This is a genomic window from Sulfuricurvum sp., from assembly GCF_028713855.1.
Classification (GTDB): domain Bacteria; phylum Campylobacterota; class Campylobacteria; order Campylobacterales; family Sulfurimonadaceae; genus Sulfuricurvum.
In genome coordinates this window covers 1-57,671 of record NZ_JAQTNN010000011.1, presented here as the reverse complement: position 1 = coordinate 57,671, position 57,671 = coordinate 1, and the positions used below count along the sequence as shown (strand labels likewise).

60 protein-coding genes (1 of these 60 running past the window's edge) are annotated in these 57,671 nt (G+C 39.3%); 25 read left to right on the top strand and 35 right to left on the bottom strand.

What is annotated here, in order from left to right; genetic code table 11:
* From PHI47_RS10685 to PHI47_RS10665, 5 genes are all read right to left on the bottom strand, one after another.
* Positions 1–746, bottom strand: the 5' portion of a protein-coding gene (locus PHI47_RS10685) for a TolC family protein (RefSeq protein ID WP_299936999.1). 556 nt of this gene lie to the left of the window's left edge; 746 of the gene's 1,302 nt are visible here — the first part of the coding sequence; its start codon is at positions 744–746; its stop codon lies off the left edge, out of view.
* A 379-nt stretch (positions 747–1,125) separates the two neighbouring features.
* Complete coding sequence (locus tag PHI47_RS10680) at positions 1,126–3,492, bottom strand: DUF4238 domain-containing protein (protein WP_299936996.1); 2,367 nt, start codon at positions 3,490–3,492, stop codon at positions 1,126–1,128.
* A gap of 21 nt (positions 3,493–3,513) precedes the next feature.
* Positions 3,514–4,863, bottom strand: a complete 1,350-nt coding sequence (locus PHI47_RS10675; protein WP_299936994.1) for a hypothetical protein — start codon at positions 4,861–4,863, stop codon at positions 3,514–3,516.
* An 84-nt stretch (positions 4,864–4,947) separates the two neighbouring features.
* Entirely contained in the window at positions 4,948–7,989 is a 3,042-nt protein-coding gene (locus tag PHI47_RS10670) for a DUF3883 domain-containing protein (protein ID WP_299936992.1), read from the bottom strand.
* Positions 7,962–8,747, bottom strand: a complete 786-nt coding sequence (locus tag PHI47_RS10665) for an NERD domain-containing protein (RefSeq protein ID WP_299936990.1) — start codon at positions 8,745–8,747, stop codon at positions 7,962–7,964. Before PHI47_RS10665 ends, PHI47_RS10670 begins: the two co-directional genes overlap by 28 nt.
* A 103-nt stretch (positions 8,748–8,850) precedes the next feature.
* Between PHI47_RS10665 and PHI47_RS10660 the strand changes: the two genes are divergently transcribed.
* Genes PHI47_RS10660 through PHI47_RS10610 form a run of 11 tightly spaced genes read left to right on the top strand, consistent with a single transcriptional unit; the run spans position 8,851 to position 24,522 of the window.
* Complete coding sequence (locus PHI47_RS10660) at positions 8,851–9,981, top strand: exonuclease SbcCD subunit D (protein ID WP_299936987.1); 1,131 nt, start codon at positions 8,851–8,853, stop codon at positions 9,979–9,981.
* The gene (locus tag PHI47_RS10655) at positions 9,971–12,328 is read left to right on the top strand and encodes an SMC family ATPase (protein WP_299936985.1); all 2,358 of its coding nucleotides are present in this window, start codon (positions 9,971–9,973) and stop codon (positions 12,326–12,328) included. The genes PHI47_RS10660 and PHI47_RS10655 overlap by 11 nt, the downstream gene beginning before the upstream one ends.
* A 15-nt stretch (positions 12,329–12,343) precedes the next feature.
* Entirely contained in the window at positions 12,344–13,588 is a 1,245-nt protein-coding gene (locus PHI47_RS10650) for an SIR2 family protein (protein WP_299936982.1), read from the top strand.
* Positions 13,585–15,375 carry a helicase HerA-like domain-containing protein gene (locus tag PHI47_RS10645; RefSeq protein WP_299936980.1) on the top strand — a complete coding sequence of 597 codons (1,791 nt, stop codon included), beginning with the start codon at positions 13,585–13,587 and terminating at the stop codon, positions 15,373–15,375. Before PHI47_RS10650 ends, PHI47_RS10645 begins: the two co-directional genes overlap by 4 nt.
* A gap of 2 nt (positions 15,376–15,377) precedes the next feature.
* The gene (locus PHI47_RS10640) at positions 15,378–15,590 is read left to right on the top strand and encodes a KTSC domain-containing protein (protein ID WP_299936978.1); all 213 of its coding nucleotides are present in this window, start codon (positions 15,378–15,380) and stop codon (positions 15,588–15,590) included.
* Positions 15,577–16,044, top strand: coding sequence for a hypothetical protein (locus PHI47_RS10635; RefSeq protein WP_299936975.1), 468 nt, complete (start codon positions 15,577–15,579; stop codon positions 16,042–16,044). The genes PHI47_RS10640 and PHI47_RS10635 overlap by 14 nt, the downstream gene beginning before the upstream one ends.
* On the top strand, positions 15,989–17,449 hold the full coding sequence (locus PHI47_RS10630) for an FRG domain-containing protein (RefSeq protein WP_299936972.1): 1,461 nt from the start codon (positions 15,989–15,991) through the stop codon (positions 17,447–17,449). The genes PHI47_RS10635 and PHI47_RS10630 overlap by 56 nt, the downstream gene beginning before the upstream one ends.
* Before the next feature lie 11 nt (positions 17,450–17,460).
* Positions 17,461–18,849, top strand: a complete 1,389-nt coding sequence (locus PHI47_RS10625) for a hypothetical protein (RefSeq protein ID WP_299936969.1) — start codon at positions 17,461–17,463, stop codon at positions 18,847–18,849.
* Positions 18,850–18,855: 6 nt separating this feature from the next.
* Entirely contained in the window at positions 18,856–20,385 is a 1,530-nt protein-coding gene (locus tag PHI47_RS10620; RefSeq protein WP_299936966.1) for an FRG domain-containing protein, read from the top strand.
* Complete coding sequence (locus PHI47_RS10615) at positions 20,385–21,830, top strand: DUF2779 domain-containing protein (RefSeq protein ID WP_299936963.1); 1,446 nt, start codon at positions 20,385–20,387, stop codon at positions 21,828–21,830. The genes PHI47_RS10620 and PHI47_RS10615 overlap by 1 nt, the downstream gene beginning before the upstream one ends.
* A 7-nt stretch (positions 21,831–21,837) precedes the next feature.
* The gene (locus PHI47_RS10610; RefSeq protein WP_299936960.1) at positions 21,838–24,522 is read left to right on the top strand and encodes an AAA domain-containing protein; all 2,685 of its coding nucleotides are present in this window, start codon (positions 21,838–21,840) and stop codon (positions 24,520–24,522) included.
* A gap of 306 nt (positions 24,523–24,828) precedes the next feature.
* Here the strand turns inward: PHI47_RS10610 and PHI47_RS10605 are convergent, their stop codons facing one another.
* The 3 genes from PHI47_RS10605 to PHI47_RS10595 all read right to left on the bottom strand — a co-directional run bounded on the left by PHI47_RS10605 (position 24,829) and on the right by PHI47_RS10595 (position 28,419).
* Positions 24,829–25,530: an NYN domain-containing protein gene (locus PHI47_RS10605; RefSeq protein ID WP_299936957.1), complete on the bottom strand. Its 702-nt coding sequence runs from the start codon at positions 25,528–25,530 to the stop codon at positions 24,829–24,831.
* Positions 25,520–27,268: an SUMF1/EgtB/PvdO family nonheme iron enzyme gene (locus PHI47_RS10600; protein ID WP_299936955.1), complete on the bottom strand. Its 1,749-nt coding sequence runs from the start codon at positions 27,266–27,268 to the stop codon at positions 25,520–25,522. Before PHI47_RS10600 ends, PHI47_RS10605 begins: the two co-directional genes overlap by 11 nt.
* A gap of 221 nt (positions 27,269–27,489) precedes the next feature.
* On the bottom strand, positions 27,490–28,419 hold the full coding sequence (locus PHI47_RS10595) for a WYL domain-containing protein (RefSeq protein ID WP_299936953.1): 930 nt from the start codon (positions 28,417–28,419) through the stop codon (positions 27,490–27,492).
* An 84-nt stretch (positions 28,420–28,503) separates the two neighbouring features.
* On the opposite strand from PHI47_RS10595, the gene PHI47_RS10590 reads away from it, so the two are divergent.
* Positions 28,504–28,626, top strand: a complete 123-nt coding sequence (locus PHI47_RS10590) for a hypothetical protein (protein ID WP_299936951.1) — start codon at positions 28,504–28,506, stop codon at positions 28,624–28,626.
* A 77-nt stretch (positions 28,627–28,703) separates the two neighbouring features.
* Here PHI47_RS10590 and PHI47_RS10585 read toward each other — a convergent pair whose 3' ends face one another.
* The 3 genes from PHI47_RS10585 to PHI47_RS10575 are packed head-to-tail and all read right to left on the bottom strand — an operon-like array spanning position 28,704 to position 30,897.
* Entirely contained in the window at positions 28,704–29,711 is a 1,008-nt protein-coding gene (locus tag PHI47_RS10585) for a HAMP domain-containing sensor histidine kinase (protein ID WP_299936948.1), read from the bottom strand.
* A complete protein-coding gene (locus PHI47_RS10580) occupies positions 29,701–30,384 on the bottom strand; it encodes a response regulator transcription factor (RefSeq protein ID WP_299936945.1) in 684 nt (227 codons plus the stop codon). Before PHI47_RS10580 ends, PHI47_RS10585 begins: the two co-directional genes overlap by 11 nt.
* Before the next feature lie 3 nt (positions 30,385–30,387).
* Entirely contained in the window at positions 30,388–30,897 is a 510-nt protein-coding gene (locus PHI47_RS10575) for a cytochrome P460 family protein (RefSeq protein ID WP_299936942.1), read from the bottom strand.
* A 137-nt stretch (positions 30,898–31,034) separates the two neighbouring features.
* Here PHI47_RS10575 and PHI47_RS10570 point away from each other — a divergent pair, with 137 nt between their 5' ends.
* A complete protein-coding gene (locus PHI47_RS10570) occupies positions 31,035–31,592 on the top strand; it encodes a TetR/AcrR family transcriptional regulator (RefSeq protein ID WP_299936939.1) in 558 nt (185 codons plus the stop codon).
* A gap of 91 nt (positions 31,593–31,683) precedes the next feature.
* Entirely contained in the window at positions 31,684–32,196 is a 513-nt protein-coding gene (locus tag PHI47_RS10565; protein ID WP_299936936.1) for an HPP family protein, read from the top strand.
* Between the two features lie 57 nt (positions 32,197–32,253).
* Here PHI47_RS10565 and PHI47_RS10560 read toward each other — a convergent pair whose 3' ends face one another.
* From PHI47_RS10560 to PHI47_RS10550, 3 genes are all read right to left on the bottom strand, one after another.
* Entirely contained in the window at positions 32,254–32,676 is a 423-nt protein-coding gene (locus PHI47_RS10560; RefSeq protein WP_299936933.1) for a DUF3995 domain-containing protein, read from the bottom strand.
* 188 nt (positions 32,677–32,864) lie between these two features.
* Positions 32,865–33,548, bottom strand: a complete 684-nt coding sequence (locus tag PHI47_RS10555; protein ID WP_299936930.1) for a penicillin-binding transpeptidase domain-containing protein — start codon at positions 33,546–33,548, stop codon at positions 32,865–32,867.
* 68 nt (positions 33,549–33,616) lie between these two features.
* Entirely contained in the window at positions 33,617–34,048 is a 432-nt protein-coding gene (locus PHI47_RS10550) for a YiiD C-terminal domain-containing protein (RefSeq protein ID WP_299936927.1), read from the bottom strand.
* A 486-nt stretch (positions 34,049–34,534) separates the two neighbouring features.
* On the opposite strand from PHI47_RS10550, the gene PHI47_RS10545 reads away from it, so the two are divergent.
* Positions 34,535–35,521, top strand: a complete 987-nt coding sequence (locus PHI47_RS10545) for a hypothetical protein (protein WP_299936926.1) — start codon at positions 34,535–34,537, stop codon at positions 35,519–35,521.
* Between the two features lie 67 nt (positions 35,522–35,588).
* Positions 35,589–36,299, top strand: a complete 711-nt coding sequence (locus PHI47_RS10540) for a hypothetical protein (RefSeq protein ID WP_299936923.1) — start codon at positions 35,589–35,591, stop codon at positions 36,297–36,299.
* A gap of 110 nt (positions 36,300–36,409) precedes the next feature.
* Here the strand turns inward: PHI47_RS10540 and PHI47_RS10535 are convergent, their stop codons facing one another.
* From PHI47_RS10535 to PHI47_RS10525, 3 genes are read right to left on the bottom strand one after another with little or no spacing between them, the layout of a single operon-like run.
* Positions 36,410–36,697, bottom strand: coding sequence for a YciI family protein (locus PHI47_RS10535; protein WP_299936920.1), 288 nt, complete (start codon positions 36,695–36,697; stop codon positions 36,410–36,412).
* 11 nt (positions 36,698–36,708) lie between these two features.
* Positions 36,709–37,887 carry an aspartate aminotransferase family protein gene (locus PHI47_RS10530; protein WP_299936918.1) on the bottom strand — a complete coding sequence of 393 codons (1,179 nt, stop codon included), beginning with the start codon at positions 37,885–37,887 and terminating at the stop codon, positions 36,709–36,711.
* Between the two features lies 1 nt (position 37,888).
* Positions 37,889–38,587: an MOSC domain-containing protein gene (locus PHI47_RS10525; RefSeq protein WP_299936915.1), complete on the bottom strand. Its 699-nt coding sequence runs from the start codon at positions 38,585–38,587 to the stop codon at positions 37,889–37,891.
* Positions 38,588–38,748: 161 nt separating this feature from the next.
* Here PHI47_RS10525 and PHI47_RS10520 point away from each other — a divergent pair, with 161 nt between their 5' ends.
* From PHI47_RS10520 to PHI47_RS10505, 4 genes are all read left to right on the top strand, one after another.
* Entirely contained in the window at positions 38,749–40,011 is a 1,263-nt protein-coding gene (locus tag PHI47_RS10520) for a serine hydroxymethyltransferase (RefSeq protein WP_299936912.1), read from the top strand.
* Positions 40,012–40,021: 10 nt separating this feature from the next.
* On the top strand, positions 40,022–41,302 hold the full coding sequence (locus PHI47_RS10515) for a GNAT family N-acetyltransferase (RefSeq protein WP_299936910.1): 1,281 nt from the start codon (positions 40,022–40,024) through the stop codon (positions 41,300–41,302).
* A 291-nt stretch (positions 41,303–41,593) separates the two neighbouring features.
* The gene (locus PHI47_RS10510) at positions 41,594–41,830 is read left to right on the top strand and encodes a hypothetical protein (protein WP_299936908.1); all 237 of its coding nucleotides are present in this window, start codon (positions 41,594–41,596) and stop codon (positions 41,828–41,830) included.
* A 202-nt stretch (positions 41,831–42,032) separates the two neighbouring features.
* Entirely contained in the window at positions 42,033–42,929 is an 897-nt protein-coding gene (locus PHI47_RS10505; protein WP_299936906.1) for a hypothetical protein, read from the top strand.
* A gap of 171 nt (positions 42,930–43,100) precedes the next feature.
* Here PHI47_RS10505 and PHI47_RS10500 read toward each other — a convergent pair whose 3' ends face one another.
* The 11 genes from PHI47_RS10500 to PHI47_RS10450 form a co-directional block, all read right to left on the bottom strand.
* On the bottom strand, positions 43,101–43,583 hold the full coding sequence (locus tag PHI47_RS10500) for an ATP-binding protein (RefSeq protein WP_299936903.1): 483 nt from the start codon (positions 43,581–43,583) through the stop codon (positions 43,101–43,103).
* An 80-nt stretch (positions 43,584–43,663) separates the two neighbouring features.
* Positions 43,664–43,999 carry a VOC family protein gene (locus PHI47_RS10495; protein WP_299936900.1) on the bottom strand — a complete coding sequence of 112 codons (336 nt, stop codon included), beginning with the start codon at positions 43,997–43,999 and terminating at the stop codon, positions 43,664–43,666.
* 27 nt (positions 44,000–44,026) lie between these two features.
* Complete coding sequence (locus tag PHI47_RS10490; protein WP_299936897.1) at positions 44,027–44,464, bottom strand: protein tyrosine phosphatase family protein; 438 nt, start codon at positions 44,462–44,464, stop codon at positions 44,027–44,029.
* Positions 44,454–44,981 (bottom strand): GNAT family N-acetyltransferase, encoded by a 528-nt coding sequence (locus PHI47_RS10485; RefSeq protein ID WP_299936894.1) that lies wholly within the window; start codon positions 44,979–44,981, stop codon positions 44,454–44,456. Before PHI47_RS10485 ends, PHI47_RS10490 begins: the two co-directional genes overlap by 11 nt.
* Positions 44,978–45,556 (bottom strand): transglutaminase family protein, encoded by a 579-nt coding sequence (locus PHI47_RS10480; RefSeq protein WP_299936890.1) that lies wholly within the window; start codon positions 45,554–45,556, stop codon positions 44,978–44,980. The genes PHI47_RS10485 and PHI47_RS10480 overlap by 4 nt, the downstream gene beginning before the upstream one ends.
* A 1-nt stretch (position 45,557) precedes the next feature.
* A complete protein-coding gene (locus tag PHI47_RS10475; protein ID WP_299936887.1) occupies positions 45,558–46,037 on the bottom strand; it encodes a GNAT family N-acetyltransferase in 480 nt (159 codons plus the stop codon).
* A complete protein-coding gene (locus PHI47_RS10470) occupies positions 46,037–46,651 on the bottom strand; it encodes a pyridoxamine 5'-phosphate oxidase family protein (RefSeq protein ID WP_299936885.1) in 615 nt (204 codons plus the stop codon). Before PHI47_RS10470 ends, PHI47_RS10475 begins: the two co-directional genes overlap by 1 nt.
* A gap of 69 nt (positions 46,652–46,720) precedes the next feature.
* A complete protein-coding gene (locus PHI47_RS10465; protein ID WP_299936883.1) occupies positions 46,721–47,038 on the bottom strand; it encodes a hypothetical protein in 318 nt (105 codons plus the stop codon).
* A gap of 202 nt (positions 47,039–47,240) precedes the next feature.
* Complete coding sequence (locus tag PHI47_RS10460; RefSeq protein WP_299936880.1) at positions 47,241–47,837, bottom strand: hypothetical protein; 597 nt, start codon at positions 47,835–47,837, stop codon at positions 47,241–47,243.
* 2 nt (positions 47,838–47,839) lie between these two features.
* Positions 47,840–48,202 carry a nuclear transport factor 2 family protein gene (locus PHI47_RS10455; RefSeq protein ID WP_299936877.1) on the bottom strand — a complete coding sequence of 121 codons (363 nt, stop codon included), beginning with the start codon at positions 48,200–48,202 and terminating at the stop codon, positions 47,840–47,842.
* Complete coding sequence (locus PHI47_RS10450) at positions 48,203–50,254, bottom strand: 2-isopropylmalate synthase (protein ID WP_299936875.1); 2,052 nt, start codon at positions 50,252–50,254, stop codon at positions 48,203–48,205.
* 32 nt (positions 50,255–50,286) lie between these two features.
* Between PHI47_RS10450 and PHI47_RS10445 the strand changes: the two genes are divergently transcribed.
* The 3 genes from PHI47_RS10445 (at position 50,287) to PHI47_RS10435 (ending at position 51,228) form a co-directional block, all read left to right on the top strand.
* Complete coding sequence (locus PHI47_RS10445) at positions 50,287–50,424, top strand: hypothetical protein (RefSeq protein ID WP_299936873.1); 138 nt, start codon at positions 50,287–50,289, stop codon at positions 50,422–50,424.
* A gap of 165 nt (positions 50,425–50,589) precedes the next feature.
* Positions 50,590–50,772, top strand: a complete 183-nt coding sequence (locus tag PHI47_RS10440; RefSeq protein ID WP_299936868.1) for a hypothetical protein — start codon at positions 50,590–50,592, stop codon at positions 50,770–50,772.
* Positions 50,773–50,820: 48 nt separating this feature from the next.
* Entirely contained in the window at positions 50,821–51,228 is a 408-nt protein-coding gene (locus PHI47_RS10435; RefSeq protein ID WP_299936865.1) for a DUF3293 domain-containing protein, read from the top strand.
* A gap of 16 nt (positions 51,229–51,244) precedes the next feature.
* On the opposite strand, the gene PHI47_RS10430 is transcribed toward PHI47_RS10435, so the two are convergent.
* The 6 genes from PHI47_RS10430 to PHI47_RS10405 form a co-directional block, all read right to left on the bottom strand.
* A complete protein-coding gene (locus PHI47_RS10430) occupies positions 51,245–51,475 on the bottom strand; it encodes a hypothetical protein (RefSeq protein ID WP_299936863.1) in 231 nt (76 codons plus the stop codon).
* 14 nt (positions 51,476–51,489) lie between these two features.
* Entirely contained in the window at positions 51,490–51,711 is a 222-nt protein-coding gene (locus PHI47_RS10425; RefSeq protein ID WP_299936861.1) for a hypothetical protein, read from the bottom strand.
* A 202-nt stretch (positions 51,712–51,913) separates the two neighbouring features.
* Positions 51,914–52,126 (bottom strand): hypothetical protein, encoded by a 213-nt coding sequence (locus tag PHI47_RS10420; protein ID WP_299936859.1) that lies wholly within the window; start codon positions 52,124–52,126, stop codon positions 51,914–51,916.
* A gap of 101 nt (positions 52,127–52,227) precedes the next feature.
* Positions 52,228–52,611, bottom strand: a complete 384-nt coding sequence (locus tag PHI47_RS10415) for a hypothetical protein (RefSeq protein ID WP_299936856.1) — start codon at positions 52,609–52,611, stop codon at positions 52,228–52,230.
* A 109-nt stretch (positions 52,612–52,720) separates the two neighbouring features.
* Positions 52,721–53,539 (bottom strand): ParB/RepB/Spo0J family partition protein, encoded by an 819-nt coding sequence (locus PHI47_RS10410; RefSeq protein WP_299936853.1) that lies wholly within the window; start codon positions 53,537–53,539, stop codon positions 52,721–52,723.
* Positions 53,520–54,179 (bottom strand): ParA family protein, encoded by a 660-nt coding sequence (locus PHI47_RS10405; protein WP_299936851.1) that lies wholly within the window; start codon positions 54,177–54,179, stop codon positions 53,520–53,522. Before PHI47_RS10405 ends, PHI47_RS10410 begins: the two co-directional genes overlap by 20 nt.
* 123 nt (positions 54,180–54,302) lie before the next feature.
* On the opposite strand from PHI47_RS10405, the gene PHI47_RS10400 reads away from it, so the two are divergent.
* On the top strand, positions 54,303–55,514 hold the full coding sequence (locus tag PHI47_RS10400) for an AAA family ATPase (protein WP_299936848.1): 1,212 nt from the start codon (positions 54,303–54,305) through the stop codon (positions 55,512–55,514).
* The gene (locus PHI47_RS10395) at positions 55,515–56,378 is read left to right on the top strand and encodes a RepB family plasmid replication initiator protein (protein ID WP_299936845.1); all 864 of its coding nucleotides are present in this window, start codon (positions 55,515–55,517) and stop codon (positions 56,376–56,378) included.
* 716 nt (positions 56,379–57,094) lie between these two features.
* Here PHI47_RS10395 and PHI47_RS10390 read toward each other — a convergent pair.
* Positions 57,095–57,376 (bottom strand): HU family DNA-binding protein, encoded by a 282-nt coding sequence (locus PHI47_RS10390; protein ID WP_299892109.1) that lies wholly within the window; start codon positions 57,374–57,376, stop codon positions 57,095–57,097.
* Between the last annotated feature and the right edge of the window lie 295 nt (positions 57,377–57,671).

The following is a 57,671-nucleotide window of genomic DNA, read 5'->3' as shown; positions in this document are numbered from 1 at the left end:
GCTTGGGAGTTCTCTTCGAAACTGCCGAGGTGTATCTCTTCGGGTTTAGTGGTTAGGGGGAGCAGTTGGGTTGATTTTAGATCGAGGTCGATATGGGAGAGTTTGGTGAGGGCTATGAGGTTCTCATCATAACTCATTTGAGAATGTTCAATCTCACGTTCGAGGTCGATCAGACGTATCGCTTCATCTCCTACCGATACACGTGATTCTTTACCGGCTGTGTAGAGACGTTGTTTGAGCCTATAGAGTTCTTGACGCAGTGTGTGCATTTGGCTCTTATAACGATATTCACTTTGAGCCTTTTGGGCAGTAGCGTAATGATCTAAGAGTTCTAAGTGTAGTTTGGTCTCTTCGTTACACACTTCGAGCTTTTTAGACTCGATCTCTTTTTGTGACATCTCGATTTGTTTGAGGGTGGTACCGAAGTGATAGAGTTCGTAATTGAGACTTAATGCTACTGAGTCTTTGTTCTGAACACCGGAGTTGATAGTCGTTCCCCCGACCGAAAGGGTTCCCGAAGTTGCTTTGTCGAGGTTTTTGTTATACTCTCCGCTATATCCTAGTAAGAGCTGAGGATAAAGAGCGGAATAGACGCTATCCAACCTTGCCAGCTCAATTGAGGTATCGATAGTGCGGAGTTTAAGACGGTGGGAGTTTTCTGAAGCGGAGGTTTGTAACTCTGAAAAGCTGATTTCACGGCTGTACAACATGGTTGCCGTAGTTGCTAGTAATAAATATTTTTTCATAATTACTTCGTTAATTTAATTGTAGGAGTGGTAATGTTAACGAACGGTAACTTATAAATGTGATGTTTTATACTAACAATTTTAAATGTTTGAAATTTATTACAATAAGTAACACTACTTATTATAATATCTATTATATATTGTTAACTGTTTTATTAATGAATACAAGAAATTACTAGAAAAGTTCATAAGACATATGACGTGCAAGAAGTGGGGCCTTAAATTTTATGATACGTTAAACAAGTGTTTTTCGTACACTCTGCCCTACCCTGCTTTTAAAGCCAAAAAAGCTGCAATAATCTATACGTAAAACACTGTCGGAAATTATAAGCATACGAAAACGCTAAAATAAGGTTTTTCGTTAATAGTTCAAAAATATCTAAACTAGTTCAATATACAACACAGTAGTTACAAAAAATCGATAGTGTTCACAACTTGACTTAACAAGTAATCTTTGCACATTTTTATCCACAAATCCACCTTTTGGTATCATTGTTTGTATCTTAGCAAAATGAACTGCTTTACTATCCGATACATGATTGATCTTTGCAAAACAATTAATTAATTCATGTTTCAAATTAGTGATTTTATTGGAGTTATCCGACATTTCTCGTAAAATGAGATCAACCTCTCTAAGTACTTTTCTTATGGTTACAAATTTAGAATTAGAGTAATTATCGTAAATATCATCTAATTGCGTGTAAAGTTTAACTTCTGAAAATACAGTGCTTAATTGTTCCCATGGATATGTGACTTTACCTTGTTCTCGATTTTGTGCATATTGAAATTCTTTCCATCGAGACTCACTATCAGTAACTATTACTGCGCCAGTAGCTTGCGCTATAAATAATGACATCTCATAGTTTGGTGTCATATTAATTATTGACAATTGACTGCTATTGTCAAAGTCAAAATCTTGCAACAATACTAGTGGATTTATTTCAGCTTCACTTTTAAGCGCAAGCTTGATTTTTATTAAATTGTCATTCGAAATACCTTGGAATAAGTTTTTGATTTGTTGATCTTTTAAATGGTCAGGCAATGTCATTATCGAGCGTAAATGATCTTCTTGATTTAGATTAAATGAAATCTCTTTATCTCTCTTACTGATGATATCCACACCGCTACGCTGCCTTGCTAAATTTAACATTTGACGATGTAAATCAGTATCAAAATTGCATGGATCGGGAATCAGATTTACTTTTCCAGATAGAACAAATGGTTCAATATTTAACAGAAATAATATATCTTTGAGCATTTGTCCTTTAAATTTACCAGAAGACTCAATTGGGCTAAATTCAGGTTTAACATTATTTGGATTTATAAATGGATGCTGAATTAACATTTCATCAAAATATGGCGTCATACTAAGTGCGACATCAGCAATTGTTCTTATATCTATAAATCCAGTATATAAGCTACGTAATTTCTTGTCAGGTTTTGGCAATAATTTATAAATATCAGTTTCAACTGGCCACAGTGAAGCGTAAATACTATAAATCTCTTTTATTTGCTCATTACTTAATTCTCGCCTTACATGATCCCATGTTTTGCCATTATCTAGCCCTAAAATACTATAAAGAGCTCTGTAAAGGACGATATTGCGCTCCCTTATACTTAAAACTTCCCATGTCGTTCTTTCTTCATGCGAAATATTTTTGCAACAATTTTTATATTTTTTTCCACTTCCACAACCACAAAGATCATTTTTTCTTATTTTATTTTCATCAACATCTTTCTTGAGATACTCATTTTCAGGTGTTCTACGTCCAAAAGCATCTTGATAGTGAGTCGAACCATCTTCAAACCCAGCAAAAATCTCTCCACCAAAATGAAATAGTTGTTCTCTAGGCGGCAAGAGTACGCTTCTTAAATCAGCCCAATCATCTTGCACATCCTTTTCAGGATATAAGCATTCATCTTTACCAGCTCCCACAAACTGCTTTGCTCTGCTTTTTATAATGTAATTAATCTTAGTTACTTCTTCTGCAACGAGGTTGCGTGATCTAATAAATGCATCAGTTCGAACAAAACTCTGCCGTATTTTCTGTGCATATGTACGTTGTTCAAGTGGATCAGCATGTAATGGTTCTTGTGCATATTCAAGATTCGTTAATATTAATACATGATCTTTATCTAATGGAAAAATCGTCTGTGTAGCTTTTAATGTGATAGATGGATCATTTGGATACTTAGAATGCTTAGAATTAGGAGGACAAGCATAGTTATATATTGTCACTGGATGGTCTGATATGATGAATTTAACCTCTGAATCTTTTGCCGATACAATTTCTCTTACACCTTCAGACCATAAAGTGTAATGAATAGATTGAATAGCTTGCATTTCAATCATTAGTTCAAGTTGGCTCAATTTAGGATAATGCTGTTGTATCCAATCTAGACCTTTAGGGGTACGAATTTTTTGTGAATCAAGATATGTAAATAAGTTTTCAAAATTATCATGCTGTTTGACGAAATCTCCGTGAATAAAAGCGCGAATAGCTTTAAAACCAATATAGTCTATCTGACCAAATAATATGCGTTCAATATCATCATTAATATGTTCACCAAAAAAGGTGGTATAGAGATCCTTTTGATAGAAACATTGTGAAGGTGCATACCATTTCTTTGTATATACTTCTTTGTGACCATTAGGCAATGAAATAATTTTTGGTTCCAAACTAAGATAGCACAACTGTTCTTTTCTATCAGCAAAAAAAACCTTTTTGGTACCATTGTGGAACATAGTGATTATTTCTAGTTTTATTCATTTATTGGTTTCATTATTAATTTTCCATAAAAAAAACGAAGGGTTTTCCCGAATTTTTTGTTGATAGTCGTTATAAGTCTTATATCCATTAACCGTGGCTACAGCAGTAGCCAATAAAGAAATACCTGATGTTGCAATGCTTCCACTTAACCCTAGAACTCCTAAAGCAAGATTTGCTAGTACGCCTTTTTTTAAATTTTTAACTTTTGCATTAATTGCAGCAACTTGAACTTCAGTCATTTCATGAGTTATATCAGCAATTTTAGAGCGCAATATATCTATGTTTTGTTCTGTACGCAATACTCTGAATTGTTTTTCAAGTTCTCGTCGAAATACAGCAAATTCTTCTCCATCATTTTGTCGTATAGACATTAGTGTCTGAATATCTATATTTTTTAAAAAATGCAAATCAAAGTTCAATACACATTCGGCTGTAAAAGATTTAATCTCTTTGTCCACAGAACGCTTCAAAAGCTTTCCAATGAATGAAGAATGGGTTGTATATTGCGATTTAAAAGCATTCGCTAATTGAATCTCTTTGAATAAATTAGTGTAATGATTAAAGGCACTTTGGTATAAGGACTGTGATACCCAAGCTTCAAAGCTATTTTTTGAAGGTGGATGACTTGGGATGCTCATTGCTACTTGAGCCATACGTGTCGCTTCATCATAGCTAAGAACATTTTGTTCGAAAAGTTGGTAAAAAAATGATTCATTGAAATCAGGATCAAACTTTATTGTAATATCTCTTCTCAGCCGAAGGGTTTTATCAAAAGTAATATGTTGCCCATCTTTGGTGAAAGATTTAATATCCGCATTGTCTACATACAACTGCATGATATTTTTAGGCAAAACCTCAGACGTAGTTGAGGCAATCAATGGAATTTCACTTTGTGGTTCAAAAAAATAGCTGACAGGAAAGAGTTTCACATATCCAACTTCTATCATTGGAGCCAAATTTTTTAACAACTTTGCTGATTTTGATAAGCTTATTCTATTGATAGTATCATTGGTAATACCGTTAAGTTCAGCCAAAGTATTTGAGAATTGAGAATTCTCATAACCATGTTCAAAAATGGGGTCAGGTAGCGTTACTTGATCCATGTACAATGCTGTTTGCATAAGTCTTGGAATGTCAATAAGTGACTTTGCACTAAAAATCTTTATATCATGCTTGTATAAATTAATGTCGCTCAATATACTCTGAATATTCTTAATACAGAACTCTCGGTATTTTTGAAGTTCATTCATCAATTCTCTATCGGATACTTGAGAATAAGTAGTGTCTATATAATCACTACGGAGTAAAAAACTTTCATTTAAAAATTTGTAAATAATATTACTCATTAGTTCTTCCAACAAATATACTAGTTATCTTCTTTATTTTTACATTCATAATATCAATCATTTTTTGCTCTTATTTGATTTATTTTAAAACGCCAACTCAATCTTCAATATGCTCAAATTCCCATCCAACCACATCTTTACCGGATTATTTATAGGGATCAATTTAGCATACGACTTACCGGCATTTTGAACGATGAAGATCGAATACTTATCCCCTTCCCCTTTGTCGAAGAGGAATTTGGCAAATTCCCATTGGGTTTTGGATATTTCGATTTCACTGGTATTGGATGAGCGTCCTTTGACTTCGATATAGCGGAGTTCCTTCTCCTCTTTCATCAAAACAAAGTCATATCCCCTTCCGACGTTCTTTTCCTCGTTCATCCAACGGACATAATACCCTTTGTCTTTGTTCTCTTCACAAAAATCTTGCAAATAGCGATAAACATACCGCTCACACCACTCTCCGATATGTTTTCGGATTGCTTTAGGGACGAATGGTCTATAGTGCTCTTCTTCCTCTTCCTCAAAAAAACTCTGTGGAGTTTGATTGCGTAGGTCTCTTGGTTTTTTGGGTTTGAATTCAGGTTGCTCGATTTGTGTTTCCATATCCGGATCGGCTTCGCTCACCCATGTACCGATATTTGGTGACGCAGGATTCCAAAGAATGGGCTCATCCTCTTCGATCGCTTGCTGCTGCACTTTTTGAAAAGCCTCAAATGCTTCTGCTTCATCGGGGGTTATAATTTTATATCCCCGTTTTTCAAGTTCTTCGATGGCATCAGTTTTAAATGATAGAAGTGCCAATGACTCTTTTACGTCTACACTGAGAGAATCGTATCCATACTCTTCCATCAAGGCATCAGGTTTGAGTTCGGTAGGCTTATATGCATCTCCATCATGATCATACAGCCATGCAGTTTGCTTCAATAGCACACATATTTTTGAGTCAAACTCTTTTTCATGATTATTGGTCGAACTCTGCCATCGGTAATATCCCCGAAGGATGTTTCGTTTTTCGTCCAAATAGGTAATTAAAAAATTCCAGATGATTAGGCTGAGTTCTTTATCAATCGGTGTGGATAATAGATGTTCAAGCCCATCCCAGCTAAAATCATCCCCTCCTCTGTCAGCGATAGATGGCGTATGGCGTAACCGCTCTTTGTGTGCCGAATCAATATGAGGAGACATTGTTTGAATAACCGGACGTATTTGGAAAGGCGATGACATACCCAGTTCGGTTGCATTTAGTAGACTCCACAATTCATCATCCATCATAATAATCGATGTACTTCCCATAAACCATCGCTTTAATGATGCAGTAGGAAGATAAACTTCATGCGGGCGTACACATTTTCGCTCTGCTCTATGTATCGAGAGAATACACGGAGAATTTTTGATGAGTTCAACTATTTGTGATCGATTAGATGGTTCTGAATCGTTGTAAATCTCTAAAAGTGCTCCCATCCCTTGTAGATAGGTTTCTGTTGAATCCGGATCTTTTGAAAGTGTGGTCAATATCGGAAGGATAAACTCTTTGATCTCATCGATAATGTCGGGTGTCTTAACACCAATGGAGTTCAAAAAGCTTTTAGCGCCCGTTGATGCTGTGCTATCAGGATGCAAGCACGGAAAACGTGTAGACACTCCCGGATGGATATAGACCTGAATATCCCCTCTTTCGGATTTAAACGGGATTTGACTTCCATCTTCGAGACGTGCCAACGGTCGATTTAATAAATAAGCGTTGACGTAGTGTTTGGCTTTATCAAATTCACTGTATAACGTTCCCATCCATTCATTGCTCTGAGCAACCAAGAAGTCTTCAGTGATACCATGAAGGATGTCGTTTAGTTTGTATTCCATAACACCCAAGTAGCTGTTCAAAAAACGTTTAACTACGAGATGTATCGGTTGATAGAAGCCTTCATCTATCCATGCTGTTTTATCAAATAGGGTATGTATCTGTGATTCATAGAAAAACGTATGATCGAGTTCGCCGTTCAAGGAAAAAAGTGATGAGGGTAACGCGTATCCACCCTCTCGTGTCGGAATCAACGGATGAGTTTTAAAAAGTAAAACAGATGCTTCAAACAATTTTTGAGAAAGTTCGCCGTTTTGAGAGGAGAGAGGGAAAAGTTCCATAGTCTCAACATCCAATGCCTTCCGTTCAGCCATGTCGATCAAAACGCTCTTATAGAGTTCAACGATGTTGTCGGTGATGGTTTGATTCTGAGGATCCGAGAAGTTAATTGTTTCACGGTTCGGAGTTGTCTTATAGGGTGCATGAACGAGAAACTGCAAGTTCGTGGGTACAACTGTTGGGAAAAATACATAGAGAGGATTGGTTCCGATCGAGACGTACCGATCCTCTGTATTTAACGCAAATGCGATTTTACATTCCAGCAGTTTGTTTTCAATCGTGAAGCTGCGACGATAGAGTTCGAACCGTTCCGACTTGTTGTGTGTCTCTAGGGTGACAAGGGAACGTGTTTCAGATGCTTCATCGGTTCCTTTTTGAACATATCCCGCTTCATCACCGATTTTCCAATCGATACGAGATAAGTTGCTAAGAAAAATAAGCTCGTCTTTGCCGATGGAGCGAAGACGCTTTGCGATAGAGTTGTAGAGCGTTTTAGCATTAATCTCTGCTCTATCAAACGGTAGGATGACACTAGTGTGCTCATCACTTTGGTCTTCCAAAGGATCGATCGTTTCAGGGATGATGTAATCACTGATCTTGAAGTTGTAGGTTCCGCTGTAAATATGAGGTGTGTCGGTAATGGAGAACACCGATTTGAAACCGGCTCCGAATTTTCCTATCTTATTTGGCTCATTCGATTTCGTTGAGCTTCCAATTGTCGTAATCGATTCCACATCCGAAAAACTAAAGGCTCTGCCATTATGGGAGGTTTCCAATCTATCGTCGTGGAGTTCAAATGATACAGAGGTCGCTTCGGCGTCTTGAGCGTTTTGCAGTAGTTCGTAGAAAAAGTGTGTGCTGTCAGAGTAGAGGTTAGCAATGATGCGATGGGAGTTATCGCCGTTAAGTCGGCACGATTCGACATGGCTGAGTCGTTTTTGGGTGAGTTCGGCGATACTCATGCAATCGGTACCGTATGTCTGCATTTAGGGTAGTTACTGCATCCATAAAAGGAATTGCCGTTATTACGATTCTGACGTAGCACCATAGAGCCTCCGCATTTGGGACAGTTATCTGAATCTACAGGCTTATCGAATCGCTCTTTGAGATTACTGATATGACTTCGATCTGTTTGAAAGCTTTGCTCTAAACGTTTATTCTGTAACTTATTGAGAGCTTGCCGTATTTGAAGAGGATCGAGTTTTTCTTGGGTAAATGATCGGATGTAGCTTGTATACGAGATCCCCCGAAAGACATTTGAAGGCATTTCGGTTTTAAATTTACAGTCACCTACAAATGCGATTACCGAAATAAACGCTGATGAAGGAAGCCCAAGGACTTCTTCGAGTGCTTTGGTGTGACGGTAGTTTTGGTGGAGAGGGTTCTGAAATTTGTGTTTTTGTTTGAAATTTTGCTGCGTCCACTCTTTTTGATGCTCTCCTCCGAAAATCCACCCTTTCATGTTTTTGGTCTCGATGACAAAGATACCATGTTTTGAGACGAGGATATGATCGATCTGGGTGGTCGAACCGTCCTTTAGGGTCAAGGTTACGTTTTTAACGGGAGTGTAGATATTCTCATCTAATGTAGCTAAGTTGGTAAAGTTGACAATCCCCTCCCCTATTTTCCCTTTCATAAATGGGCTTTTGAAAAAGAGAATAACAATGATCAAAAGAAAGATTGGCCAAGCATTCGAAAAAACTGTACTATAAATTGCAATAGGATCGAGCATCAATAAATCCATGATAATTTTTAGTTATTGTACACTTTTTATAAACATAAAGGGTTATTTTAAGCGAAGAGATATTAATCTATTAACAATTATTATTTTTCGATAAAGGCACGCGTTGAGGATACTCCATTTCTCTGACACCCATTTGGGGTTTAACGATCTTGAGATCGTCAATGAATTCGGTATCAACCAACGTGAAGCCGATTTTTACGATGCCTTTACGCAGGTGATCGATGCGATACTCGAAACCAAACCCGATTATGTCATCCACACCGGCGACCTCTTTCACCGCCCTCACCCCTCCAACCGTGCCATCAGTTTTTGTCTCACTCAGCTCAAACGGCTCAGCGTCGCTCAGATTCCGACGATCATCATTGCGGGGAACCACTCGACCCCTCGTACTCGCTCCGCTTCCCCGATCCTCGCCGCACTGCGCACCCTCGATCATATCTATCCCGTATTCGAAGAGCGTTACGAGAAAGTGATATTTGATAATATCAACTTCCACTGTATCCCCCATATCAACGATGAAACATCCAATCTCGCGGCGATTGAGGAGTGTGAAGCGTCGTTAGATGAGGATAAGCGCAATATCATGATGCTCCACTGCTCCGTCGGGGCGCAGTTTATGATGGAGGAGTACGGTGAGAGGGTGTATCCGCGTGAGAAAGAGGCTTTGTTTGAGAGAATGGATTACGTTGCCCTCGGTCACTGGCACGGATTCGGAAGTGTCGGCAAACACTCTAACGTCTACTATGCCGGATCGAGTGAGCGAACCAGTAGCGGCGATGCCCGTAACGACAAAGGATACGCCCTTGTTACGTTGGGCGAGAGTCTTGATGTGACGTTTCACCCTATCACCCTCCGTCCCAGCCACCGCCTCCGTGTCGATGCACAAACATCAGCGGATATTTTCGACGAATTACGCTCTCTTAGCTCATCTCTGGACGTTAATGGCGCCCTCCTCTCTATCACCTTAGAGAACCTAAGTGCCACCCAATCCATCGACATTGCCAACCGCGATATCGAAGCGTGTTTCCCTACGGCTCTAAACGTCCAAATCCAGCGCAAGTTTCGACGCAGTGAAGCCTCTGCCGCGACGGAGAGCGTGAACGCCGCCTCGTTGCAGGAGTATTTCGGTGCATTCTTGGAAGAGCAGAGTTCTACACCCGAAGAGTACGCACGTCTAAACTCCAAAGTAGCAACACTCTTTGCACGCTATGACGAGGTCAATAATGACGCTTGAATCACTTCGCCTCCAGAACTTCAAACGCTACGCCTCGTATGAGATCACTTTTGAGAGCGGATTGTGCGGTATCCTCGGACGTAATGGGCGGGGAAAATCGACGATCTTTGATGGGGTATTTTTCGCACTCTACGGCGACTATAAAGGCTCTAAAGAACTGATCCCCACCGCAGGAAGCACAGGAGGGGTCAAAGTCGAGCTGAACTTTGAGATCGAGGGGAAAAGCTACACCTCTATCCGTGAGTTTCGGGGTAAAGCCCTCACCGCCTTTGCAACCCTCAAAGAGGGGGATGAGTCTATCGCCACGGGAGCCAAAGAGGTCACTGCATCGGTCACCAAACTACTCGGTATGGGGAAAGAGGCATTTTTACATACGGTATTCGCTTCCCAAAAGGAGCTCACGGCACTCAGCTCGATGAAAAACGACGAGCGCAAGGCAATGATGCGCCGATTACTGGGGCTGGAGAAGATCGACAAGATCGAAGCAATGATTCGCGAGGAGCTAACAGGACTCAACCGCGACATCAAAAACGCATCAGGGTTTCTCCTCACTGACGACATTCTCAAACAACACCGCGACGATCTAAGCACTAAAACCGCCCTCTCCCAAACCCTCGAAGCAACCCTCAAAACCCTCACCGAGGAATCCCTAAAGCTAAAAACCGCCTACGAAGCCGCCAAAGCTCTCGTAGAGACCCATCAAAAGGGAAAAGAGGAGCGGCAAAAGAAACTGGACGCACTCGAAAAAGCTCAACAAACTCTTGCCCTCCATCAAAAACAGCTGGGTGAACTCGAAACTGAGCTAAAAACCCTCAACGCCCACCAAAGCCATTACACAGCGCAACTTCCTCTCAAAGTGCAACTCGCCACATTGGAGCTATCGTTAAAAGCCCAAGACGAGCTAAAAACAAAATTCCTCCAAAAGGTCGGATTGGAGAAAGAGCAAGAGGAGTTACGCAAAGGGTACGCAGCGCGTAAAGAGGAAGTGGCACAGCTCACCAAAGCAATCATTCCGCTGGAGAATCTCCAAAAACAACTCACCGCAGAGCAAACCGCTCTCTCCGAGCATAAAACCGCCCTCCTCAAACTCGATACCGCCCTCACCGCCCTCACCTCTGAGATCGGTTCCAACCGCTCCAACATCGCCAAAATAACCAAGCAGGTCGAGACAATCACCGATCTGGGACGCGAATCCTCCTGCCCTACCTGTACCCGTCCATTGATGGAGCAGTATGACAGTGTCCTCACCTCTTTGCACACTGAGATCAATGAGGTCTACCAAAAGCAGATCGATGCCCTACAACTCCGCCTTAACGCCCTGAACGAGCAAAAAGCCTCTGCCCAAAAGATCACCGACGAAGCACAGCTCAAATGCAATGCAGTTCAAACACAAATCGCCCTACTCCAGAGTAAATCCAAAGATCTCCTCAAAGCACAGGAACTCTTCCGTGAGGTCGAAACGCGTGGGATGAGTAACAAAGCCGCCCTTGCGGAACTCGGAAGCATCACCTACGATGAAAACAGCCACAATGCCCTCAAAGAGCAGTATCAAGCTCTCAAACCGCAGGTGGAAGCCCTCATCAAACTCGAAGCGCTTATCGCTACGATCCCGTCCAAAACCGAAGCCCTTCAAGCGCTCCAAATGCAGATCAAAACCGATGTTGCCTTTATCGCCGCTACCCAAGCACTAATCGCCGCTGATACGTACAAAGCGGAAACCCATAACGAAGCGATCACCCACGCGAAACTCTCTGAAATCGCCAAAGATGCCAAAGGGGTGGAACTGAATACCGTACTGTTGGAGCAAACCAACATCCGCCGCGACATCGAAGCGATCGACAAAGAGATCAAGCGGGACGAGGCACAGCGCGCTTCTCTGAAAACCCGTGAAAATGACCAAGCCGACTACGAGAAGCTCAAAGCGGTCATGTCTGAGTTCAAAACCCATATCAACGCTCGCGTCGCCCCCCGCATCGGCGAAGTCGCCAGTGATATGTACAGCAGAATCACCCGTGGACGCTATCAGCACATCGAGGTCTCTCCCGAATTCGACTTCTACATCTACGACAACGGTGAACGCTACCCCATCGAACGGTTCAGCGGCGGAGAGATCGATCTCGCCAATCTCGTACTGCGCATTGCCATCTCAAAAACGCTGGGGGAACTCAGTGGCGGCGGCAATATCGGGTTTTTGGCATTTGACGAGGTGTTCGGCTCCCAAGACGAGGAACGGCGCATCCAGATCATGGAAGCGTTTCACACGATCAGCGAATCGTATCGGCAAATCTTTTTGATTTCTCATGAAACGGAGATTAAGGAGATGTTTGAGAGAGTGATAGAACTATGATTTTTAGGAGAAATAATGCATTCAGTTAAATCAAGAGCCAGGGAGTTGAGAGAACAACTCAGTCATACAAAAAAAATTGGCTGTTTCTTTGGTGCAGGTACTTCGATGTCAATGGGATTACCCGGAATAATGGAACTGACTACTAATGTTCTCACTCAAATTAAAGTAGAGGGCAAAGATAAACTAATTGCTTTATTTGAACATATCAAAAGTCATTCACAAAATGGGGATAAGGCAACTATTGAAGAGCTTTTGAACTATATACGGATGATTCGTCAAATTACGTACGAAAAAGAAGGCGTTTCTCATCTTGATATAGATGGAAAATTGGCTATTAGCTTGGATCAAAATATATGTAAAACGATTCATGAAATCCTTTCATCAAAAGAAGATGAGATTACTGGACAGCTTGATGGTTTAAAAGCTATGCAAAAGTTCATCGCTTGGTATAACTGGAGCGGGCAAGGATATAATCGAGAAGTTTTCACATTAAACTATGATTTGATTTTAGAGAAATCGATGGAGTCATTACAGATACCGTTCTTTGATGGATTCATCGGAGCTTATGAACCATTCTTTCATACCGAAAGTGTAGAAAATATTGATCATGAAAATAAGCTCCCGCATAATTGGACACGTTTATGGAAACTTCATGGATCATTGGGCTGGTACTGGAAAAAAGAAAAACAACATTCCCGTGTTGTTCGACTAGGTGCGCAGAAACCGAGTGAATCACTTGATGAACTCGTCATCTATCCTTCAAAAGACAAATATGAATCTTCAAGAAAACAGCCTTTTTTAACATACATGGATCGGTTACGCGCCTATCTCAAAAACGGTGAAGCACTCTTTATCATTAGCGGATACTCTTTTGCCGATGAACATATTAACGAAATCATATTTAACGCGTTGCGTCAAAACAACCGCTTACATGCACTTACTTTCATATACGATGATGAAAATTTCAAAAAGATCAGTGGCTTTGCAGAACGTATACCGAATTTAGCTCTGTATGGTCCAAAAAGTGCCGTTATTGGTGGTGTATTAGGGGATTGGGATGAAAGGGATGAAACATTTTCTTCTACTTATTGGGCAAATCGAGGTGAAGAAAAAGTTTTCACACTTGGAGACTTTAGTCAGCTTGTAAATTTTCTCTTAGAAATAAGTGGTAGAAAAACTCAAATGGAAACTGAGATAGAAAAAGCTGTTGAACAAAGTGTTCCAAATCCTCTTTCAGGAGAAACAGGAACCGAATCATGAAGAGCGATGTTACTTTCTTAGGTCAAGTTATTAATGTCAACAGTAGTTCGGTAGAAGTAAAAATTTCTGATGATATTCCGTCTGCCGCACCTATCGTCGAAGGGAAACTTTATAGAATCGGGCAAATCGGAACGTTTGTAAAATTCCCGCTAGGTGCATTAACTCTCTTTGGTATTGTCTCTTCAGTCAGTAATACCGCATCTAATGATCAAAATAGCGAAAACGGTAAAAAAAGTTCGAGATATTTATCTGTGCAACTAATCGGAGAAAAACAAGGAGATGATGATTTTCAAAAAGGTGTCGGCTTCTACCCAACGATAAATGACGAAGTCCACCTCGTGACAGAGAATGATTTATTAAGCATTTACGGTAATTCATCTGAGATTGGATTAGTTGAAATCGGTACACACTCATCATCCGAACGATTACCCATCTACCTTGATCTTGATAAATTAATTTTACGTCACAGTGCGATTTTAGGATCAACTGGGAGTGGTAAATCTAACACTACAGCTCATATACTCAAATCAATCGTTAATAGTAATCAAGGTTCCAGAGTAATTCTTATAGACATACATGGTGAATATAAAGATGCTTTTCCTACCGAGGCAAAAGTTCTAAGAATCAACGATACTGACAATCCGCTTGTGTTGCCTTTTTGGCTAATGAATTTTGATGAACTTGCAATGTTTTTGGTGGGTCGTCAACCTGGACAGGAATCCCCAAGCGATAAACGATTGCGAGAAGAGATAACAGCTCGAAAATATTTAACAGCAGACAAATTGCCTGCGGGAAAAATTAATGAGGAATTTATAACTGCTGATTCTCCAATCCCCTTTAGTATAAAAGAACTTTGGTATGACTTGGCACGAGAGATAGTGGCAACATATAAAAAATCTCCACTAAATGAGCAAACCAAAGAAAATGAGGCAGATATAATTGATGAAGGTAGTGTAGATGACTTAAAATATCCAAAATTTGTTGATTATTCCATGACGACTTCCGAACCATATAAATCAAAACACGAATTGATGAATATACATGAGAAAAAAATTCTCTCAAAATTAAAAGATTCAAGATTTAATTTCATGTTTTCACCCGGAATATACGAGGATTTTGAAAACTATGACCTCGATCACCTATTACGCTCATGGATTGCTCATGACAAGCCTTTAACCATATTGGATTTAAGTGGTGTTCCGTTTGAGCTGATTGATCTAACGGTAGGGGTGATTTCACGATTTTTGTTTGACGGAATGTATTGGGGACGATATGAAGAGTATACAGGTAGAAATAGACCGCTTCTTATGGTGTATGAAGAAGCCCACTCCTATTTGCCAAACAGCAGTGAGAACCGAGGAGTTTTCGGATATGCCCGAAAAGCAGTAGAAAAAATATATAAAGAAGGTCGGAAATTTGGGATAGGGTCGATGGTAGTAACTCAACGCCCCTCTGAAATATCCCATACGATCCTTGCTCAAGTCGGCACTTATATCGCGCTTCGATTGACGAATAGTGCAGACAAGAGTACAGTAAGTTCTTCTGCACCAAATAATATGACCAGCTTAATTGATCTTCTGCCCTCTCTAAGAATTGGAGAAGCCGTAATTGTTGGTGAAGCTATCAAAGTCCCCTCTCGTGTACGTATCCCACTTGTAGAACCTAGACCAAGTAGCAATGATCCTGAATTAGCTAAGGCATGGTCAAAAGAGTTTATCCATGATGATGAGCAATACAAACAAGTTGTAACCTCAATGAGAACACAAAAGCCAATTCAAAGGAAGTAACCATGGAAATGATATATGTAGAGTCAAGCAATTTGCTTGCAGTCGGATTTGATGAAAGTCAAAATAGATTAATTATAGAGTTTAAAAAGAGCGGTACTTACCAATATTTTGGAGTTGATAAAAGTGTTTTTGAAGGACTCATATATGCGGATTCAAAAGGAAAATATTTTGATCAATATATAAAAAAAGCTGGCTATCAATATGCAAAAGTCTAATATTGATAAAGAAAAATTAATTTTATCAATTTTCACTGAGTTGAGTGTACCTTTTTTAGCTATTGATTTTCAAAGACTTAAGAAAACATTAGAAAGATTTAGTGAAACTAAATCATATATAGCAATTCCAATAAAAGATGATGAAAAATTATTAATTTCTGCCTTAAGAGGAATTTTAAAGCAATATGATGTTCCAGATATAATGTATATCTTGCTCCTAAAATCAGAGTTATTCATTAAAAATAATAATATACATAAAATGTATTCAGAAAAAAATCTTTATACTTTGCAAATGGATGGAAATAATCTTGTTTGGGAAGAGTCAAGTCTATGGCCTTTGGCATATAGTTCTTTTATTCAACAGCTAGTAAGTTTAACTAAGAATTTCAAAGTATTACTTGAAGAAAGAAAGAAAGAAAGAAAGAAAGAAAGAAATTATTCAAAAAACAAATAATGAATCTTTTTCTATTCTGTCTGAATATAATAAAAATTTACCAACTGAAATACATAGTGCTTTTGCCTCTTTAGGTGCCTTTCTTGGTGGAAGTGATAATTTTGAATATTTAGCTAAATATGCTACAAAATATCAAATTTATAATTCTGAAAAGAATATAGAATATGCAAAAAAAATCAATTATAGTGACAATGAAACAAAAGAATTAGATAAAAGTGGAATAATTGCAATTCCGGCAACATTGGCGGTTAGTTTGCTAGCTTTACCTAAATCTCAAAATGTATTGGGCTCAATCCCTATCGATGAAATAAATACGGCAAATAAACCTGCAGATTTATACAACTGTGTTTTTAACAAAGAAAAAGAAGACATAAAACACCCTGGTTTTATCATGGATAAATATTATCGTTCTATTTTTAGTGGATTAGAACTAGATAAAGAATATGCTATTTATGGTGAAAATAATGTAATGAGAGACCACTATGCAGACTTTTATGGCAGTTTAAAAGATAAAGATTATGAACTTCTAAGATGTAAGCATTATTGTATGCCTATTATTGATGTTAATAGTATTGATTTAATGAAAGCATTAATCTCTAAAATACCTAAAAGAAGTGAAAGTGGTATATTCTTTAGAGGACAAACATCATTTTATGAACTACAAAGAGAGGATCGTGTTCAAAAAAATTTATTTGGAAATTCAGAATCAAAAGAACCCTCATTAATAACATCTGCTAGTAGGACAAATTATAATTATGACCATCTTCATTTTATATTAAAATACTTTTTAGAACATGAAATAGTGTTTAAAGACTATGACAATAAAAAAATTAAAAAGAATATTTTTAAGAAATTAGAAGAATTAAAGAAATCTTTTCATCTTAAATTGGACTATGCAGTTATGGCTTTAGCTCAACATTATGGCCTACCTACACATGGTTTAGATGTTACCACAAACTTAGATGTTGCAGTTTGGTTTGCTACTAATAGATTTAAAATGGAAAATGATAAAGCTACTTATACAAAAATGGATACAAATGAATGGAATAAAAATAAAAGTAAGTGGCCTACAGTTTTTGTATTTCAAAATGTATTAAATTCCACTTCAAGTTCTTTACAAGATTGTGTTGAATTAGAAGAAATAGGGTTAAAAGCTCTAAGGCCACAAAGACAAAGTGCAAAGTTTTTTCATGCAGCTCATAGTGACCATCAAAATAGATTAGCAGAGTCGTTAGTTTGTGCATTTAGACTTTGCCCAAATAATTATGAAACTGAAGTTGATTTCGATTACTTGTTCCCATCTCCAGATGAAGATGAAGCATATGAATTTATGATCAATTTTGCTGAAAATGAAATGCTGTCTGTATTAAATATTCCAAGAAAAACAGTTACAAAATTTCATTAAGGACGCAACAGATGAAACTCATATTTGTCCATGGCTGGAGTGTAACCTCCACATCAACCTACGGTGAATTACCTGAAGTTTTGCAAAGAGAAGCGATCTCTAATGGCTTAGAAATCGAGATAGAAAATATCTATCTCGGTGAGTACATCAGTTTTCATGATGAAGTAATTCTCGATGATATTGCACGTGCGTTTGAAAAAGCGAGAGTAGATAAAATTGGCAATGAACGATTTGCTTGTATAACCCACTCTACAGGTGGACCCGTCATACGACTTTGGATTGATCTTTTTTTCAAAACTGACCTTCCAACTTGTCCATTGAGTCATCTTGTTATGCTTGCTCCTGCTAATCATGGTTCGTCATTAGCAATTTTAGGCAAAAGCCGACTTGGTCGGATCAAAGCCTGGTGGGATGATGTAGAACCAGGGACGGGGGTTCTGAACTGGCTACAACTCGGTAGTGCAGACCAATGGAATCTAAATCACTCATGGATAAACTACTCTTATGGAGAAAATACCTTTTATCCTTTCGTCTTGAGCGGTGAAAAAATCGATGATCATTTTTATGATTTTCTTAATCCCTATCTTGTTGAAGAAGGAAGTGATGGGGTAGTACGTCTTACAGGCGCTAATTTAAATTATCAACTCATCAAGTTGGTTCAAAATTGCCAAGCTGAAGAACTCGATGCACGTATTGACGGTACGACGATCAAAGCATTTCCGCTCGAATGGGATAATGCCATCTTAACTTCGCCGAAATGTGCTTTTGAAGTCATCCCTAGTGCAAGCCACTCGGGTGATAGATTTGGGATTATGGGAAGTGTCAAAAAAAGTAGAGCGATTAAGCCTGTAGTTCCATCTATTTTTCAAGCATTAAAAGTTAATAGCCAAGCATCATATGATGAAACTGTTTCAGCCATGAGACAAAGAACAGAAAATGTACAAAAGAGCAGTAGATACATTATGTTTGTTTTCAATATCCAAGATAACTACGGTAATCCTGTTCATGATTTTGATATGCTACTTTTAGCAGGCGATAACTACGAACCGGGGAAACTTCCTAAAGGTTTTTTCATAGATAAGCAAAAAAATAGCTTGAGTGGTAATCTGGTTTTTTACATCAATTACGACAAAATAAAAAACATCAAAGACTCTAAGCTCGGTATCCGAATCGTTGCACGACCGGATGAAGGATTTAGTCATTATGCTCCAGCAGAATTTCGTATGGATGGGCTTACCTTGGAAAGCTTTTTGAATCCAAATCAAACTATTATGGTCGATGTTATTCTTACAAGGCTAATTGCGGAAAATACATTTGTGCTTGACAAAATTACTGAAATTGAGCCTGATTTCAAAAAAAGAAAACCTAGCAATGAAACTATAGATAACTTAAAGGGCTAAACATATATGTCAACTTCTACAAAAGACATCATTACAGAAAATATTGATGTGGATGTGTATATAAATGAATACGTGAAAGATTTAAAATATAAAGATATTGTTGTTGATAATTTAGAAAAGGCTTTAGAACTAGCTGGACATTACAAATCATCAGGTAAATATGATTGGTTCAGGGGGCAGACTGGATTATGGCCCCTAATTCCTAGCGCCGCACGACAGTCTAGCCGTGAAGAATTCAATAAATCAGAAGAGCAGTTAAGAAGATTTGATAATTGGATATATGCAAATAATATTTCAGACGACTTTGACTATATTGAATCTATTGCACAACATTATGGGCTTAAAACGTTTTTTTTAGACTTCTCAACCAATCCGAAGGTTGCCGCTTACTTTGCTTCTGATAATATTGATCATAAAAGCTATGAATACAGTTGTATTTATTGTTTAAATGTTCAACAATTTAAAGATGCTATTGAAATGATGGAAAAGTATTACCCTGAAATACCTTCTTATCCAAAGCTTTTAGAAATTGAGGTAGATAATCTTTGGAGACTAGAATCTCAAGCAGGTAAGTTTATGTATCAACCTCTAATTAATCTTGATTTTTTTCACTCTTTACATAGAATAGTTTTTAAAGTCACAGAAAATGATAGTAAATTATTTGACGAATCATACATATATCCAAAAGCAAAAAGTGCTCTGGAGGAGAGGCTGGATGGTTTCTTTTTAAATGAAAAAACAAAAAAAAATTTAGATAATATGCATTGTATAGTCGAGAAATTAAAAGATACCGGAGTGAATTTTGAGGTCTTTAATTCAGATAATGAACTCTATATCAAGGAATTTGTAAATGAAGAAAAGCTACTTGATTATCAGTGGAGTCAAGAAGATTTAGAACAATGGAAAAACAGAACAATTGAAAAATTCAATGATGTATATACAAAAGAAAAAATTGTTTGCAAAATAGATTCTTTTAAAAATATTCATGAAAATAAAATCATCGTAAATAAAAAAATTATAGAGCTACTAAATGGGAATCAAAGCATAAGAAAAAAAACAATAAATTTTTCTATAGATGATAAAGAAAATAACAATGAGCTTATTCAGAAGTTTGAAAAATTCTCTAATATTATATGGAATGGCATGAGGAAACTACCATATGAAAATAATGAAATCGCAAAAGTAATAAGTGATTTGATGCTAATAATAGATACTCCAATTATTGAGTATAAAAAATACGATGAAAGATTTTTGAAAATAGGAATAAGTGATAGAACTGGAAGTGGAAATAATGCTTTTGTAAATCAAGAGCTTCTACGCATATCAATGAGGGATGATTTAGATGAATGTATGATAAAAAATATCAATGATGTTAAAAGTATAATATTTCATATTAGAAGTCCGCAGCTTTTGTATAAATTTGAACCCTTAAAAAAACTTTTTGTTGAATCTATAGTCATATCACAAGTTGTTTATGGCAGAAATGATTTTGTAATCTTTTCTCCTTGTGAGTTAAATATGCTTGGATTACCTTAATGACCCTCTCCAAATCCCTCTGGCTGAAAAAATACAGCTCTGAGGTGTTAAGTCCTCCCGATGCCACCGCACTCGCACGATTCGAGACGGGAAACATCGTCGGTGATCTGGCATGTGCCCTATTTCCGAACGGACGTGAAATCCCCTATATGGAGAAGAACTTCGCAGGGATGGCGGAGCTGACACGGGAGTGGATGAATGAGGGGTTAGAGTACATCTACGAGGCTACATTTATCCAGGAGGGGATCGTCGTGATAGTCGATGTCCTCCGCGTTACTCCCGATGGTGTAGAGATATACGAGGTCAAAAGCTCCTCGGAGGTCAAGGACATCTATCTGCACGATGTCTCGATACAGCGCTACGTTATTGAGAGCCTCGGGCATATCGTCACCAGCTGCTATGTCGTCCATACCGACACCTCGTATATACGGGGCAATGAACTCGATCTAAACGCCCTCTTTACTATCGCCGATGTGAGCGAAGCGGTCGATGCCCTGATGGGCAGTGTCCCTGCCAAACTCTCCGAGTTTGAAGCCCATCTATCAGACCGAGACAACGAACCCGCCATAGAGATCGGCAAGCACTGCAAGAACCCTTATGAGTGTGACGCGATGCACTACTGCTGGAAAGTACAGCGGAGCATCCCCGATTACTCCGTTTTTAATATCTTTAACCTCGGGAGCAAAAATCAGGTCGAACTGTACAATCAGGGGATCGTTCGGATCGAGGAGATTCTCGACAGCTACAAAATGACCGCCATCCAACGGCAAAAAGTCGATAACTGGAAAAGCCAGCGCACCTACATCGACCGTGACGCGATCAATGAGTTTCTCTCCACCCTCACCTATCCGATCTACCACCTCGATTTCGAGACGTTTCAGCAAGCGGTTCCGCAGTGGTCAGGTATCAGCCCCTATCAGCAAATACCGTTTCAGTATTCGCTCCATATTGAACACGCGAACGGAGAGCTGGAACATCGTGAGTTTCTAGCACCCGCAGGGAACGATCCGCGCTACGCATTGGCGCAACAGCTGATCCATGACATCCCTAATAACGTTACGGTACTGGCATATAACATGAGCTTTGAGAAAGGGGTGATCGAAAAACTCGCCCTTAGCTTCCCCGATCTCAGCGAACGCCTCAAAAGTATCATCCCCAATATCCATGATCTGATGATACCGTTTCAAAAAGGCTACTACGTCACCCCATCCATGAACGGAAGCTACTCGATCAAATACGTCCTCCCTGCCCTCGTCCCCGAGATGGCACACGCCTATAAAGAGCTTGACGGTGTGCAAAACGGAGGCGAAGCGATGAATGCTTATGCCAAGCTAGCAACGATGGAACCACAGGAACAGGAGCGCATCCGTCGTGCTCTCCTTGAATACTGCGAACTCGATACACTGGCAATGGTCAGGGTGTTGAATAAATTAAGGGAAATATAAAAACGTTATGGATGAAAATAACCACTTAATTTTGATCGATGGAAAAGACAAAACATCTGACATAGTAACTATGGATGATTCTCCATCAATAATAAAAGTACAATTTAAATCCAATGACAAAATCTATCCATATAGCAAAACTAGGGTTTCGATGTATAAAGACCCTAAAGATATCGACCCTAATTCTTGCCATATCTATTTACGGGATACATGTTTATTCAATATTCTCAAAATTTTGGACTTTGGGATGTATCTAAAAATATTTTATGAGGGTGGACGAATTTCTCTATACAGCAGACAAGAATTGCGTTTTGAGAACAATGCACTTGTACAAAAAAATGCCAAAAATACCTTTGATTATCTAAAAGCTTTGGCTAAGAGCATAAAAAGCGATGAGAATGATTTTTTAGATAAGCAATACGATAGGATTTCACATCTCAGTGAAGAGAGTGTGCTTTCAAAATATCTACAATTTGATCCCATTCAAAAGCATCAAAACACAAAAATAAGTATTTTTCCATTCGGGTTAAATTTGAGTCAAGAAATTGCCGTCACAAAAGCATTGAGCAATCAAGTGAGTATCATCGAAGGTCCACCAGGTACTGGAAAAACACAAACCATCTTAAATATCATCGCGAATCTATTGATGAATGATAAAACGGTTTCGGTAGTATCAAATAACAATACAGCGATACAAAATGTGTATGATAAACTCGATGCAAACAATCTCTCTTTTTTTGCAGCTATGTTGGGAAATAAGAAAAATCAAGAAGCTTTTTTTGCCAATCAACAAAAAACATACCCGCAAAGTTTTAATAAAGTAACAAACGATTCTATCGATAATCGTGATGCACTAGAGAAGAATATTGCGTACATTAAAGAGATGCTACAAGCGAACAACGATTTGTCAAATGCGTCTCAAGAACTAGAGGAATTAAAAACTGAAAAAAAGCACTTCATGGATATGTTTGTAACTAGAGCGGTAGACATAGGTAGTCATGAGGTGAGTTTTTCCAAACAAAGTTTAAATAAAGTGCTATCACTTTGGGCTGAGTTTGATTCTTTACTGTTACACGATAAAAAAATCACTTTTTTCTTTAAAATAAAAGCACTTTTTAAATACAAAATCTTTTCTTTTAGCTTGTACCAATACCCGTTGGAAGAGATTATTCTTGTCCTACAAAAATGCTTTTACGAGGTTAAAGAAAAAGAACTAAAAAATACTATTTTTAGATTAGAAAATCTATTAAAAAATGCAAATTTTGAAAAGATGTTGAAGCAGTATACAGCCGACTCAATGAGATTATTAGAACTGCATTTATCACAAAAATACCATCTGAACCAACAAAAACCACAATTTGCAAAAGATACTTTTAAAAAAAGTTTCGAAGGCTTCATAAATGAGTATCCCGTTGTTTTAAGCACCACACATTCATTGCGAAACTGTACTAAAGAGAACTTTTTATACGATTATTTGATTATTGATGAAGCATCTCAAGTAGATATTGTAGCCGGTGCTCTTGCATTATCTTGTGCGAAGAATGTTGTGATTGTCGGTGATCTAAAACAACTTCCACATATTGTTACTAAAGATGTTGAAAATATCGTTGATAATGTCTTTTATGATTATGGATTAGCCACATCCTATCATTATAAAAATAGTCTTCTTGCTTCTGCATTAAAGGTTTTTGACGATGTACCCAAGACGTTACTTAAAGAGCACTATAGATGTCATCCTAAGATCATCGATTTTTGCAATAAAAAATTTTACGACAATGAATTGATAATATTATCAAAAGAAGAGAATTCTGAAAGCCCCTTGGTTTTAGTGAATACAGCAGAGGGCAATCATGCAAGAGGTAACTCAAACCAACGCCAAATCGATGTCATAAAAAATGAAATTCTACCGTGTTTAAACGTAAAAAGCCTAGGAGTTATTTCGCCTTTTCGAGATCAAGTAACGAAGTTATCAAGTGAAATCGTACAAGAGTTAGGCATTGAAATCGATACCGTACATAAATATCAAGGTAGAGAAAAAGACATTATCATAATTACAACCGTAGTAGACCAGGAAAATGAGTTCGCAGATGATCCAAATTTACTTAATGTCGCTGTATCAAGGGCAAAAGACCAACTCTATATTGTAGTATCTGATCGTGAAAAAAATAAAAATATGAAAGATTTGGTGAACTATATCCGATATAACAACTTCGAAATTACGGATAGTAAAACTTATTCAATTTTTGACTTGTTATACCAAAACTATGCACCCTACTTAAAAAAATACCTAGGTGAAATTAAAAAAATTTCAAATTATCAATCTGAAAATTTAATGCATGTTATCATTGAAAAAGTGCTCAAGCTTGAACAATATTCAAATCTGGATTGTCATGTAAATTACCGATTAAATCTCGTGATTAAAGATACAGGCAAATTGGATAAAAGTGAAGCTGACTTTGTCGAAAAATCCTCTCATATAGATTTTCTTATCTATAATAAAGTTACTAAACAATCAGTTTTAGCAATTGAGGTAGATGGTTTTGCATTTCACGCAAATAATCCTAAACAATTGCAAAGAGATGCATTAAAAGATCGTATTTTAGACAAATATAGTATCCCTATCATACGATTTGCAACGGATGGTAGTGAAGAAGAGAGCAAATTGCTTATCAAGTTAAAAGAGGTAATATAAATAACTAATTCAAAACCATTTGTAAAAGCTACCGTTCTATTCTCTCCCTCACTATTCGACGTTTGTGTGTAATAACAAAGCGCTTCTCCTTAGCTAAGACATTTAAATATATTTTTACTAACCATTGTATTAAAACGCAAAAAATATCCATTGCGACAATGAACTTTTTGCTCTCTCCATCCATGGAGTTTGTGTTACGTCACTGTTGTGTTTCATCGTGTAATCCTATACGTTTTGATGATGGCAGTGTAAAGGAGTGGTGGGACACCGTTGTGTCCGTTTATTGATTAAATTTATTACCCATACTCAACCATGATTCCGTACTCTTTTGTCCCAAAGAACAGCCTTGTGCAGCCCCTGCTTCACATCAATTTCAAATATATCAATCTCTTTGAGTAAATTGCTCAATTTTTCATATCCAAAAGTTGTCGCGGAAAACCCGTTTCTTTTCAAATTAGCTTCAACAGAAAAAAAACTGGCTTGAGCATTTTCATTTTTTTCTTCATTCACTGCGTTACGAAGCATATTGACAAGCCTTGTGTCCTGCCGTAATTCTTTTCGAGTTTTCTGTTGAATCTGTAAATCAAAACAAATAAAATCCGAGCAGACTTTCTTAAATGACTGTGATGCTTTGTTCTCTCCAAAACACAGTACTGTCTTTCCATGCTCTCGTAACTTTGTCACCAATGGTGTAAAATCACTGTCACTTGTAGCCAATGCGAATATATCAATGTTTTTCGTCAAGAGAGTTTCTGTTATTTCTATTGTCATATCAATATCACTCGCATTTTTCCCCGTTACATACTCATCATGATGAATTCTTCTAACAGCGTGATTTTGAAGTTCTCTTGACCATCCTTTCAATACTTCTTTTTGCCAGTTTCCATAGGCTCTGCGAATAATAATCTCCCCGTAAGAGGAGAGTTGCTCGATAATTTGATCAAGCCGTTTGTAGCTGATATTTTCGCAATCAATATACAGTGCAATTGTTTTAGGATCATTTCTCATAACAGATCCTAAAGCCGATTTTTTGGGATTTGTATTTCCCGGTACTTGTTGCCGGAAAGGATGGTGTGGATAGCTCATCTCCGAACAAGAAGGATAAAGTCAACGGCTTCATCAATGAAGGTGTAACCATTGCTGCATCGTGCCCATTAAACTCCAAAAGCCATTCAGAAAAATGGTGATTGATACATAACTGTAAACCATTACTCTGTGGAATCATTTCAGGCGGATTTTTGAAACGGACATAAATTTCCTGAAAATCATTTCTGGGTTTAGTAATGTCTTCAATGACATCATTTGCCGGAGTAAAACATATTAGATCATCAGACCATCGATTTAACCCATTCAAATCAGACACTTTAAAAGGATTATCGAACATCTCATACCATTCAATGGCCGATAAGAGCCGCACCGGAGCATTATGTTTCAATTCATACCATCGGCAATAGGCAACAGCATCATAATAGGTCACAGCTACCGGATAAGTATCAGGTTCAAAATTGACTGTTTCCCAAATATCATTCTCTGTATGTCGCTTTTCTCGATAGCTTTTTACACCGGAGGATTCTTCATTATAAAATTCTGAAAACTCTCCGACCGTAATCAGGTCTGAAGTAAACAATACTTTACCGTTCGCAATCTCGATTTCTTTAAAACCGGGTAGTTGATCCGATTTTGTTTTTTTGGTGTATGAGTACTCCCCCATTTTTTCGAAATAATTTTTCAACAAATGCTCATACCCGGGATGTATACCGCCACCGGATTCATAGAAATCTATATCTGCATGATGCTGAAGTTTTTCAAGCCAATACGATCTACGTTCGTCTTGCTGTTTCTTCTTTGAATCGTCTTCTTTTCTGCCAAAATAGAGCCATCTGGCAAAGTTGTAAGTTTCATTCATCACCGATGGAATACGGTCATGATTCAAATAAGGCCTAAACGGCGATTTGTCTTCAAAGTCCGAATCCCTTAAATGTTTGAATACAAAATCATATACGCCATCTTGAGTTTTTAGGAAGATGTGATTATCGTTAAATGGAAAAGGAATGACCTCTACCCACCCTTTTGCACACTGCAACATTAGCTTTTTGAGCTCTTTAGCATCTTCTATCATACTCTCATTGGTCTTGTATTTTTCGCCATTTTGAGGGTAGGAAGTTACTATATATCGATCATCTTCATGGGAATGATTTAGAATAAAAACATCGCCAAGCAGATTATTAAAAATACCAAAAAAATTATTTTTATGTCTAAATGGTATCAATAAGTCGACATTTGCCTCTAAAACAATTTCATCATATGATTTCACCGGTTTTCCAAACACTACACCCGGATTATAAAAATGCTCATGATCGATATTACAACCATATCCTGTGAATATCGCTTTAGGGATAGGACGATCCGAAAAGAAAAGCCTGTCGGCAATAGAACGAAGTGTGAAGCGATTATCTAGCAGATCAACTCCGTAATCCAAAGCATAAAACGTTAAACCATGTTGCTCAAGAAAAGGAACAACGCTGTTCTCATAAAATGACTCATATTTACCCCATGGATAAATACCTATTGCATCGGAGACACGATTTAAATAGTCATTCTTCTTCAATGACAAATCTGATCTTTGCAAATCACGATAGCCTTGTTTAATCATATCAGGATTTAATCCAACCACAGGGATGGCAACGAATCGAGGACTGCCGTTACACTCAACAGCATACGGACTTAAAACGAATTTTTTTAGCATGAAATGCCTTGTTATAAGAATGTATAGGTGTGGGATAATAAGCAGAATTTACTATTTGAAGTTTTTCAGTTAGAAGGCATTTTTACCTTGCGCAACCTACATTGCCAAGCGACGGAACCGATTCCTTGACCCAAATTCTAATGAGTATTTTTTTAAGAAATACTTAAAAGCATTTTTTGCAGATTTCTGATTACCACATGACTCAAGCCCATTCTCCAATACTACCCAATCAACTCTTCAATCTGACGATTCAAAAAGCTATCTGCAAGGCTTTTGGCTTTGAGGGCTAAGGGTTTGGGAGAGATGATGATGAGATCGGGCATCCATTTCTTGACCTCTTGCATAATCTCACGCTCAGAGGTGGCAAACACTTCGATCTCCATACTTCCATCTTCATAAGTCTTTAGGATTCTCTGGGTACTGGCAAGCGGTCTGCGATGAAAGTATTTGGCGATTTCAGGGGAGGCTTTGAGAGTCACTTCAAACGGTTCTTTATCGGGCTCAAACCATGCGTTTATAGCACGCTCCAGTATCCGGTACGTTGCATCGTTAGGGATGAAAATTTCTGGTGTGATTTCAAGATGATCGATCCCTTTGAAATAATAGGTTTTTAGTTTACTCTCCATGAACTCTTCTCCATAGAGATACCAGTACCCTTCAAAAGAGACTATTTTATAAGGGTGGACATGACGGATTTTATTGTTGTAATGAAACCGTACCATCTTGTTTTCCATAATGGCTTGTTCGATGATATGAAAGTGTCCCAGTTTATCGGAGATATCTTCGATGATGGTTTTAGAGTAGATAGGGTTTTTAGTGTTGTTTTGGAGTTTGGAGAAGAGTGATTTGGCTTTGACACCAAATTCACTTCCTATCCCCTCAGCGATATTGCCCAGCATCTCTAAGACTAGTGCCTCTTCAGGGGTTCGCTCTTTGGTGAGTGAATGACCCAACTGCATCTTCCACTTGCTCCCCTGCTTCTCTATCGGAAAACGGATCAATCTTTGATTGAAATCCCGCTGTATGGTTTTGGTGGAGACATTGAACTCCTCGGCCAAATCCTGAACCGATAACACCTCTCCCTCATACAAGCGTTGAAGAATAATCGTCAAACGGGTGAGGATTTTATCGTAGTCATGAATTTGTCCCATATCAATCCTTTAAACAGACACTATGTTGTCCAATGAGTAGTGCATCATAGCAAAATCTAAATTAACACCGTAAAGGGGAATACTATGGAATCGTTGATGATCACAGCACTGGCTTTGGTATGGGTAACACTAAAAATCAAAGAGATACATACTCAAATGGGCATTTATGATGCTATCAAAACTCTTACCTTCAAATTCATAGCGTAGATAGGAGAATATTATGATGCAGACCAATCTCTCATGAAAATCAGTGATATGAAGGAATTTTTACTGAACTGGGGATGTTATGATTCGGTCTGACATCTAATAATTGCTCGTGTACCCACCATAATCATCTCATCAAAAACTAGCTCATAGCCGTTATTGAGTACGAGATTTTTAGTGATGCTCAACCCCAAACCCAACCCACTTTTTTGACGGTTTCGACTCGTATCCGCAGTGCTGTAGGGCTCAAATAAGCGGGGGGAAAATAGTGGATCGATTCCACATCCTGTATCTTCGATAATGATTTTCTCATCGTCTATGCGAATCGTTATCACACCATGTGAGGTAAATTTAGCACTGTTATGAAGCAAATTCATTAATACTTTTTTCAAATCCATCCGATTAAACTCGACAATCACTTCACGAGGTAGGTCAATATTCCAACGTGTATCAGCAGAGAGGACAATCAGTGGTAAAATCTCATGAACAACGTCATAGATAACAACCTGTTCACGTTCACGGTTCGGATTCATTGATGATAGATACACCAACACATCACTCGTGAGATCGTCGATATAACCACACTCTGATCCCATTTTATCCACGATTTTCGGTAAATCTTCGGGAGAAATCAAGCCGTCTCGTATCTCTTCGAGATAGCCGTTGATAATCATGAGCGGTGTTTTAATATCATGCGCCAGCGAGAGGGTCATGTTAGAGATTGTCTCGTTTTGTCGTCGTAAGGATTCGATCAGTTCCGATAAGCGTTCAGAGAGGAGTGTTATGGAGCGATGAATTCGCTCAACATCGGCGATACGTTCCTGCGGCTCAATCGAGAGAAAATTACCGTGTGCAATCTGATCCAATCGGTAGCGTATTCCCTCAAATTTTCCGAAAAAATATCTCCCTACACCATAGCTGATAAAAGCAATAACTGGTAATGCTACCACTACGACCAAAGCAATTTTAGAAAACATCTTCATTCCTATCGGCTCACCAATGATGAGATAGGTCATAAAGGCACTGAACAGTGCGATTAAAAGTCCCGCGAGAGAATATACGAGAATCAGGAGAGATTTAAAACTCATGGATGGTGTACCCTAGAGAGCGTTCGGTATGGATAATCGGCTGTGAGGTGATAGAGGCTATTTTTTTGCGGAGGTTGTAGATATGGGTATCGATTCCCCGTGCATCGATTTCACCAAAATCATTATCATAGATTGCCTGCGCTAACTGATCACGGGAGACAATGTTTTTGGGCCTGAGCAAAAGTGTCGCAAAAATAAGATATTCGCTCGGAGTCAGTGCCAGAACTTCCCCTTCAATCTCTATTCTTTTACCTGCCCTATCATGAGTGATGGAACGCAATACGGTGATATGATGGTTGATCATCTCGTAGCGTCGTTTGATCAGTGTATCGATTTTCGCAATCAGTTCACGTGGAGAGAACGGTTTAGGGATAAAATCATCGGCTCCGAGTTCATACCCTCTGAGTTTGTTCTCTTCAGACCCCAACGCACTGACGATAATGATCAGAGTCTCTTTAGACTTTCGGCGTAACTGAGTAGATACTTCATAACCGTCGATAAAGGGGATCATGATATCAATCACCGCAATATCGAATACCTCTCGCGCCACTTGTGCCAACGCCTCTTTGCCATCTTGGGCAATCATCACCTCATAACGTTCAGGATCGATACGGTTACAGATGAGACGGACGATTTCCTCTTCATCCTCGACGATTAAAATCGTGTTTTTCATCGATTAAAAGGTCTCTTGAAACCCACTAAAGAGGTAATCGTTCCCGCTAACTGTACTATGACAGGCAACACACTCCGCAGAGCCGTTCGCGTACGGTACATAAGCGTCTCCTTTTTTCACATATCGGGCATATCCCCAATGATCGCCGTTTTGATTATACCGCGCAGAATCTTTAACCATATACTCAACCCTCTGAATTTTATCGGCTTCGAGAGCATCAGGAAATGCCCCCATCGGTTTGACACTCCACCCGATTTTGACAATTTTACTCCCCTCGGGAAGAGGCATTTTTTTGGATTTTAATGCTTTATAGGCGACTGGATTTGCCAATACATAGCGCAATTCATTTTTATCGGTTCGCCAGTGGGATGCTACGATTTTATACTCTTGATACCCCTCGATCATTGTAAATGAAAGACCGTTATCGGGCATTTTTATGTCGGGAAGCGAAGCCGCTAGTAAAAGAGAGGAAAAGCTCAAAGCTGTTGTGAAAGTGATAAGTCGTGAAAACATGGAAGCTCCTTGGTTCATTTTCGCCATCATAGAACCTCTTTCTCAAGATTGTATGAAGATACCATTTTTAATTTAGCCATTGACATATCTATAGTAAAAAAGGTACACTTTTATCAAACCATCGTTTGGATAAATATATGCCTATTGTAAAAACCGACAAAGATACGATACTCAAAGACTCCATAGCCCTTTTCAAACTTCACGGCTACCACAACACAACGATGGCAAAGATCGGTGAAGCGTGCGGACTGATCAAGGGGAGTATCTACCACTATTTCAAAAGCAAAGAAGAGCTTGGATTAGAGTCACTACGATATATCCACCACTATTTCGAAGAGCATATTTTCTCCATCGCATACCGTAACGACTTGAGCGACTATGAAAAAATAGCCCTCTTCGTCCAAAAAACTGATGAATACTTTCTAAACAGTGCTGGAGGGTGTTTACTCGGCAATCTCGCACTCGAAGCATCTCACGATCTACCACTGTTTAAAGAAGAGATTCTCGCTTATTTCGACAACTGGGAGAGAGCGGTGAGCCACATCATGGAAAATCGCTACGGAGCAGAAAAGGCAAAAGAGATTGCCGTCGAATCGGTCGCATCGGTACAAGGGGCGATTATGATGATGAATCTCTATAACGATTCGACCCTTTATCTAAAAATCGAGAAAAAATTGATCGCTATGCTCGATTGATTTTTTTTACTTATCTTATCAAACAACCGTTTGTTTAGTAAATACACAAGGAGGATTCTTCAATGAAAAACCAACACGTAAGGGAGCTATCATGAGAAGCTATTTTCAAAAGTTCAGAGGAGAACATGCCCCATTGGCTTCCAAAGCCAGTTTCAAAGATATCGCATTCGCGTGGGGCGGTGGGTTTATTGCTATTGCATTGATCGGGTTTTTAACTCAATCACTAGAATATCCGCTCGTACTCGGCTCATTCGGTGCATCGTGTGTGCTGTTGTTCGGATTTCCGAAAAGCCCGTTTTCCCAACCACGCAATGTCATTGCAGGTCATTTTCTCTCGACGTTGATCGGTTTGCTGTTCTTTCATATCATCGGCGATATGTGGTGGAGTATGGCGTTGGCCCTCGCTACCGCACTTGCGGTTATGCTCGCTACCAATACCGTTCATCCTCCTGCAGGGTCTAATCCTATCATCGTATTTTTATTGGGTGCTCCATGGACATTTTTGATAACACCAACACTGATTGGAGCTGTGATATTAGTAATCGTCGCACTCTTTTATCTCAATCTCAAAAAATCGCTGATGTATCCGTCGTATTGGATTTAATATGACAAAAAAAATTCGTCAATGACAATGTTGGTGCTATTTAGAATTTAGTCTACATTATGCCCCATACGCTAAAACAGCGAACACTAACCCCATTGCTAAAGCAAATGGGGTGTAAAAACGGGTGTCATAATAGGCGAATTCAGATGATTTTATTTTTTTAAACAATCCGACCGCATTAAACTCTCCGATACCTCGAAGGGTAAATATCCCCGATAGAACCCATCCGCTAATAATGAAATAATCCCGATAGTACGACGAAGACAAATCACAAAAATAGAGCATGTAGGCGACAAAAGCAAATCCAAATAATGCCAATCCTACCATAACAGCAGCTATTTTTCCCGGATTTATCAATGGCTTGCCATTTTCTGTCGGTATCGCTTGTAGAGCTGCGAATTTTCCACCCATTGCCCAATAAAAATGGAGCAATCCAATCAGACATAATGCTAAAATCGCAAGTGTAATTATAACGGTCATTTTATATTCTTCCATATATAAACTTCATTATTTAATCCCATCAATCTCTTCAAAAATATCAACAAATCGAATGTTGAACCTTTTTTCGAGAGGAGACAAGTGTCGATTTCTTGGTATGTCATGGTTGTACTTCTTTCGTTTTCCAAAATTTTATCGCGATTTTTTTCGCTTCCGCCCCGTTAGCCCCCTCACCTCGGATTTGAAACGCAAAGACTTGTATTATCATCCCACTCGATAAACCCGACAAACCACCCTATTCCAGCACAGCTTCCCGTTTTGCCTGATAATATCATACCATCACGTTGATCGAGTCTCATGATCTCTTTTACAACACTCTGTGAACGTAGTGTAAAAGGGAGCTGATTACGCACCAGTTTGGATATGAAGTCAACTTGCTCATTTGGGGATATTTTTAGACTACCGCCACCTAACCAAAAATTGGTGAGGGTTTTAGAAGTATCCATGTTCCCATACTCTGCTGCGCATACCATTTCCACCATCTTCTTCTCACCAATACGGCGAGCAAGTTCCTGATAAAACCAAACCGTCGATACCGCTATAGCACTACGCATCGTATGATTATGATTCCAAAACGGATATTCTCGTACCACTCCATCCCACACAATCGTTTCATTTTCATTCTGCACTGCACCGCATTCTAGTGCGATCATGGAGTTAACTATTTTAAACGTCGAGCATGGGCTAACACGTTCATCGGCGTGGTTTCCATAAATCGTTTTCGTCGAAGAATTTAGATCGACAATGACTGCCGTACCGTCAAATTTTCCAAAATCGGGTTCGGAAGCGTATAAGCTAATAGATAGTGCAAAAATGAATATAGTTTTTTTAACGATATTAACAGCGTGGGTCATTCCTACTTCTCGCTTTTAAATTTTTTTACTTCACATTAACCTGTTTGTATCTGTCTGAATATTTCATCTTATTTTCCATTCATCATTTGCACAAACCACGTAAATCTCCCGATACACACCACAACTTCACTCTCATCTCTTAACTCGACATCTACACCAATCATCGCACGCCCTTTTTTATCTAGTGCAGTTTTAAATGTCTCTATCTCTTCATCGCTCACGGTAGCTATCGCATAGATGGTATCAGTTGTCGGTTTTTTGAATTTGATTTGTGAATCGCGTAATACTGGGATAACCTTACCAACCAAATCGGGAAAAAGTCTCTGCAACGCCTCACCGCTTGCCGTTTCTGCTAGAGTGAATTGTACGCTTGCGTGTACGGTAGCGATATGATTTAGATTGTCTGAGGGAAAGGTGAGTTTTAAACCTTTTTCGTCTTGTTCTATCCCCACTTTTTCGACAAAGGGGATTTTTAATATATCCATAAAATTCTCTTCCATCAATAGACTTCTTGCATAACCTACTTTTCCGTTCGTGGTGAGCTAGTCGAACCATGAATGAATCACCCTTCGACTGCTTCAGGACGAACGGGATTATATATTTATGTATCTGATATTATGCACTTATTATTTTTTGAAAATTGACAAATCAAATTCTATTTTTGGAAGGGAGGCTTTAGCCTCGCATAGTTACTTTGTTAGAAATTGCAATATATTCAAAGCTTTTAGCGGGGCTTAAGCCCCACTTCCGATGAAATATATAACATAAATAGATACGAGTATCGTACCGCGCTTTCGGTAAATTTTATTCATATGCTGAAAAAGCGGAATGCGGAAATTATTTTAAGAAAAGCAATGTAAAATGTTTAAAAATATGCCAATATGAAAAATCTTGCTTGGATGTTTCCAATATGATGACATTTTGAATGTCTACCAAAATGGTACATTTAGGTATAAATAAATAGTTAAACACAACCGGAGTTCAACATGCAATCACTCCAAGAAATATCTGAAAAAATTAATTTACTAGCTAATGCTTATAAAGTTGGTGGCTTACAAAAGATAAGAAAAGAAATCGGTGGATTAAAAAGGCTTCCGTCGAAGTATTTATTCGATCACAGAACAATATATGAAAAATGGGGTTGGCATTATGGAGGAAGAAAGGAACTACAATTCAACATTGGAATAGAAGGTAATGAACTAAGATATGGTGTTGCTTTCTCATTAGAATGCAGCCAATCACTTCCAAATATTGATGTGCTAATCCCTAAAATAGCTCTGTTTAATGAATATCTCTCTGAGTATGGCGAAGCTTTCTCCGACTTAAGAATGTGGCATTACCAAGGTGAAAGAAGTGAAGATTACATGCCATCACCAATCCCACAAGAAAAAGTCAGAGAAGGAATATTTATTTTTCTAGGGAAGAAACAACCTTTAGATTACATTGAGTATAATGATGTATTAAAGACTCTTGATCGCTTACTTCCACTATATTTATACACAGAAAAAGCCAACAGCTCTTCAGAAAACAATCTTGACACTTCTTATTTTAACTTTATCCCCGGATGTACTGAAAAACTATCAAACACATCAGGAACAATTGCCGAAAAAGAATTAAATATTCGTCTAAAACATAACGACTTACAGTTGAAATTATACAACCAACTTGTTGGTATTTATGGACAAGACAATGTTGGCACTGAGATCAAAACTAATAATGGAAGTATTGATCTGGTCGTACAAAGAAATGAAAAATATTGGTTTTACGAAATTAAAACTGCTTCAACTGCACAGACTTGCATTAGGCAAGCCTTAGGTCAAATAATGGAATATGCTTTCTGGCCTAAAAACCAAGAAGCAGAGAAAATCATCATCGTAGGTGAGCCTAAAGCAAGTCATACAGAAGAAACGTATTTAGAGTCTTTAAGAATAAAATTCAGCTTACCAATCGAATATCAATCTACAAACGATTAATAAGTAAATCCAGGTGAGACGATTACGGTACACCTGATTTAGTCGTTGGAAACATAATGGAGACTAAATGAGTAATGGCGATTATTTAAACTATTTTATTTCAGGTATGCCTCCAAAAGTTGTTTTTGAAATGCATACAAAACCACTAGAAGAATTAGTCAACAATGATGATTATTCAGAAGATAATCTTTTAATGATAATCCCTAGAGTTTCATTTATAGGTTTAACCGCATATTTCGAAAGTTTTTGCAAAGAAACTGCTGCTACTATATTTAATATTTATCCGGACCTTTTGGAAACAGCAAAAAAAGGAAATTATAATACTTTGTTAGATGCTGCTGATTTAAAAAGTTTTAATTACGATGTCAGCAATCGACTCGGTAGTTTAATTACTGAAGGTTATGATTTTGGAGATGCTAAAAAAATAAATGCTTTTTTTCAAACTATATTTAACAAGACAATATTCTCCAAAGATGAAATACATACATATAATAAGTTATTAGCAGATAGAAATCTTATAGTTCATAATGGAGGTACTTTGACGCAAAAATATCTAAAGCAGCATGACCCGAAATTGCATATAGGAACTAACGCCTATTTTTATTCCATAAAATTTGATCATAATACATTTATAGAATACTTAGTATTTTTAAGACTTATTGTAAATAAAATAACAAATAACACAATAATTGGAATTAAAGAAGCTATTGAAAATAAATACTTAGAAGATTCAGAACTTCAAGCTGATGCGCTAAAGGCACTAAGTTGGACTTATTAGCAATTTATAACAAAATATAAGTGTCACAAAATAGGTATCAGATGATACCTATAACTACTCACTTGTTTTAAACCCCTCCTCCCTCTACAGGTTTCACATCGGAATCATTCTTATTCCCTCAAAAATTCCAATTCTTCTACTGTCATGGTCGGACTGAACTCTGTGATCTCATACTCTGCCACATGATGACGATAAAACGGGTCGAGGGTGATAATGGTCTCGATCTCTTCACGTGAGACACTACGTGCTAAAATCACCCCTCCCGTGCGGGGAACTTTGCGCCCCGATGCGACGAAATTGCCTAGCGCGTACTGCTCTTTAAGATAAGCGATGTGCTCTTCTAATAGTACATCAACCTCTTCGAGCGGCTTGATGTAGGTAAGTGAAATGATAAACATTGTGACTCCATTCAATAGTATTTTGCTAACTGTAGCATTGTGAGATTCAGCCGTCGAAATCCCTCATCGATTTCATCTGTACTAATCGTGAGCGGAGGGACGAATCGCAATGTATTTTTACCCGACTTTATGACTAATACACCTTTTTCAACCGCTATATCGATGATGTTAGAGAGAGTATCGCCATCGATAACACGTAGCCCCTGCATCATCCCAATCCCAACTCGCTCAGTAAAAACATCAGGATAATGTGAAGCAAAAGACTCTAATGAGGTTTCAAAATAGTTTTGATGTTCCATCATTTCGCCGCTTTTGTTATAGGCTTCCAAGATATCGAGGACTTCGTTCGCCGCAACGGTGGAGAGATAGTTTCCACCAAATGTCGAACCGTGATCACCGTAGGAGAAGATGTCTTTCAATCGTGTCATGACGACACCGATAGGAACCCCTCCCCCTAACCCTTTTGCCAACGTTATCACATCAGGAGTAATCCCGTAATAATGCGATGCCAAAAAACTACCGCAACGGTATATTCCCGTCTGCACTTCATCTACGATCAGCAGTATATCTTTCGATTTTAGCAATGCTGAGAGATTTTGAACTTTTTGTTTATCTAGCGGTTGCACGCCACCTTCTCCCTGTACGAGTTCGATCATGACGGCTACCGTAATCTCATCGATAAGAGATTCGATCTCTTCAACGTTTGCTGCATACACAAATCCATCGGGATAAGGACCGAAATAATCATGTTTTGCCACTTGCCCTGTCGCTTTTAACGCCGTGATTGTCCGTCCGTGAAAAGAGTTTTCCAAAGTGATGATTTTATACCGTTTTGCTCTGCCTTCAACCTCTCCGTATTTGCGGGCTATTTTAATCGCCCCTTCGTTGACTTCCGTACCGCTATTACCGAAAAAGCATCTCATATCGTATCCACTAAGCTCAACGATTCGTCTTGCACATTCTTCCTGAGGTGCAATGCGATAGAGGTTTGAGACATGGATAATCTTAGATGCTTGATCACTGATAGCACGAGCTAAACGACGATTTCCATGTCCGACACTGCAAACGGCGACTCCGGCAGCGAAATCGATGTACTCTTTCCCCTCACTATCCCATAAAGTCGCATTATTACCTCTCTCAAAGCTCACCTCTTGACGTTTATAGGTAGACAATAGATATTTCTGTTTCATATTATTCCCATGTTTGATAAGATAGATGTTCATTACTATCATACTGATAGCGATTTTCCAATGATGTTCTAAACGCATTTCCTAAACTTTCGGCTTGCAATGCTTTTTCAACCAAAATAGGATTACTCGTTGGGTCGATCATTAGCTTGTTCATCACACTGATCGTAAGATCAGGAAAACGACGTTTTTTCAACACAACCATATCATCTTGGTTGAGAGTCCCTTCTTTCAACACCCGCCCATACCATCCGCTCAATCCACTCTTATAGATGATTTTTGCCATAGCATTCACGCCCGTATTTGTCGAAAGTTTTCGGCACGGCTGTCTGGGTTGAGAAACTTCGATAATCGCATCACCGATTCCTAATACATCTCCGATACATACGTTCTCTTCATTCATATGTGAGACAAGCAAATTTTCTCCATAATAGGCTAAACCGTCAAACTCAAAGTTGTAGTTATAAAGGGCATTGATTCTATTGTAAGAGATGGATGAAAAAAAGAGTACCGCTTTATTCTCACCGCCATGATGTTCAGTATCGCCCTGCTCATCACCGATAAATCCCGTTTTACTCAAATAAGCATCTAAAACCGGATATTTTTTGATAGCGGATAAAAACTCTATTTCCGATGTACCTACGTGTTCGGTCACGACTTTTCCGATTTTGATACATTTAATCTTTCCGAAATATGTATCCATATTTATACCTTTCAAGATCAATTTTTGGTGAATTTTAGTTCAATAGCTCATTAAAAACAATCCAAAAATTGCTCATTTTTCCCTCCATTTCAGCAAGATTTGGATTGCCAATATCTACTCAGAGAGATAAACTTTGACGAACCATTCAAAAAGGGGACGCGATGAGTTTTATACGTGAAGAGAGTTTATCGGTTGCGGATTCGGAAGTTTTCGCCATTATTGAAAATGAGTTCGACCGACAGTCAACACATCTGGAAATGATCGCGAGTGAGAACTTTACCTCACCTGCTGTTATGGAGGCGATGGGAAGCATTTTTACCAACAAATACGCAGAGGGGTATCCGAACAAACGATACTACGGCGGATGTCAATTTGCCGATCAGATAGAGCAACTGGCGAAAGATCGACTTTGCGAAATTTTCGACTGTCGCTATGCGAACGTACAGCCCCATTCGGGCAGTCAGGCAAACGGAGCCGTCTATGCGGCACTATTGAATGCCGGAGATAAAATATTGGGGATGGATTTACGCCACGGAGGACATCTAACCCACGGTGCGAAACCAAACTTTTCAGGAAAAAACTACCACTCCTTTACCTACGGTGTAGCATCAAACGGTCGTATCGATTATGATAATGTCATGGAAATCGCAAAAATCGTTCAACCCAAAATTATCGTCTGCGGAGCTTCAGCCTATGCCCGCGAAATTGATTTTGCCTGGTTTCGAGAAATCGCCGACGCAGTGGGTGCAATACTCTTTGCCGATATCGCCCATATCGCCGGATTGGTTGCGGCGGGAGAGCACATGAGCCCGTTTCCTTACGCTGACGTCGTCACCTCCACGACCCACAAAACACTCAGAGGTCCTCGCGGCGGTATCATTATGACAAACAACGAAGAGATCGCTAAAAAAATCGACAGTGCCATCTTCCCCGGAACACAAGGAGGACCGCTGGTGCATGTTATCGCCGCAAAAGCGGTGGCGTTTAGAGAAGTTTTGCACCCCTCATGGAAAGAGTATGCCAAAGCCATCAAATCCAATGCAAAAGTTTTAGCGGAGGTGTTGATCCAACGAGGTTATGAGCTCATCAGCGGAGGAACCGATAACCATCTCGTACTCATTTCACTGATCAACAAAGATTTTTCCGGCGAAGAAGCAAGTGTGGCATTGGAAAATGCCGGTATCACCGTCAACAAAAATTCTATTCCCTCAGATCCCCGCCCTGCTTCGTCTACGTCAGGAGTACGCCTGGGCTCTGCCGCGTTGAGCACATTGGGGATGAAGGAAAAAGAGTTTATCCTTATCGCGCATAAAATATGCGATGTTTTGGACGACATTAACAACATTCCCCTTCAAGTACAGATCAAAAAGGAACTCGAAACTCTTTTGAAGGGTTTTAGAGTCTATAATAATGCAACCTATTAAAGGTGATCGTATGCAAGATATCGAGATATTAAATCAGAATTATCAGCTTATTGCCAAAGCCATTACCTATATCGACACCCATTTCAAAGATCAGCCCTCGATCGATGAGATAGCTCGAAACATAGGGATGAGCAAATACCATTTTATGCGGGTGTTTAAAGAGTATGTCGGAGTAACGCCCAAACAGTTTCTCCACTCCGTAACGCTGAACTACGCCAAAGAGCATATCAAAGAGTCCAAGTCTCTTTTGGACAGTACTCTGGATATCGGCTTATCCAGTTCCAGCAGACTGCACGAACTGTTTGTCAATCTCATAGGGGTCACCCCAAAAGAGTGGCGCGAAAAAGGGAAAGACGTCACCATCACCTACGGTTTTGGTCTCACCCCTTTCGGTGAAGCGCTGATCGCCTATACCGACAAAGGGGTCTGCTATTTGGGATTTATCGACAACAACAAAGACTCGATCTATAAACGTTTTTGTGAGCTTTGGGAAAATGCCAATCTGGTGCATGATGATCTAAAAGCCCGCACCTATCTGGAAAACATTTTTATCAAAAATAAAAAATACAATCTCTTGGTCAAAGGGACGAACCTACAGATCAATGTCTGGAAAGCACTACTTAACCTTCCCAATGGTGCGGTAACAACCTATCAGGATATTGCCAATACCATCGATAATCCTAAAGCGATACGCGCGGTCGCCAACGCCATCGGGGAGAATCATATCGGCTATCTCATCCCCTGCCATCGTGTCATCGCAAAAAGCGGTGCTATGAGCGGCTATCGATGGGGCATTGAGCGCAAAAAAATCCTGATCGCCTACGAATCAGCTTCCAAAGAAACTCCCATCACCTACCGCACGGCAACTATAGAAGACATCCCGATCCTTTGCACACTTTTGCATCAGCTCTTTTCGAAAGAGGTCGAGTTTACCCCCGATAGCACGCAGCAGACAAGGGGATTAAAAAAAATCATCGAGGATGAGCGGATCGGCGAGATATACGTCGCATGCAAAGAGGGCGAGATTGTAGGGATGGTTAATATCTTGTACACCGTCTCAACGGCATTAGGAGAGAGAGTCGCCCTGCTCGAAGATATGGTTATCGATGAGAAACACCGTGGAGAGGATATCGGCTCATCCTTGCTCGAATACGTCCTCACCTGCACCAAAGAAAAAGGGATTCGACGAGTCACCCTCCTCACCGATGCGGATAATCTCTCGGCACACCGATTTTACGAAAGTATGGGATTTTCAAAATCAGCAATGATCCCCTTTCGGATTCAACTCTAACATTAACACCGCAGGAGTTATCATGACCATCTGGCAACACGTACCTTTTGAAAACGAAACGGCAATCGGCGAGTGGGCGCGATATGGATGAAATTGAACCTGCCGTTAAAATGTTTGCGGAAATTATTTTAAGAAAAACAGCGTAAAATGTTTAAAAATATGTCCATATGTAAAATTTTAGTTGGATGTTTCTGATATTAGGACATTTTAAATGTCCGATTATCGAGTGAATTTTTGCCAAAATGGTATATTTTCAGTATGAATAAATAGTTATATTAAGGAGTATAAATAATGAAAACAATTGAAGAAACAAAAAAAAGTATGATAATGTATGTAGAGTCTGATATTGATACTTTAAGTGAACAAAATGAAGAAAAAGAAGCAAGAGCTTATATTTCAAGAGTTCGTGGAGCATTGGGAGCAATGTCAATGTCTGATATTATTACTGCTGATGAAGCAAAAATACTAGAAGATAAGTTGGCAGAAGCTAGGAAAAACGCTGAACAGAATATATTAAATAACAAATAAATATAACAAATCAGTGGAGCCAATAAATTACCCTGCGGGCAATTTATCCCTCGTTCCTAACGTCCTCGTTGGGAATGCAAACTAACATATACACTCCCAAGCTGGAGCTTGGGAGCAAGAGAAAAGCCGCTCGCGGGTTTTTGATTGCTCATTTTAAACGTTGGGCACTTCAAACCGCGTTCAATTTTCGCAAGAGGTAGCAATGAAAAAACAAATTTTATTTATTGTGATATTCAGCATTACGATGTGGCCCGACGGCTCGCATGCGGGCTTGCTGAAGTGGTTTAAGAAGGAGGCCCTTCCTACGATTACAGGACAGCGACCAGTTGAGATCAAGGCGTATATCTCGGTGAAGTCCGGTTCCACGCAAATTAAGTTTGGGCAAGACTCGGCCATGATCAAAGTTGGTGGTGTCACTTTGCAGACCAGTAAACTGCGCCAGCGTCTAGCTCAAGCAGGTTGCGTCTATGCAACGGGCGGGGACATAATGGCTTGTGCTCCCGATCTCATCGACCGCGAAGCCAGAAAGCTTTTCTCTGATATTGCCTCCGGCACAGACACTACTGTGAGCACAGTGGGTGGGAACGGTGCAAGTGACGCTGGCACGGTTGGGCTGAAGTTTGAGGATGCCAAGATGAAAGAGGTTCAATGGGGACCGCCGAGCGCCTCAGTGGGCTTTGACTTCAGCAATCCTGGCACGGCATCTACGTCACCTCCAGCGCCCTCCGCATTCCTTCATACTATTGCGGTGACTCGTGGCGCGAATAGCGCCGGAAGAGCTGTGGTTGGCATCGTTGGCCGTGCGGACTTCGCGTTCATGACTGGTCGGCGAGGTGGAATCTTGTGCCTCTTCGCGTCCGAGAAAAAGAAGTATTTAAAGAGCATCAATGGCCAGTATTCTGACCCATATGGCCTAGTTGCGGTCGGTGGCAGCACAATAGTGGAGCGTAGTCCTGACCTAATACCAATTCAGCTCTCCATACCGTGGTCGGAGCTATATCTACCAGATGACGACGATCCATATGCCCCTAAGTTTGTGCAGTGCCACATTACCGTTGACAATCAAGTGATGCAAAGCACGGAATGGATTGAGTTCTAAATAAGTCGTGCTACTGGAAGCTCCGCAGGATACACGTCTTGATGTCAAGTATCACTCATTCCCACTCTCCTGAGTGGGAATGCATACATGTGTTAAACTAAATGCTCCAACTCAGGAGAGTAAGCGCGAGATTATAAAATTAATTCCTACTTGAAAAATTGAAGAGAATTATTACGCATATCGAATAATATTAAACCCTTCATTTTCATGAGGTAGCTCAAAATATTTAGTTATCGCATCAAATACTTCCTCTGAAATCAAAGGAGCATCTTTAGATAATCCCTCATTTCGTTTTCGCAACTGCATCTTACATACATCATCGGATTTATCCACATAATGGAGAATATGATCAACGTTTGCAATTTCTAAAATTTCTTTGAACCATTCTCGTTGCTTTTGTGTATTTGCCGGAAAATCGATCACTACATTCATATTATTTCGCAATAGATCGATTAAATGAGGTCGAATCGCCTCTTTTAGACGTTCTGAGTATTTGACATAATCTTGGATCGTTTTGATCTCTTCAGGATAAAGCTTTGCCAAAAGCTCATCTTCACACAAATCTATGGCGTTATGTTCTACAACTAGCTTTTTTGATAAGGTAGATTTTCCGGAAGCCATTTTTCCGCATAGTAAATGCAATTTGTTTTTCATGTATGTCTCTTTATTCGTCTTTAGGTCCAATCCAAAAAAACGGATTGTATGCTATCTCCCAAAAATATCCGTCCGGATCTTTAAAATAACCGCTGTACCCACCCCAAAAAACTTTTTGAGGTTCCGGCTATGGTGGCTCCTGAAGCAATCGCATGGGCAAAAACTTCGTCAACTTCTGCTTCACTCTCTACATTATGGGCTAATGTCATCCCTGAAAATTGACAATCACCGGATTCTACCTGCACATCCTTAGCAAGTGCTTCACGTCCAAAAAGACCAAGCCATGAACCATTCAGTGCGAAAAATGCGACCTCTTTATCATCGTTTTGACGAACAAAACCTAATTTTTCATAAAATGCTATGGAACGAACCATATCTTGGACACCTAATGTAATCATGCTAATTCTCGGTTTCATATTTCCCCCTTTATTGTATGCACATACCTAATTAGAATCAAGACTCATAAACCGTTGCCATATTTCATTCGGTTCCCATGATGAAAGTATCGCTTTTTGTGCCTCAGTAATACTAAAACCTCGTGATTTATGCAAGTAATGATATAAAAAAGCTGATGCTCGATAATTCTTCACACAATGTACCCATATTTTTTTATCCGAAAAAGTCTCCATGGCTTTAATAAATGATCGCACATGAAAAAATTCAGGATTATCAAACGGAACTGGAATATGAATATAGACCATATTTTTAGAAGTAACCAATTCTTCCTCATAGGGTATCGCATTTTCTGAATTTGGCATCGCGAGATTGATAACTACATCATATCCGGCATTGGCAATTATGGCGAATTGAGCTTCATCAAGCTGTCCAGATGAGGCTATATTTTCTGTGATTTGGATGAAATTCAAGATACTATTTAACATTGTTTTTCTTTTTTATCTTTATCTCAAATAAACACGCATCCGCGAGTGCATAATGGTCGGGTAATCCTTCGATAGAATCCAGCTTGAAATACCCTAGATATTCGAACCCGCATTTTTTATAATGCTCGATCAACCCTCTGTTCTCACCGATGGTATCTATTCGAATATAGCTTTTGTCATTTTCTCGTGCGTATTGTTCCGCCCACTCGATGATTCGGGCTACGAAATTGTTCCCTCTAAAATCAGGGTTGGTCGCAATACGGTGAATATAGACAGCGGGATCACGATCTTGTTCTCCCCATATCTGCGGATCACTAAACGTTGTCGCCCAGATACACGCTATACGTCCATCAATCACAATCTTCCATTGACGATTCTCGCGTATCTCTGTCTCGATCAGTTCCCGTTTGAACTCCGGCCAATGGACGAAAAACTTGGACTTTTGGAAATCAGTCGCTATTTTATAGAGTCTAAAGATCTCATCGATGTCGTCGATAGTGCTGTTTTGGATAGTCATATTGAATATCCAATATCCGGAAAATGCCCGACCATTTCATTATAATTTTTACAGGTTGTCAACGCTTCTATCACCACAGGAAGCGGCAGAGAATACCGATCTGGTAAATCGTATTCATTTTTACCCAACTCAAATGCCAGTTTTTCATATGGCGGGTTAAACTGCGCATCTACTCCCTCTTTGTTTCCGCGTGCATCGACTCGATACCATCCAAACTCTTTAAGATAGACAGCATTCAACCCATGCAGACAATAAATACCCTCGACGTATTCCGAACAGCTTAGCCGTTGATAGCAAAGTGCTGTTGGGATACCGTTGGCGCGAAGCAGTGCGGCAAACAGATGACTTTTAGCATAGCACCACCCTTGTCCTTGCTCAAGCACTTCACTAGCGCGTAGGGTTGTAATCCCCTCTCCCGCATCACCCGTATGACGTATTTCATCACGAACGAACTCGAAACAGTGTTTCGCAAGCTCTGTATCATTACTGCACCCTTGTGCCAATTCACGTGCTTTTTCGGCTACTTTTGGATGTGTGAAATCGATGATGTCAGTGGATACTAAATACTCTTCCATTTCACAAAACTCTCTTTAACTTTCGTCCGCCGGAGATTTCAAACCCTTCACGTTCATAAAACGATAAAGTCGCATCGAACTGAGGTAACGGAGGAGTTGTTACTTCAAGCCGTTTCCAGCCTCTCTGATCACCGTAATCTTTTAGTGCTTGAATCAACATCTTTCCGATACCTTGAGAACGGTAGGATGGTTTAACATACAACTCCGCCATTGTTCCGAAAGCTCCTTCAGCATACAAAGCATACCCTTCGTAGCTACTCACAAAGCCGATAATTTGATTCGATAGTTCATCTATCGCGATAAAGACAAAATTCTTTTCAGATTCTATAAAATCCACCAGCCGTTCTTTAGTCTCTTCCAGATCAAAATGAAATACGTCGATACCGATACGATCCATAATCTCTTGTAAAAGTTCGCCGACTAAGATCGCTATAGCATCCGATTGATCTTTTATAGCTCGAAAAATAATGGTTTTTTGCATTATACATCCGCTTGTTTCTGAAATTGTTGCATCAACTGAATCGTTGCATTATCCACAGAGCCATTTCGCTCTTCTATATGTTTGATAAGTGTATCGTACCGCTCTTTCGGTAAATTTTGCCCCGCTTTGACTTTGAGGCTCATCACGTTCGGTACGATTTTATAGACCCCCGTTAGCTCCATCATTTTCGTATCAATCGGGTTTCCCGCATCAATGGGGTCGTATTTCCCCTCCGGTTGCATTGTCTCCATCAGTGCCGTCAATCCGAACGCTTTTTCCCGCTCATCTCTTACCCGTACCGCTTGACCGCTGATATGCACCGACGTAAAAAACTGTGTCGCGGGATATGCCGCACTCGTATCGCTAAAATAGGACGGGATATAGGCATAAGGCTTCACGACCAAAAACGCCACCTTTGCACTCTCACCTATCGCTTCGACTTTGCGTCCCTCAATGCTTCCGTGAAAGTACACCGTACCCTCACGATAGGCGAAATTAACTGCAACTCCATAAGGCTCACCACGGCTCATAAGTGACAATACCCCGTACTCGCATTCGCTTAATACCGATTCGATGGCTTGCGGGTCGGTAACTTCAAATTCTGATCGTCTCATAAAAAAACCTTTAAATCCAATTGATAATTATCTTGAATCTCTATCTTCATTACTGATAAATAGTTTACTTTAGGCAAAATTATTTGTTCGTGGAAATTTGAAGTCGCATCCAAAAATTATTTCATCACTTTTTGTGCCAATAACATCTGATTTCTCAACGCATAGAATTAATAAAGTGACTGTGCATTCACTGTCTTGTTTTTGTATGAGCATTCTTAGATCATGCTCTGTTTTTTTGACATCACATTTATCTTCAATATCTTTCCAATATGTAGTATTAAATCCTGTACATTTCCAACCATTTGTTTCTAATAGCTTGTTTATTTTATCATTAGTAGCTACTTGACATCCGCTAAGTCCATAATCCACAATATATATTTTTGACATTTTCCAATTTCCTTTTTTAGATAATTTAAGCTTCTATAATGTTATCTAATTCCACTTAATTGTGATCTTGCCGAAGAAGCGGGAATCAGACTCTATTTTACAAATGAGTATTCAGGGGGAGGATGGAATTCGGCGGATTTGAGATGGAGGAGATCGAACCTGCGGTTAGAGCATTTGCAGATGTATGTAATAAATAAAAAGGTTAATTTATTTTTTTAGAAATTCTCATAAGAAATTCTTTTGGGGAATGCTCTTTCAGGATTGGTGTATAAAAATACGACTTCGAACCATCCAAATACCCTATGTCAAAACTAATTTGATGAAGCAAATCTTGAGCTAGTTGAAGAGCTTCATCCAATTTGTCATTTGGAATAGTAGCTTCAATCATTTTCTTTCCCATGAGTACATCATAATCAAAATGAGCCAAGCGTTTATTCCGAAAATCTTTAATCTTCATTTGCTCAATTATTTTTTCAATATTCTCCCAAATTTTTCTTGTACTATCACTCAAGTTATTCTCAGAACGATTTAGTAATGCCTTGAATGATAGATTTTCATCTCCACAAGACTTGCGTCCATCGACAAAAAGTGCGGCAACACCAAGAATCAATCTTGTACTAATACTTACTCTGATAGTTGCTTCAATCTCACGGAAATTGTTTTTCAAAATTTGTTCATTTTCCTTTGAATCGAATAGCCCTCGATATATTTCAAGATCTCTTCGCAAATCAGCAACAATATAAAGCATCTTATAAATACTATCTGCAATTTCTGTAAAATCTATTGTCTCTTCATTCATTTTTAACCCTCCCTATAATGCGCCGCAGCTTTAAAAACCTTACCGTTCTCATCGAAAAAGAAAACCTCTACCGCCTTTTTATCCAACACCGACGTATACGTGAGGGCGATAGAATCCGTTCCGACAAATACACTATCCAGTACGAAATGCAGATCGCTAAATTTCTCCAATGCCGCCGCCCAATACTGAGCGACCGCCTCTTTGCCTCTCAACGTCCCGCCCGATTCAGGGCTAAACGAGCTAATAAACGGCGAACTCATCTCGAAATCATCACTGTAATGGGATAAAATTGATTCTAAATCGTGGCTATTCCACGCCTCGACCCACTCATGGGCGAAACGTTCTGCAAATACTGTATCAATCATTTATTTCCCCCTCACCGCTCTAACTCTCAAACGTACATAATCAACATGCCAACCGTTGTTCTCATCAAATAATATCGGTTTCGTAATCCTACTAGCTTCTTCTTTAAACACACTAAACTCCTCGCGACTCAAATGAGCCGTTACCCCATTGGCGAAAAGATCAAGCCAGTTGGCGATATCATCCACGGGGGTCGGTCTCGGAATTAACTCAATGTATTCTACTCTAAACCCGCTCGACTCCAAGAGGGTACGATATTCTTCCACACTCGGAAAGTACCACGGGTCTTCAAACACTCCAAATTCAGGATGATTTTTAAACACCTCTTTCATCGCATTGACGGCGGTTTTACAATTACCTACCCCTCCAAACTCTGCGACGAATCTTCCATGGGGGTTTAAGGCATCATGGATGTTTTTAACAGCGGTTTCACTCTCTTTTACCCAGTGAAGCACTGCATTGGAAAAAACCGCATCAAATCGGTTTTTAAACTCCAACTCCGTAGCGCTCATTACCGTTGCATCAATCCCTTTTGCTCTTGCATTTTTTACCATCTCGTGACTCAAATCGACTCCCGTTACTCTCGCACCGCTCTTTTGGATTTCAAGTGCCAATGTTCCCTCACCGCATCCCAAATCCAATATTTCCTCCCCCTCTATCGGAGCAAGTAAGTCAACGACGGGCAATGCCAAGGTTGAGACAAACGACGCATGGTTGTTGTATTCCTGCGCATTCCAACTGTTTTCATTACGTTTCATCATCCCCTCATAAATCCCAAGCACCTCGTCACTGCTGATTTCACCGCCTCGTTTTTGCGAAATGCGTTTTACCTCGTCGGCAAGCTTCGTCTGCATCTCGTTGGGGACTTCGATACCGTAGATCTCTTTTAACACATACGCCACTCCCCCTTTGCCCGATTGGGAGTTGATACGGATCGAGTCTTTGTACTCTCTGCCGATATCGCGCGGGTCTATCGCCAAATACGGTACTTCCCATGTGGAGCTGTTTTGCCCTCTGTAGTGTTCCATTCCCTTTTTGATCGCATCTTGGTGTGTGCCTGAAAACGCCGTGTAGATCATCGATCCTACATACGGATGACGTTCGGCGACACTCAACCCTGTAATGCTCGTGATACGGCTTAATATCTCATCCACTTTCTCAACCCTCAAACACGGATTGATCCCTTGGGAAAAATAGTTGAACGCCAACGTAATCAAATCAACATTTCCTGCCCGCTCGCCATTTCCAAGAATCGTCCCCTCCACTCTCTGAGCTCCTGCCAATACCGCCAACTCCGCACTCGCGACCGCGCATCCTCGGTCATTGTGCGGATGGACACTGATGATGACGCTCTCACGGTTTTTTATATGCTTGGACATCCACTCGATACGATCGGCATAGACATTAGGCGAACACGCTTCCAACGTATTGGGTAAGTTCAAAATCATCGGATGCTCCTGCGTCGGTTCCCACGCTGTAATAACCGCATTGGAGATATCGCGGGCAAAATCCAACTCGGTTTGCGAAAAGCTCTCCGGCGAATACTCAAACACCACCTCTCCGCCAAAGCTCTGTGCTTCGCGTTTAATACACTCTACACCCAGCAATGCCAACTCTATGATCTGCTCACGACTGCGACGAAAGACGACACTGCGTTGATTGGTGGCGGTCGGATTATAAAGGTGCATATTGATCCGCTTCGCCCCGTGCAATGCCTCGAAACTACGGATGATATGACGCTCTATCGAGGGGACAAGCACTCCGATGGTGACATCCTCAGGGATTAATCCCTCCTCGATCAAACGACGGCAAAAATCAAACTCCGTCTGTGACGCGCTGGGGTAAGCGACCTCGATCTCTTTGAACCCAAACTCGACCAATGCTTTGAAATAGGCAATTTTTTGCTCTATCCCCATCGGGTTGGCTAATGCTTGATTCCCATCACGTAAATCGGTACTGACCCATCGCGGGGCAACTGTGGCAGATTTATCCGCCCACTCTCGTTTATCCAATTTTACCGTTGGATACGGTGTATATTTTGTATGCGTGTGCATAGAGATATCCTCATATAGTTAACAATGAAAAAATGCTGACATACGGACGCACTGCGCCCGATGCGGCAAAACTAAAAATTAAAAAAAAGAAATTGAAAAAGTGGAAATTACAGCAGGTTCAGCAGGAGGAGAGAGAGGCTCGCGATACGGTTATCCGTAATAGGTTGTGAAATAGGCATAGTATAACTTTTCATAGTCTCTCCTTTGTATGTATTGTTGAAATTGTATCGGTTAATAATTGAGAATGCAACCTTGTTGTATTCGAATGGATCTTTTTTTTAATGGTTATCAAAATATTTGCCGATATATCCCTAACTCCAAAAGGAGGATAAATTATGGATCCAATCAATTCACAAGGTGGAATGGGACCGCAGATGTACGCTTTGAAAAAAGCGATTCATACGCAAGAGCAAGGGATTATGAAATTGCTTGAGAGTGCCCCTGTTCCTCAAGATTCCAACGCATCACTAGCTGCCGAGCTGACCGGTCTGGGTCAGAATCTCGACATCAAGGCTTGATTTTAGCATTCAGCTAAGCTCAAGCTATCTTGATGCTATACTGATTGCATGAAAGACATTTACGATAACACCCATTTTAGAATCTCTCACAATGCTGAAGAGATCGATTTTACCATTGACACCCTACCCGCTTACGCACCCTTTAATGCACCTTTTGCCATTCTCACCGCATGGAATCCAAACAATCAACCACTTAGTCTTGAGGAAAATACGGCTCGTAACGAACAGCTCTTTGAGAAGCTTTTAGAGTACGGATATCCGTTTGATGAAGCATTAGGCTATTTAGATGAACATAGCGAAGAGAGTTATTGTATTTATGAGATCTCATTTGAAGATGCGATTGAATTAGCAAAAGTGGAGGAGCAATACGCGATCTTTTATCGCTCTGCGACCCATGTCGGCTATTATGAGTGTAAAACAGGAGTGGCAATTACCGAAAGAGTATTGGAAAAATAGCATTCAACACCCCACCCTACTCCAGGATATTCGCCCATACGCTACGTAGCTTTGGGGTGTAATAGATCAATGCATCCTCACAACATAACCGTTTGGGTTTCTCTTTGATGTGCAAGGTAGTGCGAAACTCTCCGTCAATCATACGAATACTCATAATCTCATCCATAACACACTCACCATAGGTGCGCCCTTTGGCCGTTTCGGTTTTAATCCGAGGATGAAGTTCTAATTCTTCTATCTCGTCCATTTTGTGTTCTCACCTTAGTCTCGAATGCTATCTGGGAGATTACGGTCACGTTTGAGCGCATCAATGGCGGCATCAACGGCGCGTTTGAGTTTGAGTACCGCTTCGAGCCCCTCTTTATCTTTGGTGATATTGAGAGTTCCCTCAATTGTAATCGTGTCGGTACCGTTTTGAATAAGGAGATTACCAGTGGTGAATCCGTCCGTATCGTTTTCATATGCCATAAAAGGTTGCTGCATGGTGTTCTTCTCTTATGGATTGTTTATCATTAGTGCAATGATAACACACCTCTAAGCCTCAGAAGTGTTTTATTGCACCCTAGAGTTGTTTATGATTCGTTCATCGCTCTAAGGAGGCTAAAAAATGCTCTGAGAGGATACAGTAGAAGCTTCAAGGGTTGTTTGTGCTCTATAGGTCACAACTATAGCAATTTTGCAAAGGTCAACTCTTGTGTGGTTGGTTTGGAACACAGCAATCGTTTATTCCCAAAATAGACCCCGCGATAATGGCTGGGCTGAGGCGGTATTTATGGCCGTATTCGATATCGGAGAGCTTTTCTTCTGCTATGGCTTTGGCATCGTTTTCACAGTACCCTCCCAGTTCACATAAGGTCTCAATCACTTCTGTGTGAAAATCATTCAACGAGTTCATCATGGATATCCCCTACTCTATGCATCCAAATGCGAGGTTGGTGATGTGGTACTCTTTGGTGTGTTTACTGCGACTACCGAACAGTTTTTTAAATAGACGTTTTATCATGCATATCTCTCTAGCAAAGGGTGTTCCCTCTCATCAAGGAGGACATGATCGTAGATAAAGGCAATGCTCTCTTCCATCACACTCGATACCCTTTGTACAAAGGGGTTATTGGATGGTGAAATTTGTTCTACAATCATATCGACGACACTTTGCCCCCCTACCCTCGCCTTGGCATTGTGCAATCTGCCAAAGAGACGCATCAGTTCTCTGTGAGCATGTATGGAGGCAATGTCCTCTTCACTCTTTTGCTTTTTAAAGGCGTAGCGGGTGTACTTGAAGTAGTGCAAGAAGAACAGTGCTGCCAATTCATTTGTTTCAAGATATTTTTTCATAATCACCAGTCTATGACGTTTTTCAATAAATCGGTCATTATGTGGCAAATTGAAATATCCTTCACACTATGATAATCCATTTATATCTCTATACTTTCTTTTGTTTGCGTGAGAGGGAGAGAGGTGTTGTAAAGTTGTGCATGCACAACTTTCCTATTTATTCTCCAATGAGCTCTTTGATTTGGCTAATCAAGGATTCGACTTTTTCTTTTTTATCAGCTTTCAAGCCTAACGTATTAATGACAATTTTATTTTTAGATACTTCTACACGATCTTTAGGTTTTGCTGGTTTAGATAACGCTTTTTTTATAGTTTCCAACGCATCGGTTCGTGAAAGGGTCTTGATTTGCATATAAAGCTTTTCTACAAGATCACTATTTACTTTATTGAGAGAGGATAAAACTGTAATATCACTGTACTTATCTGCTTTGATTTTATCCAGAAGAGAAGAGGGCAGTCGGAGAACAGATAAGGTTTTAGATAACCAACTTTTCGACACTCCTATAGCTTCTGCTAAATCATTCTGAGTTTCTACGATTTTGTCTTCAAGAATCTTCTTAAATGCTATAGCATTTTCAATAGGGTTCATTTCACTTCGTTGTAAATTTTCGACCAAAGGTAAAAGTGCCAGTTGTGCATGCACAACTTTATCCATAACCACCGCTTTAATAAACTCTTTTTCAAGCAGCTTATGCGCTTCAAAACGTCTATGTCCAGCAATAATAGTCAATACGTCATTATCCTTACTGACAACAATAGGTTGTAAAAGACCATTTTGTTCTATAGAGTCCGCAAGCTCTTTAAGTGCAATGGGTTCCATTTCAATACGCGGTTGATAAGGATTGGCTTGTAATTTAGAAAGAGGGATTTCGATTACAACATCAGGATTTTTTTCGACGGCTTGAATCTGCTCTGTTAAAGCTGCATTTTGTGAGATTTTCTTTGCTAATGAATAATCAATCTTTTTTCTTGTCATTTATCCCTACCTTACGTTTAATCTCTTTAACAAATTCTTTTAGCTCTTTTGTGGATTCAGACTTTTTATCTAATTCTCTAACACTAAAGCCATACGCGACACTATTCGCAAAGTCTACTCGTCTTCGCATCATAGAGTCCATTAAACTAAAATGTTTAGAGCTGTTAATAAATGCATTGACTTCATCAAATTTTTTCTGATTTGGATTGGTTTTGTTAAGAACAACATTCGTAACAATGCTCACACCTGATTGTTCTGATAATTCGCGCAAGATACTCTCATACTTTTGAAGTCCTAAAATCTCTGTAAACTCACTCGATACTGGAGTAATGATAAAATCACTGACCAAGATAGCAAAACGATTGAGACTTGAATCAAACCCTCCAGAATCAACAATCACAATAGTTTCGTCGTCCATAGATTCAAAGTAATTTTCTAACTCTTCGGCCATTGTAAAAATATGAACAGGCAAAGGAGTTTGTCCCATCTCTTCTCGAATTTGATTATAGGCTGTTACGGTTTGCTGAACATCCAAGTCTATAACTTCAACGTTATTCTTTCGTGCTAGTTCTAATGCTATGTTATAGGCGAGGGTGGATTTCCCTACACCGCCCTTTTGGTGTGATATCGTAATAATCATCTTCTATCCCAATCTATTTGCCTTAGTATAGCAAAAATCATGCCCTAGTGTTAGTGTTGTTAGTATTTTTGTGAGTTGAAGCAAAGTATGCTAAAATATCTCATACAATAGCAAAGGAAGTTGATGACTCACCAGTTATACGATATTGATCTCGAACGTACTTTGCTTGCAAGTTTAATATTTGAACCGAATTTAATAAACGATTTTTATCATCAGCTTAGTTCACAAGAACTTTGTTTTCATGAATCACATCAAATCATTTTAAAAACTATTTTGAATCTTCACTCCAACGGTATACCGGTAGAAGAGGGGATGATCAATAATTCTTTGAAAAAAAATGGTCATGTTTTTGAAAATGAACTCATTTTGATTCTCACTGCAACACCTGTTGCAACTATTCGACCTTACATAGACTCCTTGGGCGAGTTAAGTAACAAACGTCAGTTAACCTCTCTTATTCATTCATTCAATCATGACCTTCATAATGAGTCTATTGCTTCTACAGCTTTGCTCTCAAAAACCCTAGAAAAGTTTGAAAATTTCAGACAAACTCACCGAGTAGAATTGTTTGAAACACATGACATTGTTTCACTCAAAGCGGAAGAGGCTGATTTTATTTGTAAAGAGTGGCTCCCTTTTCCCAAAAAAACCGTTTCACTCATTTCTGCTCCAGGTGGCAGCGGAAAAAGTTGGATGGTTTTACAGCTTATGATGCGCTACCTCACTGAATCTCCAACTGCCAAAACATTTGCATGGTTATCAGAAGATCCAGTTGGATTAACTGCACATCGTGCTGAAAAAATAGCTTCTTCAATAGTTGCTAAACCACTGGAATATTTCAAGGGCAGAATGGCAATTAGTAACAGTCCTACAATCCAAGTATTGATAGAGCAGGGAAGGGGAGTCGAAGTTAATGCTTTTTTTAGCGATTTCAAAAAAAGTCTCTCTATGTATGACCTGATTATCCTTGACCCGCTTATCGCCTTCTTCGGAGCAGATGAAAACAACAATGTTCACGCTCGAAAATTCATGCAACTATTTACCGAATGGGCTGCAAAAGAAAATAAAACAATTATCTTTATCCATCATAGTACAAAGAACACCACTCAAGCACGCGGTGCGAGTGCGTTTACCGATGCGGTACGCTTAGTCTATGAAGTCAGTGTTGTTACTGATAAAAAAGGAGAAGTTGATGAAACTCGTAGCCATTTACGAAAAATCTCTCTCACCAAAGACAACTATGGCGCTGCAAAACTTTTGGGAGGCAAATATGTTTCACGGCAGATTTTTCCCGAAACAAAAGTAGACCCCAAATCGTTCATGAAGGATTTTTAAGTGGAAAAACAACAACTTGTATTCAAAGAATTTGATATTGTTAAAAAATTTGAAAATTCTAATGCCACGGTCAGCGAACTACGAACAGGTGTTTTTGCCCCAATTGAAAAAATTAGTTCAACTTCCAAAACCTACACACAATTCATTGAAAATCAAAAGAAACGCTATATAGAGACCAGCTGGGGTAAAACAGTTATCAAAGGTAACATACTCACTCAAACTCATAGGGATTTATTAGACTGTCTTTTTGCTGGTGCTAAAGAAATTAAAGAAATGGAGGGTGGAGCTATCGCCATCTATTTTTCAACTTCTGATATCCTCAAATCTTACAGTGGAACCACATCGCGCAATACTAAATGGCTCAAAGACAAACTCGATGAAATTCAAACGACTGCAATCGAGTTTCGAACGACTGATGGGGAAGACTTCTATAGTTTCAATATTATTAGCTCTTTCGCTTATAGTACAAAGCATAAAAGTTTTGGAATCGTCATTACGCCTGAATACAGAAAATACTTCGAAGATCAGCTTACCGTTAATTACACTAAAGAATTGCCAAAACTTCTAAAAGTCAAAAGTGCTCTCCTTCGAGCAGTTATCCGCTTCTTTTGGACACATGCACAAGCAAGTACTATGAGTATCGATAATCTTCTTCAAACCATTGGCTTCCCAATGGAATCCATCCGTACAAAACAAACAGCTATCAAAGAGATCCGTGATAGTGCTGAACTTTTAAAAGACTATGGAATCACTTATGAGCCAAAAACAAAATTGATTTACCGTAAAGCCTCTTTCGACAATAGCATTACCTTTATGAGTACTCCAAATAAAACAAAAGAACTTCCAGGTCTTTCTGAGGAATAGGGTGAGTCAAGGGGTAAAGACCCTTGATCTCTCCCGTTCATCTATAGATATCTATTTATTCTATAAATATCTATAAATACCTATAGAGCTTCACAATATGACTTCGTTTTATGAGGTATATGACTTCGTTTTGTCACTAAATGACTTCGCCAAAGTAGTATATGACTTCGTAAGATGTATTAAATGACTTCGCGACTATAGTCTAAATATATCTTTCTTCACAATATGACTTCGTTTTTTCTTACTATATGCATTTCTATATGCTGATAATAATACCCATATGATCCAAAACGTAGTCAAATTGTGCATGTAATAGGCTAAATCATAAAAATAGTAACATTATTCAATGGATGAAACCAAAGAATATAAATACTTCACAATATGACTTCGTTTTTTGAGTGAAGTGAGGATGCCAGCAGGACAATTTGATACAAAATTCACAATATGACTTCGTAATTACAGCATAGTTATATGAAAACACAACATGACTTCGCTTTAGAGAGTTACTAGCAAAAAATTCACAATATGACTTCGTAATTACAGCATAGTTATATGAAAAAATAAATCTACTCCCGCGCAGGAGTAGATGAAAAATACTCTTAGAAAATCCCTATATTATTGGATTTAAGAGACTTTTTTTTGCAGTTTTTAGGGAAAGTAAATGAGAGTGAAAACGAGAAGGTAAGTGATGAAATTTTTTATTTTGTAGCCAGGAATTATTTCCCAGCTACTTTTTCTTTTAACACTGAGCTCGCAGCGAACTTAGCAACAGTTGTTGCAGGTTTGCTGTAGGTCTTATCTGTACCTGGAACTTTTCCTTCTTTAGCAGCTTGAGTAGCTGTCTTGAATGACCCGAATCCCGGAAGTGCTACATCTTCTTTAGCACTTAGTGCTTCAGTGATAGCAGCAGTAACTGCATCGATAGCCGCGTCAGCTGCTGCTTTTGAAGAATACTCTCCATGTTTTTGTACGAGTTCTACGAATTGTGCTTTATTCATGAGTGTCCTTGGTCAATAATTTGAAGGCGCGATTATAGCACGCTGAAGTGGGGAAGTGAAATTATTGCGAAAGATTGATAATGATCAGGAGTGTAATGATAGAAGCAGGGGAGGGGACTTCTCCCCTAGAGTTTAGCAATATATTCAGAAAGTGTTTTCATATCAGCATCATTAAGAGTTGCAGTCTGACCTTTCATGATCGCACCCATACCTTTGGTATTGCGGGTTCCCGCTTTATAGGCTTTAAGAGCATCGAGGGTTTTAGCTAAACTCCATCCTGCAATCACTTCAGATT

Bases quoted from the DNA above. Each gene is read 5' to 3' on its own strand.
- PHI47_RS10680 (WP_299936996.1), bottom strand. From the start codon at position 3,492: ATGTTCCACAATGGTACCAAAAAGGTTTTTTTTGCTGATAGAAAAGAA.
- PHI47_RS10675 (WP_299936994.1), bottom strand. From the start codon at position 4,863: ATGAGTAATATTATTTACAAATTTTTAAATGAAAGTTTTTTACTCCGT.
- PHI47_RS10670 (WP_299936992.1), bottom strand. From the start codon at position 7,989: ATGCAGACATACGGTACCGATTGCATGAGTATCGCCGAACTCACCCAA.
- PHI47_RS10665 (WP_299936990.1), bottom strand. From the start codon at position 8,747: ATGGATTTATTGATGCTCGATCCTATTGCAATTTATAGTACAGTTTTT.
- PHI47_RS10655 (WP_299936985.1), top strand. From the start codon at position 9,971: ATGACGCTTGAATCACTTCGCCTCCAGAACTTCAAACGCTACGCCTCG.
- PHI47_RS10650 (WP_299936982.1), top strand. From the start codon at position 12,344: ATGCATTCAGTTAAATCAAGAGCCAGGGAGTTGAGAGAACAACTCAGT.
- PHI47_RS10645 (WP_299936980.1), top strand. From the start codon at position 13,585: ATGAAGAGCGATGTTACTTTCTTAGGTCAAGTTATTAATGTCAACAGT.
- PHI47_RS10640 (WP_299936978.1), top strand. From the start codon at position 15,378: ATGGAAATGATATATGTAGAGTCAAGCAATTTGCTTGCAGTCGGATTT.
- PHI47_RS10635 (WP_299936975.1), top strand. From the start codon at position 15,577: ATGCAAAAGTCTAATATTGATAAAGAAAAATTAATTTTATCAATTTTC.
- PHI47_RS10625 (WP_299936969.1), top strand. From the start codon at position 17,461: ATGAAACTCATATTTGTCCATGGCTGGAGTGTAACCTCCACATCAACC.
- PHI47_RS10620 (WP_299936966.1), top strand. From the start codon at position 18,856: ATGTCAACTTCTACAAAAGACATCATTACAGAAAATATTGATGTGGAT.
- PHI47_RS10615 (WP_299936963.1), top strand. From the start codon at position 20,385: ATGACCCTCTCCAAATCCCTCTGGCTGAAAAAATACAGCTCTGAGGTG.
- PHI47_RS10610 (WP_299936960.1), top strand. From the start codon at position 21,838: ATGGATGAAAATAACCACTTAATTTTGATCGATGGAAAAGACAAAACA.
- PHI47_RS10605 (WP_299936957.1), bottom strand. From the start codon at position 25,530: ATGAGAAATGATCCTAAAACAATTGCACTGTATATTGATTGCGAAAAT.
- PHI47_RS10600 (WP_299936955.1), bottom strand. From the start codon at position 27,268: ATGCTAAAAAAATTCGTTTTAAGTCCGTATGCTGTTGAGTGTAACGGC.
- PHI47_RS10595 (WP_299936953.1), bottom strand. From the start codon at position 28,419: ATGGGACAAATTCATGACTACGATAAAATCCTCACCCGTTTGACGATT.
- PHI47_RS10590 (WP_299936951.1), top strand. From the start codon at position 28,504: ATGGAATCGTTGATGATCACAGCACTGGCTTTGGTATGGGTAACACTA.
- PHI47_RS10585 (WP_299936948.1), bottom strand. From the start codon at position 29,711: ATGAGTTTTAAATCTCTCCTGATTCTCGTATATTCTCTCGCGGGACTT.
- PHI47_RS10580 (WP_299936945.1), bottom strand. From the start codon at position 30,384: ATGAAAAACACGATTTTAATCGTCGAGGATGAAGAGGAAATCGTCCGT.
- PHI47_RS10575 (WP_299936942.1), bottom strand. From the start codon at position 30,897: ATGTTTTCACGACTTATCACTTTCACAACAGCTTTGAGCTTTTCCTCT.
- PHI47_RS10570 (WP_299936939.1), top strand. From the start codon at position 31,035: ATGCCTATTGTAAAAACCGACAAAGATACGATACTCAAAGACTCCATA.
- PHI47_RS10565 (WP_299936936.1), top strand. From the start codon at position 31,684: ATGAGAAGCTATTTTCAAAAGTTCAGAGGAGAACATGCCCCATTGGCT.
- PHI47_RS10560 (WP_299936933.1), bottom strand. From the start codon at position 32,676: ATGACCGTTATAATTACACTTGCGATTTTAGCATTATGTCTGATTGGA.
- PHI47_RS10555 (WP_299936930.1), bottom strand. From the start codon at position 33,548: ATGACCCACGCTGTTAATATCGTTAAAAAAACTATATTCATTTTTGCA.
- PHI47_RS10550 (WP_299936927.1), bottom strand. From the start codon at position 34,048: ATGGAAGAGAATTTTATGGATATATTAAAAATCCCCTTTGTCGAAAAA.
- PHI47_RS10545 (WP_299936926.1), top strand. From the start codon at position 34,535: ATGCAATCACTCCAAGAAATATCTGAAAAAATTAATTTACTAGCTAAT.
- PHI47_RS10540 (WP_299936923.1), top strand. From the start codon at position 35,589: ATGAGTAATGGCGATTATTTAAACTATTTTATTTCAGGTATGCCTCCA.
- PHI47_RS10535 (WP_299936920.1), bottom strand. From the start codon at position 36,697: ATGTTTATCATTTCACTTACCTACATCAAGCCGCTCGAAGAGGTTGAT.
- PHI47_RS10530 (WP_299936918.1), bottom strand. From the start codon at position 37,887: ATGAAACAGAAATATCTATTGTCTACCTATAAACGTCAAGAGGTGAGC.
- PHI47_RS10525 (WP_299936915.1), bottom strand. From the start codon at position 38,587: ATGGATACATATTTCGGAAAGATTAAATGTATCAAAATCGGAAAAGTC.
- PHI47_RS10520 (WP_299936912.1), top strand. From the start codon at position 38,749: ATGAGTTTTATACGTGAAGAGAGTTTATCGGTTGCGGATTCGGAAGTT.
- PHI47_RS10515 (WP_299936910.1), top strand. From the start codon at position 40,022: ATGCAAGATATCGAGATATTAAATCAGAATTATCAGCTTATTGCCAAA.
- PHI47_RS10510 (WP_299936908.1), top strand. From the start codon at position 41,594: ATGAAAACAATTGAAGAAACAAAAAAAAGTATGATAATGTATGTAGAG.
- PHI47_RS10505 (WP_299936906.1), top strand. From the start codon at position 42,033: ATGAAAAAACAAATTTTATTTATTGTGATATTCAGCATTACGATGTGG.
- PHI47_RS10500 (WP_299936903.1), bottom strand. From the start codon at position 43,583: ATGAAAAACAAATTGCATTTACTATGCGGAAAAATGGCTTCCGGAAAA.
- PHI47_RS10495 (WP_299936900.1), bottom strand. From the start codon at position 43,999: ATGAAACCGAGAATTAGCATGATTACATTAGGTGTCCAAGATATGGTT.
- PHI47_RS10490 (WP_299936897.1), bottom strand. From the start codon at position 44,464: ATGTTAAATAGTATCTTGAATTTCATCCAAATCACAGAAAATATAGCC.
- PHI47_RS10485 (WP_299936894.1), bottom strand. From the start codon at position 44,981: ATGACTATCCAAAACAGCACTATCGACGACATCGATGAGATCTTTAGA.
- PHI47_RS10480 (WP_299936890.1), bottom strand. From the start codon at position 45,556: ATGGAAGAGTATTTAGTATCCACTGACATCATCGATTTCACACATCCA.
- PHI47_RS10475 (WP_299936887.1), bottom strand. From the start codon at position 46,037: ATGCAAAAAACCATTATTTTTCGAGCTATAAAAGATCAATCGGATGCT.
- PHI47_RS10470 (WP_299936885.1), bottom strand. From the start codon at position 46,651: ATGAGACGATCAGAATTTGAAGTTACCGACCCGCAAGCCATCGAATCG.
- PHI47_RS10465 (WP_299936883.1), bottom strand. From the start codon at position 47,038: ATGTCAAAAATATATATTGTGGATTATGGACTTAGCGGATGTCAAGTA.
- PHI47_RS10460 (WP_299936880.1), bottom strand. From the start codon at position 47,837: ATGAATGAAGAGACAATAGATTTTACAGAAATTGCAGATAGTATTTAT.
- PHI47_RS10455 (WP_299936877.1), bottom strand. From the start codon at position 48,202: ATGATTGATACAGTATTTGCAGAACGTTTCGCCCATGAGTGGGTCGAG.
- PHI47_RS10450 (WP_299936875.1), bottom strand. From the start codon at position 50,254: ATGCACACGCATACAAAATATACACCGTATCCAACGGTAAAATTGGAT.
- PHI47_RS10445 (WP_299936873.1), top strand. From the start codon at position 50,287: ATGCTGACATACGGACGCACTGCGCCCGATGCGGCAAAACTAAAAATT.
- PHI47_RS10440 (WP_299936868.1), top strand. From the start codon at position 50,590: ATGGATCCAATCAATTCACAAGGTGGAATGGGACCGCAGATGTACGCT.
- PHI47_RS10435 (WP_299936865.1), top strand. From the start codon at position 50,821: ATGAAAGACATTTACGATAACACCCATTTTAGAATCTCTCACAATGCT.
- PHI47_RS10430 (WP_299936863.1), bottom strand. From the start codon at position 51,475: ATGGACGAGATAGAAGAATTAGAACTTCATCCTCGGATTAAAACCGAA.
- PHI47_RS10425 (WP_299936861.1), bottom strand. From the start codon at position 51,711: ATGCAGCAACCTTTTATGGCATATGAAAACGATACGGACGGATTCACC.
- PHI47_RS10420 (WP_299936859.1), bottom strand. From the start codon at position 52,126: ATGATGAACTCGTTGAATGATTTTCACACAGAAGTGATTGAGACCTTA.
- PHI47_RS10410 (WP_299936853.1), bottom strand. From the start codon at position 53,539: ATGACAAGAAAAAAGATTGATTATTCATTAGCAAAGAAAATCTCACAA.
- PHI47_RS10405 (WP_299936851.1), bottom strand. From the start codon at position 54,179: ATGATTATTACGATATCACACCAAAAGGGCGGTGTAGGGAAATCCACC.
- PHI47_RS10400 (WP_299936848.1), top strand. From the start codon at position 54,303: ATGACTCACCAGTTATACGATATTGATCTCGAACGTACTTTGCTTGCA.
- PHI47_RS10390 (WP_299892109.1), bottom strand. From the start codon at position 57,376: ATGAATAAAGCACAATTCGTAGAACTCGTACAAAAACATGGAGAGTAT.